We start from the raw sequence: 55,764 nt of genomic DNA, 5'->3' as shown, positions 1-55,764 counted from the left end.
TTGTCCAGCTCGGCGTAGCTGAAGTGCTTCGGGGTGCAGTCGTCGTCCTGGAGGGCGTAGATCTTGGCGAACGTCTGCGGGCCGGCGACCCCGTCGGCGCGCAGCCCGTACGCGGCCTGGAAGCGCCGGACCGCGGCGGCCGTCTCCGGTCCGTACTCTCCGTCGACCCGTACGATGCCGCCGTATCCGGCCCAGCCGGCCACCCGGATCTGGAGTTGCCGGACGTCGGTGCCCGAGCTGCCGGTGGCGAGCGTCCGGGCCCAGGTGTAGCAGCCGTCGGCGTGGGCCGGTGGCGCGGCGACGGCGGTTGCCACGGAAGCCCCGGGCAGGGCCAGCGCGAACGCGACGGCCGCCCGCTTCAGGGTGTTGACGCGCACAGGAGTCCTCCCGATGAGAGAGCGGATCTGGGGCGGGACGGGTGGAAAGACCGGTACGTCCCGTCCTTCTCACCGTGACAGCCGGCCGGGGTCTTCGTGGTGATTAGCGGAAATTGTTCTCACATTCGGTCATGGTCGGAGGGGCGCGGTAACGTCTGCTCCGGACCCGGTCCGACGGGGAGGTGGGGCGTTGGCACGTGGCGGCGTGTTCTGCGTCGAGGGGCAGTGGCACCGCGACCTCAACGAGCGCGGCTCCGTCCTGCCCACGCTCGACCTGCTCGAACGACTGGGCCGGATCCGCTACATCCACAAGGACGCCGCCACCCGCGACGAGCTGTTCTACTTCCTCGACCGCTGGCTGCTCAAGCAGTACGCGGACCACCGGGTCGGCTTCTTCGCCATGCACGGCGAGCCGAGCCGGCTCTGCCTCACCGACTGGGACTCGGTCGAGCTGTCCGACGTGGCCGAGCGGATGGCCGGTCGCGGCGAGGGGCGTCGCCTCTACTTCGGCAGTTGCTCCGTGCTGCGCGCCTCCGACGCCACGCTCCGCGAGTTCCTCGACGTGACCGGCGCGGCGCTGATCTGCGGGTTCACCCGTGACGTCGACTGGGTCGAGTCGGCCGCGTTCGAGACCGTGCTGCTCGACGTGCTGGCCAACGGGCAGCGGCACAACGCGGCCGAGCTGCGGATGGGCTCGGCGCACTGGGCGCCGCTCGCCGCGTACCTCGGTTTCCGGGTGATCTACGCCAACGGCCGCGCCTGGCGGCCCACCGCGCGCCCCCGCGTGCCCGAGCAGGTCTCCCCGCGCCGGGCCGCCGCCCGCCCGCGCTGAGAACCGCCCCCGAGCCTGGTAGAACCGAGGGATGCCACGCAGCATCGCGCGCAACACCCGGGTCGACCGGGACGCCCTGACCGAGTTCCTCCGCCCCCGGCACCGCGTCGAGCTGATGACGACGCGTGCCGACGGCCGCCCACAGTCCTCCCCGGTCTCCTGCGGGGTCGACGCCGAGGGCCGGCTGGTCATCTCCACCTACCCGGAGCGGGCCAAGGTGACGAACATCCGCCGCGACCCCCGGGTCTCGGCGTGCGTGCTCTCCGACGACTGGAACGGGCCGTGGGTGCAGGTCGACGGCGTGGCCGAGGTGCTCGACCTGCCCGAGGCGCTGGAGCCGCTCGTCGACTACTTCCGCAGCATCTCCGGTGAGCACCCGGACTGGGACGAGTACCGGTCGGCGATGGTCGCGCAGGGCAAGTCGCTGATCCGGGTCACCGTCGAGTCGTGGGGACCGATCGCCACCGGCGGGTTCCCGGCCCGGCTCGCCGACTGATCAGTACGCGGCGGTGAACCGGGCGTTGCCGAACCTCGGGTTCTCGATCTCGTCGACGATCGCCACCGCCAGGTCCTCGTAGGTGAGCACCGACCGGCCCTGCGCGTCCGTCACCGGGTGGTCGGTGCCGGTGCGGTAGTGCCCGGTCCGCTCGCCGGGGTGGAACTCCAGCGGCGGTGGCGAGACGTACGTCCAGGTCACCCCGTCGGCCGAGGAGCGGTAGAACTCCAGGGCGGCGGCCTGCCCCTGCGCCGAGTCCCGGTATTCGGCCGGGAAGTCCGGCTCGTCCAGGAACCGGGTGCCGTTCGGGGTGAGCAGCGTCGACCCGCCGCCGACGTGGATCACCCGGGGCGGGTCGGGCAGCTCCCGGAGCGTGTCGACGATCGTCCGGGCGGCGTCGCGCCACAGGTCGCGCTCGCCACCGCCGATCGCCACCACCAGCACGTCCGCGTCCCCGGCCAGCTCGCGGACACTCCGCGCCGAGGTCGCGTCACCGGTCACCGTGCGTACGCCGGGCGGCAGTTAGCCGACCGCCTCCGGGCGGCGTACCGCCGCGGTGACCCGGTGCCCCCGCTCGACGGCCTCGGCGGCGATCCGGGAGCCGGCTGTCCCGCCGGCGCCGAACACGACGATGTCGCTCATGCCTCACAGGCTAGGCAGCGGGCCACCGGGCGGGTGCCGTTCCGCCGGAACCGGCCCCTCAGTCGACGAGCGCCGAGTAGACGAGCTGGCGCAACTGGCTGCGCAGCGGGTAGGTGCTCGACGGCATGAGCTGCGTGAACAGCAGCGCGGTGACCTCCTCCACCGGGTCCACCCAGAACGCGGTGCTGGCCATGCCGCCCCAGTAGAACTCGCCCACGCTGCTGGGCACCCGCGACGGCACCGGGTCCAGCACCACGGCGAAGCCCAGCCCGAAGCCGATCCCGTCGAGGACGGTCTCGCTGAACCCCTCCGGGGAGAACGAGGCGAGGTCCCGGCCGCCGGGCAGGTGGTTGCGGGTCATGAAGCGCAGCGTGCGCGGGCCGAGCAGGCGTACCCCGTCCAGCTCGCCGCCGCGCAGCAGGAACTGGGTGAAGCGGTGGTAGTCGGCGGCGGTGGAGACCAGCCCGCCGCCGCCGGAGTGCCAGCTCGGCTCCGCCAGCGCGGCCCGGCCGATCGAGTCGGCGCGGACCGCCTGGCCGGTCGCCGGGTGCGGGGCGTAGAGCGCGGCCAGCCGCTTGGCGTCGGTCGGGTCCGCCCACCAGCGGGTGTCGGTCATGCCCAGCGGACGCAGGATCCGCTCGGTGAAGAACGCGGCGAGCGACTGCCCGGAGATCACCTCGACCAGGCGGCCCAGCACGTCGGTGGAGACGCCGTAGTTCCAGCTCGTCCCGGGCTGGAACAGCAGCGGCAGTCGGGCCAGGCCGGCCGAGGCCGCGGCCAGGTCGGTGCCCGGCGGCACCCCCAGGTCGAAGCCGGCCGCCCGGTAGAGGCCGTCGACCACCGAGACCTGGGCGAAGCCGTACGTCAGGCCGGCGGTGTGGGTGAGCAGGTGCCAGACGCGGATCGGTTCGGTCGCCGGCACGGTGTACGGCTTGAGCACCGAGCCCCGGTCGTAGACCCGGACGTCGGCGAACTCCGGCAGCCAGCGGCTGACCGGGTCGGTCAGCTCGAACCGGCCCTCCTCCCACAGCATCATCGCGGCGACCGAGGTGATCGGCTTGGTCATCGAGTAGATGCGCCAGAGCGTGTCCGTCTCGACCGGCAGGCCGGCCTCCCGGTCGCGCTGCCCGTAGGTGGCGGAGTGGGCGATCTCGCCCCGGCGGGTGACGACCACCTGCCAGCCGGCGAGCCGGCCGTCGTCGACGTAACGGGCGAAGTGCTCGTCGATCCGCGCCAGTCGGGCGGGATCGAAGCCGAGGCGGCCGGGGTCGGTGCTCACTGCGACGCTCACCCCGGCGAACCTACCCGCCGGTACGGCGAGCCGGAAGTGTCCGCCGGCCACGTAGTCTCGGCGGCATGCCGGAGCCCGCCGAGGACGTCACCTACCGCGACCAGGACTGGTACGCCGAAGAGCTGGTCGACAGGCACTTCGTGCGCTGCGAGTTCTTCCAGGTCGACCTCACCGAGGCGGTCAGCCGGGGCGCGACCTTCACCGAGTGCGTCTTCGGCAACGTGGCGTTCAACGCCTCCCGGCACACCGACTCGGCGTTCACCCGCTGCACGTTCACCCGGTGCAACCTCTTCGAGGCCGAGTTCACCGGCTGCAAGCTGGTCGGCAGCAGCTTCGACCGGTGCGACCTGCGCCCGCTGCGGGTCGACGGCGGCGACTGGTCCTTCGTCGCCCTGTCCGGGGCCGACCTGCGCGGGGCGCGGATCACCGACGCCCGAATGCGCGAGGCCGACCTGACCGGGGTCGACCTGACCGGCGCGGTGCTCACCGGCGTCGACCTGTCCGGCGTCCAGTGGCGCGGCGCCAACCTGACCCGCGCCGACCTGCGCGGCAGCGACCTGTCCACGCTCGACCCGGCGGAGGTCGCACGGTCCGGCGCGCGGGTCGGCGTGGCGCAGGCCGTGACGCTGGCGCAGGCGCTCGGTTTCCAGGTCGGCTGACCCACCTCGCCCACCGGCTGGGCGTTCATCACACTCGGTGACGCCGCCGCGAAAGGAACGAATTTAGAGCGTTATATTTCTGAGTCATAATTATGACGCTCAGGTATAACGGTTTACATGCACCGTTTTTTCCGGCGCGACACGCCCGAACCGGCCGGGCGGAAAATTGGTGCGCTTCGACGGCTTCTCGATGATCGAAGCATGTGTCATCCTGCCCTGCGGCGAGCCGCGATGACGGCCGCCCGCGTCTGCGGCCGGGGGAGGGGCATTGGCTGAGGACGACATCACGCAGTCGGGGATCCGGGTCGGCGGCTGGCTGCCCGCCGTACCGGACCGGCCGGCCGCCGAGTCGCCGCCACCCGCCAGCCCGCGCCGCCTGCCCGGGGATGCGGATCCCGCCCCGGCCGGGCCCGGGTTCGAGCGGGTGCCGCTCGTCGGACCCGCTCCGACCGGGCTCGGAGCGGCCGTACCGGCGCCGGCGCGACCCGACCTGGACGGCTCCTGGCCCTCGGGTCGGATGCGGGCCTCGGACGTCCCGTCGCAGGGGAGCGGGGGAGCGACGCCCATCGCGCCCGGCCGCCATACCGCTGCGGAGAGCCTCGGCGCGCGGCTCGTCGCGCCGGCCACCGCGCTCGCGGCCCGGCTGCGCGCGGGGACGGCCGGGCTGCGCACGGCGTACATCCGGGTGGGCGGCGACGGCGGGGCGACGGCCGGGTCGGCCGCGGAGAGCCCGGCCACCCGGGTCGGCGTGGCCCGGGCCCGGCGGAGACGCCGGCGGGTGGTGCTGGCCGTCGCGGCGGTGACCGTGGCGGTGGCGGCGCTGGCATACTCCGCCCGGCCGCCGGCCGCACCCCAACGCCGGCCCGGCGTGCCGGCGGCCGCGCCCACGGATCCGACGCCGGCGCCGACCGCGGCGCCGCCCACGGTCGTGCCGGTCACCGGCGAGCCGGCGTTGCCCGGCGGTCCGCTGCTCGGGGTGGACCAGCAACAGGTGCCGGCGGCGGTGTCGCTCACCCTGCTCGGCACGCGGGACTGGCGGCACTGGGGCGGCACCGGCGCGGACAGCGTCCAGCGCAAGCAGAGCGGCACCGGGGAGATCCAGGACCCGGGCGGCGCGCGGCTGGAACACAACGCCGGGGTGTCCGGGCTGACCTGGACCGACGGCACCCCGACGGCCCGCGAGGCGGGCACCCGGGCGGGCGTCTTCCAGCGCGGCGCCGGGAAGTCCTTCCGGCTCGCCGTCGCCGGCAGCGGTGACCTGCGGACCGTCCGGTTGTTCGTCGGCGCGTTCTCGGCCGGGGCCCGGCTCGACGTCTCGCTCTCCGGCGGCGGCGACCCCGCCGTGCGGGAGGTGGCCCTCGCCCGTGGCGACCGCTTCTACCAGTACGTCATCCACTTCCGGACGCCGCGCGACCAGCGGCTGCTGATCAGTTGGCGGGCGCTGACGGTGACCGGCGGGCAGAACGACGGGGTGTCGCTGGAGGCGATCACGGTAAGCTGACCGACCGCGCGTGACTACCGCTTGGTAACGAACTGGAAACGCCCGTCGGCTCACATATGGCGCAAACGACCGGCCGGTGACACCGTGAAGCCCGTCGCGCTCCGGCCGCTCCCGGCGGCGCAGCGTGACACGAAGCGGAGGTGTGGTGGCCGAGGAGGACCGTTCGCGAACCGGCCCCGGCTCGCACCGGGAGGGCCGCCCGCACACCCGGTCCGGGCTGCGCCGGCTGCGTCGGCGGCGGCGGATGCTGCTGGAGGGCCTGGCCGCGTTCCTCTGCCTGGCGGCGGTGGTGGCCTACCTCGGCACCGAGCGGCACGACACGCCCCGCGAGGAGAGCGCGGTGCTGCCGGTGGCGCCGACCGGCCGGGTCGGGCTGCCGAGCGAGGGCGACGGCGCGGTCGCCACCCCCGGGCTGCGTCCCCGCCAGCGTCCCCCGTCGCCCAGTCCCTCGCCGTCCACGGTGGCGCCACCGACCGTGGCGGTCAGTCGCGCCGAGGTGCCCGCCACTGTCGACCTCACCGCCGTGGGCACCGTCGACTGGGTCCAGTGGGGCCTGCTCGGCGCCGACCACACCGTTCGCAAGCGCGGCGGCTCCGGCGAGATCCGGGACGAGGGCGGCCGGGGCGAGCGGGAGAGCTACAGCAACAACCCCGAGGAGTACGCCTGGCGTGACGGCGCCCCGGTGGCCTCGGCCAGTGGCACCATGTCCGGCGTCTACACCTGCGACCGCGGCAACGGTTTCCGCCTGACGGTGGCCGGCAACGGCCAGCCGCGCACGGTGCACCTCTACGCCGGGCTCTGGATGGCCCGCGGCCGGCTCGACGTGCGGGTGGCCGACGGCCCGGCCAGCACGATCCGGATGGAGGACCCGCACACCGCGTTGACCGCCGACTTCACCGTGCGGTTCCGGGCGCCACGCGGCGTGAAGCTGTTGCTGAGCTGGACCGTCGAGGAGTCCCTCGGGCAGTGCGGCAACGTCAGCCTCCAGGCCGTCGCGCTGCGCTGACGCCGTTACCTCCCGGGTAATCGACCCGGTGCGGCCCGCCCGCGCAGAATCGGTGGCACCTGCCGCGCCGGCCCACCGGCGCCGCCCACCGGGGAGGACACCATGCCCGCTTTCGCGCTCGCCAGCCTGCGTCCCACGGGGCTCAACGAGGAGATCCTGGAGTACATCGAGAAGGTCCAGTCGACGTTCGCGCCGTTCGGCGGGCGGTTCCGGGTGCACGGGGCCGAGCCCGAGGTCCTGGAGGGACAGTGGCCGGGCACCGTGGTCATCGTCGAGTTCCCGGACGTCGAGCGGGCCCGCGCCTGGTACGCGTCCCCGGCCTACCAGGAGATCCTGCCGTTGCGGACGCGCAACATCGAGGGCGACACGATCATCCTGGACGGGGTCGGCCCGGACTACGACGCCACGCGTACCGCCGCCCGGATGCGGGCGTCGCTCGACTGAGTCGCCGGGACAGTTTGTCCGTCGCGGGCCGGGGCGGGCGTCGTACGTTTCCGATGTCCCGCCCGACCATCCCCTGTGGAGGTTCGACCCGATGAACCACCCCGCATCCGTGACCCTCGCCCGTCAGCCCGCCGACGGCGGTGTGCTGCGGGACATCCCGCTGCCGCCGTACGTGACGGTCGAGGACGTCCAGTTCGCGGTGCGGGCGGTGGTGGTGCACGCGCCACGGACCTGGTCGGGCGGGACCATCTGCCGCAACGACGCCAGCCCGCACCCGTGCCGGCTGCACCGCTGGGGGCGGCGGGTGCTCACCCTGCGCGGGCTGCCACCGGCCGAGATCGACGCGCTGGTCGAGCGGGGCGACCCGACCGCCGCCCCGCGCCCGTACCGGCCCGGCGCCTGAACGCCGGGCCGGCACGGACCTTCTCAGCAGCGGACCGGCTTGACCCAGGAGCACTCCCGACCCTCCGGCACGCGCGGCGAGTCCGGCGCCGCCGGCACCGTCCGCCGGGCCGTCGCGGTCTCCTTCTCGGAGTACGACGCCAGCGCGATCGCGATCTGGTCCTCCAGCCCCTTGACCGACGAGGTCAGGTAGTTGTTGAGGACGATCGAGAAGGCCAGCAGCCGACCGTCGGCGTCGGTGACGTAGCCGGAGAGGCCGGAGACCCCGGTCAGGCTGCCGGTCTTGGCGTGCACGTTGTTCGCGGCGGCGGTGCCGGCCATCCGGCTGCGCAGCGTCCCGCCGACGAAGCGGTCGGCGTTGCCGGCCGCCGGCAGGGCCGCGTACCAGCTGTCGAACCAGGGTTCGGCGCGGACCGCCGAGAGCAGCGTGACGAACTGGGCGGGCGGGATCAGGTTGCGGCGGGACAGGCCGGAGCCGTCGCGCTGGCGCAGCGTGCCGGTGTCCATCCCGGCGTCGCCGACGTACTCGCCGATCGCGGTCAGGCCGGCGGACCAGGTGCCGGAGCCGGAGAGCACCCGACCCAGCTCCTTGGTGAGCACCTCGGCGTGCCCGTTGTTGGAGAGCTTGAGGAACGGCACCATCAGGTCGGCGAGCGGCATCGAGTCGTGCCGGGCCAGCGGGCGGGCGCTGTCCGGGGTGGCGGTGCCGAGCACGGTCCGGCCCAGGACGCGTACGCCGTGCCGGCGCAGGGCGGACCGGAAGACGTCGGCGGCGTACCCGGTCGGTTCCCAGACCGTCACCCAGTCGCTCTCGGCGCCCTGACCGGCGGCGATCTGGCCGGTCACCACGACGGTGTTGCCGCCGTGCTCCCGCTCGATCGAGATGCTCGTCTCACCGCCGGCGACCGTCTCGGCCCGGTTGTCGATGCGCAGCCAGCCGTTGTCGGGCGTCATCGAGACCTTCGGCCGGGTGCCGGCCCGTGCGCCCGGCGCCACGTCGACGATCACGGTGCCGGCGTCGTAGTCGGTGTCCGGCGCGACGGTCAGCGCGGACACCTGCGCCGCGTAGTAGTAGGGCTCGTCGTCCCAGGTCCAGTCCGGACCGAGCCGGCTGCGGTCGTAGCGGGTGTCGTCGGCGACCAGGTTGCCGGTCACCACCCGTACGCCGGCGTCGGCGACCTGCGCGGCGAGCCGGTCGTAGTCCGCCGCGAGCATCGTCGGGTCACCGCCGCCCCGCAGGTAGAGGTCGCCGGAGAGCAGCCCGGCGCGGCGCGGCCCGCCGGCGCTGACGTCGGTGGTGAAGCGGTGCCCCGGGCCGAGCAGTTCCATCGCCGCGGTCGAGGTGAGCAGTTTGGTGTTGGAGGCGGGGACGAGCCGCCGGTTGCCGTTGCGGTCGTAGAGCGTGCGGCCGGTGGCGGTGTCCACCACGACCACGCCCGCCTGCGCACCGTCGAGCCGGCTGTCGGCGAGTACCGCGTCGATTGTCGCGTGCAGCCGGGTCTGCGCCGGGGTGGGCGCTTCGGCCGTGGCGTTCGGGGCGCCGGCGGTGGCCGCGGTGGCGACCAGCACCAGCGCCGCGAGGGCCCGAGGAAAGAGACGACGATGCATGCGACGATGCTGCCATGGAGCTTTCCTGCGGGATAGATCCCGGAGCGAAAGTTTTCGTCAGGCTCAGGGCCGCGGGGTGGCCACCCGTTCCGCAGGTCCCCGCCCGCCCGCGCCGGGCCGCAGGATCAGCGGCGCGACGAGCGCGGCGAGCGCGCCGCCCAGCAGCGGGAAGACGATGAACACCCAGAGCTGGCGCAGCGCGGAGCCGCCCTCGAACAGGGCCGGGCCGAACGACCGCGCCGGGTTCACCGAGGTCCCGTCCAGGGTCAGGCCGACCAGGTGCGCCCCGGCCAGGGCCAGGCCGATCGGCACCCCGGCGAACGCGGCGTGCTCGCCGCGGCCGGTCACCACCAGCACCACCAGGACGAAGAGGAACGTCAGCACCGTCTCCAGCACGGCCGCACCGCCCAGGTTGATGTGCGCGCCGTAACCGTTGGTGCCCAGCGCCCCGGTCTGGTCGACCACGTCACCCCAGCGGGTGAGCGCCCAGATCACGAATGCGGCGACGGTGGCGCCGGCGAACTGCGCGATCCAGTACGCCACCGCGCCCAGCGGGGAGATCTTCCCGGAGAGCAGCACGCCCAACGTCACCGCCGGGTTGATGTGGCTGCCGGAGAGCGGCCCCATCGTGTAGACCAGGGCCAGCATGGTGAACCCGAAGGCCAGGGCGACCACCACCACACCACCCTGGACACGGGCGAAGACGGCGCTGCCCACGCCGAAGAAGATCAGCAGCAGCGAGCCGAGGAACTCGGCGACGTACCTGCGCCTGTCGTCCATACCCCGAGACTAGAGAGCCGGCGGGCGTGCCGGAGGGGAAAACGCCTGTTCAACCCGGTGGTAGCCGATCACCCGGCTCTATTTGACGGATTCACCGGCAGCGGGCACGGTGGGTGGGGAGGGGCCGTCCGACCGCCCCGCTCCCGCGCGGCGAACACTGTTTCGTCCGCTTCCGCCGGTCGTGAGCCGACCGCGCGGGCCGAGGCGCCCGCGACCTTCCGCACCCCAGCCATGAGGAGTTCCGCCATGCTGACCATGACCGACAACGCCGTGCTGGTGATCCGTGACCTTGCCGCCCAGGAGGACCTCGCCGAGGCCGGCGGGCTGCGGATCGCCGCCGACACCGAGGCCGGTTCGCTCTCCATCGAACTGGTGCCCGAGCCCGTGCAGGGTGACCAGGTGGTGGACACCGAGGGGGCGCGGATCTTCCTGGACTCCGACGCCGCCGAACTGCTCACCGACACCTCGGTCGACGCGGTCGTCGACGACGAGGGCGTGGTCCAGTTCGGCTTCACCGAGAAGGAGTGACTCAGCCGGCGCGGCGGGACTCCCCGCCGCGCTGCGGCCGGCCGGCGCGCCCCCACTCCGGGGCGTCCTGGTCGGCCCGCCAGGAGCCGCCGCGCTGCTCGCGGTCCGGCCGGGTCAGCGTGGCCAGCACCTCCGCCAGGTGGTGCGAGGTGCTCCAGGCCATCCACAGTGACTCCGAGCCGGCGCCCGCGCCCCGCCGTGCCCGACGTAGCACCTCGTGGTCGCCCCACGAGAAGCCCGCCCCGGCCGCCGGCCAGTGCGGCGCGGACACCAGCGTGCGGCACAGGTCGGCGAAACGATCGTCGCCCCGTCCGCCCCGCCGGGCCCAGCGGTAGACCCACCACGCCCCGCCCGCCGCCCAGCGCAGCGTCGGCAGCCGGTCGCCCGGCGCGTCCGCGTCACGCACCGCGCAACCCACCCCGTAGTCCCCGTAGCCCAGCCGCAGATCGGCCAGGCGCTGCCAGAGCAGCCAGTCGAAGCGATCCAGACGGACCGGCTCGTCGGTGGGCAGCCGGGACAGCGCGGGCGGCATCCCGCCCGCCGCCACGGTCACCGACCGCCAGGCGTGCCGCCGCGCCCACTGGGCCGCGCGCCGCACCCGTGGCTCGACCAGTCGGACGTCCGCCGGGCAGCACACGTCCCCCGCGTCCAGCAGCAGGTCACACTGCTCCGGCAGCAATCCGGTCGACCGCCACACCCGCTCCACCGCGGCGGTGGCGTCCGGCCCGGCGCGGTCCGGGCCGGTCCGCAGCCGGACCACCGCCCGGCCCGCCCAGGCCCGCGCCGCCGCGCCGTGCGCCGCCAGCCGCCTGTCACTCTCCGAGAGCCCGATCACCGGCACCAGCGGTACGCCCCAGCGGACCGGATCGTGGTCCGGCTCGTCCGGCAGCGCGGACGCGTCGACGGCGGGCAGGATGCCGGCGGGGAGCCGCCCGAGCGCCTCCGGCGTGCCCGGATCGTCCGAGGTGACGTCGAGGATCGGCGCGAGCAGACCGGCGGCCGTGTCGTCGAGGTGGGTCAGGGCGTCCAGCTCGCCCCGGCGCGCGGCCAGCACGGGACGGTAGACCGGTTCCGGCGGCCGGCCGCCGGGTGCGGGCACCATACTTCAATGTAGCGACTCGATTGCTCTGCGTCACCATCGCGTCGGCCCGATCGGCCGGAGACGCGATTGACAGGCGCGCGCCGCGGTGGTGGCATGGTCTCCGCGGGCACCGCCGGGCATGGACGGGCAACCATGACCACCCCCCTGAGCCGACCCGTGCCCCGGGCCGGCCCGCCCGGAAGGCCGAACCATGACCCCGCACCCCCGCCTCCAGCTCGTCGCCGCCCTGGTCGCCGGCGCGGCCGCGCTGCTCGTCGCCGGTCAACTCCCCGCGCTCGCGGTCGACGACCCACCCGCGCCGGTGACCGGCAACGCCACCCACTTCGACGGCCTCGGCTCCCCGTACGGGGGCTGCGGACTGCCCCAGTCCGAACTGGACGCGCCGGACTTCGTCGCGCTGAACGTCTACGACCTCCCCGGCGACTACACGTCCTATCCGGTCCGCCCGTTGCCGCCGGCCGAGGCGAACAAGGTCGGCCTCTGGAACAACGGCCTCAACTGCGGCCGGTTCGTCCGGGTGACCATCGGCGACAGGTGCACCGGCACCAACGACGGCGCGCCGGGGCAACCCTTCTGCCGCAACGGGTCCTGGGTCGCCGACGGCTACAACGGCGCTACGCTGACCATGGTGGTCGCCGACTCCTGCGGCGACGGCAACGCCTGGTGCCGGGACGACCGCAACCACCTGGACCTGTCCACCGCGTCGTTGAACCGGTTCGCGCGCGGCGGCGTCGGGGTCGGTGACCTCTATCCGAACCACTGGAACAACCGGCAGGTCTCCTGGTCGTTCGTGCCCGCGCCGAACTACTCCGGGGACATCCGGATCGCGTTCCTGCGGGGCGCGCAACGCTACTGGCCGGCCATCGCGGTCTCCCACCTGGCCAACGGCATCCACGGCGTGGAGTACCTGGCCGACGGGGTGTGGCGGGCCGCCACCATGAACAGCGACATGGGCCAGTCGTACATCCTGGGCGCCACCACCGCGGGCGGCACCGACTTCTCGATCCGGGTGCGGGACGTGACCGGCGCGCTCGTCAACGGCGGCCGGGTGTACCGGTTCGCGCTGCCCGCCTCGTGCGGCGGCACCTGCTCTGCCGCGTACACACCGGTCACCTACACCACGTCGGACGGCCCGACCGGCTCGCCCAGCCCGACGGTCTCGCCCAGCCCTACTGTCTCGCCCAGCCCCACCGTCTCGCCGACCCCCACCGGCACCCCGCCGTCCGGCGCGGGCTGCGCGGCGACCTGGACGGTCACCGGCGCGTGGGCGGGCGGCTTCCAGGCCGAGGTGACGGTCCGCAACACCGGTACGTCCGCCGCCACCGGCTGGAGCAGCCAGGTCGGCTTCGCCGGCGGGCAGCGGCTGGTGAACGCCTGGAACGCCACCGCCGCCCAGTCCGGCACGCGGGTGACGGCCACGAACGCGGCCTGGAACGGCGCGCTGGCGGCCGGCGGCGTCACCAGTTGGGGTCTGGTCGTCTCCGGCGACAACCAGCCACCCGCGGAGGTGCGCTGCACCCTGCGGTGAACCGGGGGCCGGGTGCGGATACGTCCCGCACCCGGCCCCCGGCCTGGTCCTCCCGAGCGTGGCGTCTCTCGGCTCCCGCTCGGTCCTGGCGGCGCTGGTGGGCTCGCGCTCGGTCCTCCCGGCACCGGTCGTCGCGGTGCCGGTGGGCTTCCGCTCGGTCCTCGCGTCGCGGTGCCGGTGGGCTTCCGCTCGGTCCTCGCGGCACCGGTCGTCGCGGCGTCCGTGGTCGACCGAGTCGCCCGGGCGCTTGCGGTCAGTCGTCGTCGCCGTGCCGGCCGCCGCCGTGGTCGTCGCCACGGTCGTGCGTGCCGTGGTCGTCGTCCCGGCCGTGGTCGTCCCCGCCCCGGTCGTCGCTCCCCGCGCGGTCGTCCCGGCCGCTGTCGTCGCGCCCGCCACGGTCGTCCGTGCCGGCGCGCTGCCGCTCGACCTCCAGCACCGCGCCGGTGCCCCGGTCGACCTTGACCTCGTGCCGCCAGCCGTCGCGGACCACCTTGACGCTCCACGCCGGACGGCCGTGCTCGGTCTCCGCCTCGATCTCGCTGACCCGGCCGCCTCCGATCCGCGCCAGCGCCACCTCGGCGGCCCGCTGCCGGCTCACCGCCCGGTCCGCCGCCGGGGCGGCTACGGTGTCGTCGTCGCGCCCCTGTCGACCCGGGCTGTCCTCGCCGCCAATGGTCGCCGGAGCCGTGGCGTCGTCGGCCGTCGCGTGCCGGGCGGGGGTGTCCTCGCGCCCGTTCGCCGATCGGGCCGGGTTGTCGTCGCCCCTGTTCGCCGACCGGGCCGGGTTGTCCTCGCCGGACGTCGTGCCGGCCGGGTCGTCGCCACCGGCCCGGGCCGGGTGGTCCTCCACGGTCACGGCGGCCGGGGCGGAACGCCCGCTCGACCGGTCCGCCGCGGCCACACCGAGCGCCGCGCCGGTCACCGCCAACACGGCCACGCCACCGGCCGCCGCCAGCATCAGGGAAGTACGTCGCATCATCGTCACCTCTCCTCGGTTCCTGTCCACGACGATGCGCGCCGGACGGCCAACGCCGCGCTAGCCGAGGGACAACGCCGGGTTAAGGCGGCCCGAGCCACCCCTCCCCATGGGTGGAACGCTGTGGGTGTGTCGGGGCGCCGTTGACACCCATGGCGTTCCAGTCGGGTGCCGGCGGGCTGGTGGGTGGAACGCTGTGGGTGTCAGGGGCAGTGGACACGGTCGCGCGCGCCGGGCCCCGGTCTGGCCGCGATGAGGTGGGTCAGGCGGTCGCGGGCGGCGCGACGGCGAGCCGGAGCACCACCCGGGCCCCGCCGCTCGCCCCGGTCGACAACTCCAGGCGGCCACCGCCCGCGCCGGCGGCCCGCTCGGCGATGTCCAGGCCCAGCCCGGTCGACCCGGCCCGGCTGACGCCCCGCCGTGGCGGCCTGGGTGGCAGCCCCGGACCCTCGTCGGCCACGGTCAGCGCCACCTCACCCGGCTCCGCCGCCAACCGCACGGTGAACGGGGTGCCGTCCGGCGTGTGGGCGAAGACGTTGCCCAGCAAGGCGTCCACGGCGGCGGCCAGCTCGTCGCCGCCGAGCCGGACCGGGAGCGGGCCGGGTGCGAGGTCGAGGGTCACGGTCCGGCCGGTGTCCTCCGCGAGCACCGACCAGAACGTCACCCGCTCGCCGACCACCTCGGCGGCGTCGCAGTGCCCCCCGGCGGCCGTACTGCGCCACCGGGCCTGCCGGATCACGCCGGTGACCGCCCGCTCCAGGCCGTCCACGGCGGCGGTCAGGCGGGCGGCGTCGTCCGGGTCGCGCAGCGACTCGGCCTCCAGCCGGAGCACGGTCAGCGGGGTACGCAGCCGGTGCGACAGGTCGGCCACCTGCTCGCGTTCCTCACGCAACAGGACCTGGATCCGCGCGGCGAGGTGGTTCAACGCGCCCGCCACCTCCCGCAGCTCGGCCGGGCCGGCCGGCTCGACGCGGGCGTCCAACTCGGCGTTGGCCAGCCGGTGGGAGACGGCCGACAGGGCCGAGATCGGCCGCACCAGCGTGCCGGCCAGCCGGTCGGCGACCACGAGGCCCACCACCACGAGGAGCGCGCCGAGCAGCGCCAGCACCAGCCAGGCGCGGGTCACGCCGGCGCTCAACTCGGCCGGCGGGACCACGGTACGGATCACGCCGATGCCCTCCGGCCGCCCCTGCACCGCGACCACCACCTCCCGGCCGGCGGCGGACTCGACGGTCAGGCTCTGCCCCCGGGCGGCCAGGGTGACCGCCGGGGTACGCGGGGCCGGCGCGCCGAGCACCGTCCCGTCGGCCAGGAAGACGCTCACCTCGCGGCCGGTGTCGGTGGCGAACTGGTCCACGGTCAGCCGGACGGTCTCCGAACCGGCCGTGCCGACCACCGCCACCAGGCGCTGCACGTCGGCGGTGGCCCGGGCGGTCGCGCGGTCGGCGGCCACGGTACGCACCAGCCCGGCCAGCGGCACCAGGAACGCGACCATGACCAGGACGCCGACGGCCGCGACGAGGAGGGTCAGTCGCCCCCTCACCGCTGGGGCCCCGGGGCGTCCAGCCGCACCCCGACCCCGCGCACGGTGTGCAGGTAGCGCGGCGCCTGGGCGTTCTCGCCGAGCTTGCGGCGCAGCCAGGACAGGTGCACGTCGACCGTCTTGTCGGCCCCGCCGTACGGGATCCGCCACACCTCGGTCAGCAGCTCCCGCTTGGTGACCACCTGCCCGGGACGGCCGGCGAGGTGGTGCAGCAGGTCGAACTCGCGCGGGGTCAGCTCCACCGGCACCCCGTCCAGGGTGACCTGACGCGCCCGCGGGTCGATCCGCAGGCCGCCGACCACGAGCGCCGTCTCCGTCGCGCCGCCGGTGGCCGAGCGGCGCAGCACGGCGCGGACCCGCGCGTCCAGTTGCGCGGCGGTGAACGGCTTCACCAGGTAGTCGTCGGCGCCCGCGTCGAGCAGTCGGACGATCTCGACCTCGTCGTCGCGGGCGGTCGCCACCACGACCGGCACCGTGCTGACCGCGCGCAGCATCCGCAGCAGCTCACCGCCGTCCAGATCGGGCAGTCCGAGGTCGAGGACGACCAGGTCGGGTCGGTCGTCCAGCGCGTCGCGCAGCCCGTCCAGGGCGGTGGACGCGGCCGCGACGGCGTGCCCGTACTCCCGGAGGGCCCGCAGCAGCGGGGTGCGGATGGCCAGGTCGTCCTCGATGAGCAGCAGGCGCGCCACGCAAGGCACGATAGCCCCTGCCCGGGCGGTCGGCCGGGCCCCTTAACCGGACCTTAGCGGCGCCCTACGCCCCGCCCAACCCGGTCGCGGGGCAGACTCGGTGCCATGGACCGCCGTACCCTCCTCGCCGTCAGCGGTTGGCTGGCCACGACCGCCGCCGCGACGCTCGTCGGGCTGGCCGCCGTCGACCTGGTCGGCGCGGACATCGCCGGCACGGCCGGCGGGGTGCGCACCGAGCAGGACGTGGCCCGGGCGCTCGCCGTACCCGAGGCGGGGCCGAGCGGCGCGGCGGCGAGCGCCACCGCGACGCCGGCCGGCACGGGGTCGGCGACACCGACCGGCGCCCGGCGTGGCTTCACGACGCCCGGCGGCAGCGTGATCGCGGAGTGCGGTCCCGGCGGCGTCCGCGTGGTGACGTCGTCGCCCACGCCCGGATATCGGACCAAGCACGCGGACCTGGGGCCCGACGACCACGTCGAGGTGCGGTTCGTCGGCGACGACCAGGAGTACGAGCTTCGGCTGCGCTGCCGCGACGCGGTGCCGGTCAAGGACGTCAAGGACTGACGTTTTCCCAGCTCAGAGACGTCTACTGTCCTTGATCGGACAGTGCTGGCGCTGGTTGGCGGGCGGCGGGGCGTCATAACGTCGAAGCAGCAGAGTGATCGCCGCTGATCGCCGGGACGCACCACGAACGCCTCCTGCCGGCGTACCGGTGGGAGAGAGGATCACCATGCCCAGTCCCAGGCCGAGGAGGGGAACGACCGGCCAGCCCGCCCCGAGCGCGCACGAGGCGGCGCGCGTCGACACCGAGATCAACTCGTACTCGCCGGCCGGACTGCCGACGACCGCCCGCGTGCTGTTCGCCGTGGTCGCCGCGAACGGCACCCTGGTCCGTGGCCTCGGCGCCACCTCGTCCACCCGGCTCGCCGCCGGGATGTACCAGGTCGCCTTCGACCAGGACGTGGCCCGCGCCGCGTACGTCGGGACGGTGGGCCCGGCCGGCGGCGGTGGGCTCGCGCAGCAGGGTGTCGTCACGGTGGCGCCCCGCGCCGGGATCGCCAACGCCGTCTTCGTCGAGACGCACGCCGCCAGCGGGCACGTCGACCGCCCGTTCCACCTGGCCGTGCTCGCCTGACCGACAAACGAGCGCACGGCGCCGCACGACCCGGAGGTCGTCACGTCGCCGCGCTCTGGCCGTCTCCCACCGGCGCAGCCGTACGGCGGTACGTCAGCGGGGACCTGGCTCGACCGGCCAGTCCCGCACCGGTCTTGTCGGCTGCAGATGCCCCTTCTCGGCGCGGTCAAACCCGGTGGCGGTGGGGAATTCCACCATCTGCCACTCCCGGCGTGGCGGGCGGGCCGACGGGGTATGAGCGGGCCATGGAGCATTTCACGATCGCGACCGTCGCCGAGAAGAGTCCCGACTTCCGCCGCGTGCTCTGGACCGGGGAGCACACCCAGCTGGTCATCATGACCATCCCGCCGGGCGGCGAGATCGGCGAGGAGGTGCACGAGGGCATCGACCAGATCCTCACGTTCGTCAGCGGCACCGGCGAGGCGCGGGTGGCGGGCGACAAGAAGGAGGTCGTCGCCGGCGACCTGGTGGTCGTGCCGTCCGGCACGAAGCACAACTTCGTCAACACCGGGCCGAACCCGCTGGTGCTCTACACCGTCTACGGCCCGCCGGAGCACGCCGACGGCGCGGTGCACAAGACGAAGGAGGAGGCGGACGCCGCCGAGGAGGCCGGCGAGGACGAGCCGCCCACGTCCTGAGCGCGAGTGTTAGAAGGGGGCCCCTCCTCTACCGGAGACGTTAAGAAGGGGCCCCTCCTTACACCAGGCCGGGGTACTTGATGCCGGCGCCGGTGTTGAGCACGACGACCCGCTCGCCGGGCCGGATCCAGCCACCGGCGCGCAGGTGCCGGGCCGCGGTCAGGCAGGCCGCGCCCTCCGGGCAGAGCAGCAGCCCCTCCCGGGCGGCGAAGTCGCGCAGGTCGGCGACGATCTCCGCGTCGTCCACCGCGATCGCGGTGCCGGAACTCTCCCGCAGCGCGGTCAGGATCAGCTCGTCGCCGAGCGGCGCGGGCACGGTGATGCCGAACGCGACAGTGTGCGCGTCCGCCCACGGGGTGGCCCGCGCCTCGCCGGCGGCGAACGCGCGCACGATCGGCGCGCAGCCGGTCGACTGCACCGCCACCAGCCGGGGCAGCCGGTCCTCCACCCAGCCCAGCTCGCGCAGCTCGTGCAGTGCCTTGTGGATGCCGATCAACCCGACACCGCCGCCGGTCGGATAGATGATCACGTCGGGCACCTGCCAGCCGAGCTGCTCGACGATCTCGTAGCCCATCGTCTTCTTGCCCTCCAGCCGGTAGGGCTCGCGCAGCGTGCCGGCGTCGAAGACCTGCCCGTCCGAGGCGGCGACAAGCGCGGCGATCTCCCGGCCGGCGTCGCCGATCAGGCCGTCGATCAGCCGCAGGTCCGCCCCGGCGGCGAGGCACTCCTGCCGGCAGATGGTCGGCGCGGCCAGCGGCATGGCGATCGTCGCGCCCATCCGGGCGCGAGCCGCGTAGGTGGCCCAGGCCGCGCCGGCGTTGCCGTTGGTGGGCATGGCGATCCGCTCGACGCCCAGCTCCCGGGCCCGGCTCACGCCGACCGTCGCGCCCCGCGCCTTGAACGACCCGGTAGGCGTCAGCCCCTCGTCCTTGACGATCAGCTCGTCCACCCCGATCTCGTGGCCGTACGCCCGGGCGTGCCACAGCGGCGTCCAGCCCTCGCCCAGCGTGGTCACGAACCGGGGATCGGCCACCGGCAGCAGCTCCCGGTAGCGCCACAGGTCGGCCGGGCGCAGCCCGAACTGCTCCGGGGTGACCGTGGCGGCCACCATGGCCAGGTCGTAGCGGGCCAGCAGCGGGGAACCGCACCCGCACAGGTTCTGCGGCTTGTCGGCCGGGTGGTCCAGGCCGCAGCGCGGGCACTCCAGGTGCGTCAGGTGCACGGTGTGGTCCTCAGCTCGCGTCGATGCTCAGCCAGTGCCGGCTGCGCCGGCCCGGTTCGTATTCCGAGTCGAGGCGCTTCGCCACCACTCCCGGGAGCCCCTGCTCACGGGCGGCCCGCAGGGCGTCCGCGCCGACTCCCGGGAACCAGGGCGGAGTCTGCCAGTGCGGACCGGCCAGCGCCAGACCGTCGAGCAGGTCGCGGCGTTGCGCGTACGGCACGTCGAGGCTGGACACGCCCTCCAGCCAGAGCAGGTCGACGGCGAGGAACTGGCCGTCGCGCCGGGTCGGCGGGTGCAGCCGTCCGGCCGGGTCGATCCGCACCAGCACGCCGTCCAGCACCGCCTCGGTGGGGGCCAGCGCCTCGGCCATCGCCCGCGACCAGGGGTACGCGCCGGTGACGTCCGCGTCGTCGCCGTCGAGCAGCCGCAGCCGGCCGCCGGAGACGTACGCCATCGCCCGCACACCCGCCCAGCGCGGCTCGTACCCCCAGGCGTCGGCGTCGCGCGGCAGCCGGCGTCCCTCGGTGGCGCGCATCGGGCGGACCAGCTCGGGCATCGCTGTCCAGCCGGGCGGCGCCGGGTCGGTGCGGCGGACCATCCAGTCCCGGCCCTGGCCGCCGGTGGCGAACAGGACGTACCGGCCCTTCGTGCGCTCGCCGTCCAGCACCACGATCACCTCGTCGTCGCGCCACTTCTCCGCGCGGTAGGTGCCGCTGTCGTGGACGGTCATCCGCCCGCCGCCGTACTCCCCGGCCGGGATCTCACCGGCGAACGTCAGGTATTCCATCGGGTGGTCCTCGGTGTGCACGGCGAGGTGGTTGCGGCCCGGGTCGCGGGGCAGGCCGCGCGGCACCGCCCACGAGGCCAGCACGCCGTCGTGCTCCAGCCGCAGGTCCCAGTGCAGGCTCCGGGCGTGGTGCTGCTGGATGACGAAGCGGGGCGCGCGCCCCGTCGGGCGCCCGCGGCGCGGCGACCGGTCGGGCACCGGTTCCGGGGTACGCGCCGCGTCCCGCTTGCGCCGGTAGTCCTCCAGCCGGTCCGCCACAGCCGTATTCTCCGCCACGCCCGGCCCGCGCGCCGGCATGGCGGCGGCGATCAGGGGTAGAACCGTCGGCATGGACCTCGACCAGCCCACCCTGCCGCTCACCGGCGACGTCCGGATCCCGCTGCTCGGCTTCGGCACGTGGCAGGCCACCGGTGAGGACGGCTACCAGGCCGTGCTCGCCGCGCTGGACGCCGGCTACCGCCACCTGGACACCGCCACGATGTACGGCAACGAGAAGGAGGTCGGGCGGGCGGTCGCCGAGAGCGGGCTGCGCCGGGAGGACATCTTCCTCACCACGAAGCTTCCGGCGGACCGGGTGGGCCGGGAGCGGGAGACCATCGAGGCCAGCCTGGAGGCGCTGGGCACCGACCACGTCGACCTCTGGCTGGTGCACTGGCCGCCGTCCGCGCCCGGGGACAGCATCCCGGTGTGGCGGGAGATGCTCGCCGCCCGGGACGAGAACCTGGCCCGCGCGGTGGGCGTGAGCAACTACTCGATCGCCCAACTCGACGAGCTGATCCAGGCCACCGAGGAGACGCCCGCGGTCAACCAGATCCGGTGGAGCCCGTCGCTGTACGACAGGCAGACGCACGTCGCGCACCGGGACCGGGGGGTGGCGCTGGAGGGCTACAGCCCGTTCAAGACCAGCGACCTGTCCGACCCGGTGCTGGTCCGCATCGCCCAGGCGCACGACGTCTCGCCCGCGCAGGTGGTGCTGCGCTGGCACATCGACCACGAGATCGTGGTCATCCCGAAGTCGGTCACGCCGGAGCGGATCCGGGCCAACGCCGACGTGTTCGGGTTCTCGCTGACCGCCGAGGAGATGCGCGACATCGACGCGCTCGGCGGCTGACCCCGCGTACCACGGCAGGGGGCGCGGTCCGGTGCGGACCGCGCCCCCTCGTGTCGTGGTGTCAGCCTCGGGTGCAGGTGGCGCCGTTGAGGGTGAAGCTGCTCGGCGCGGAGAAGCTGCCGTTCAGCGTGGCCTGGTAGCCGAAGTTGGTCGAGGCGCCCGGGGACAGGGTGCCGTTGTAGTCGACGTTGCGGGCGGTCACCGCCGAGCCGCTCTGCGACACGGTGGCGTTCCACGCGCTCGTCACGTTCTGCCCGGAGGGCAGGTTGTAGTTGAGCGTCCAGCCGTTGATCGTGCTGGAGCCGGTGTTCTTGATCGTCACCTCGGCGGTGAAGCCGTTGTTCCACACGTTCGTCGACCGGTAGGTCACGGTGCAGGCGGTGCTGCCCGAGGGCGGCGGCGTGGTGGTCGGCGGCGTGCTGGTGGGCGGCGGGTTGCTACCGGTGTTGACGCTCTGCGAGAACGAGTTCACCGCCAGCCCGACACCGCCCTGCCACGGCTCGAAACCGGCCTGGATGCTGGTCAGGTACCAGTCGTTGGTGATCGCGCCCCGGTTGCGGGTGTCGTTGATGAACGCCATCGCGTCGAAGCTGAAGCTGGGGATCGCGGACGGCGCCACGTAGGAGATGACGTTGTTGGAGCCGTTGCTGCCCCGCCAGACCTCCCAGGTCCGGCCGGCGATGCTGGCGTTGCCGACCGGGGAGCCGATGGGCTGGATCGAACCCTGCCGGTTGAGCCAGATCATGATCTCCATCTGGTTCACGCCGTCCTTCTTGGGCGACGGGTCGAGCCAGATGTCGTACGCGGCGTCGTAGATCGCGCCGCCGACGTAGTTGTAGCTGATGCTGGCCGGCGCGCTGCTGATGTTCTTCACCTGCACCGGCAGGTTGGTGCCGGGGGAGCAGTTGGTGTAGTGGCAGCCCACGAAGATGGACGGGTAGGAGACCGGCGCCCCGTTGGTCGGCGCGGAGCCGTCCGCCCGGGTGATGGAGAAGCCGGTCGAGGTGACGTTGATGCACTGCTGGGCGCTGGTGCCCCAGCGGTTGTTCTGCACCACGTACTTGCCGCCGATGGTGGTGGAGCCGTACTGGTCGCAGATCTGGGTGTCGGCCGAAGCGGTGCCGCCGAGCGCGACGGCGACGATGCTGCCGGCGGCCAGCAGGCCGGCCGCGGCGATGGCTCTGAGTGAACGCTTCATGATGCTCCTTGGTTCGACGCGGGGGCGCCGGATCTGACGGGGGATACGTGCGGGAGCGCTCCCAAGCTCACCCAACACATTTACATGTTTGAAACCGATGCGCAACTGAACCGGTTAAGAACCTTCCGTGGGGGCGGATCGGCACTTCCGCCGGTTGGTTGCGGCGAGTAGTGTCTTGCCTCCAACGCGTTCCGACCCCCCTCCGGAGGCGTACCCCACGATGGGTGGTTCTCCCCTGCGCATCCTCGTCGTCGGCGCGGGCATCGCCGGCCTGGCCGTGGCCCGGGCGCTGCGGCTGGCGGGATTCCGGCCCGACGTCACCGACCGGCTGCCACCCGGCGAACGCACCGACACCGGTCTCTACCTCCCCGGCAACGCGGCCCGCGCGATGCGCCGGCTCGACCTCGACGGACCGCTGCGACCGCTCGGCGAGGTGATCCACAGGCAACGCTTCCTGGACGCCGCCGGGGCCCCGCTGTGCGAGGTGGACCTCGACGCGCTCTGGGCCGGGGTGGGGGAGTGCCGGGCCCTGCCCCGCGCCGAACTGCACCGGGTGCTGCTCACCGGCGCCGGCGGCGCGGTCCGGCACGGCGCCGAGGTGAGTACCGTCGAACCGCTGCCCGGCGGCGTCGCGGTCGGCTTCACCGACGGCACCGGCGGCGAGTACGACCTGGTCGTCGGTGCCGACGGCCCCCGCTCCGCGGTACGCGCCCTGGCCGCGCTCGGCGGGCCGCCCCGCCCGGCCGGGCAGGTCGTCTACCGCGCCGTGGTGCGCGGCGGCCCCCGGGTCGCCGACTGGACCGCCCTGCTCGGCCAGCGGGCCGGCTTCCTGGTCGTGCCGCTGGGCGCCGGCCGGCTCTACTGCTATGCCGACGAGGCCGGGAGCGTCCTGCCGGCCGACCCGCTCGCCCGGCTCCGCGAGCTGTTCGGCGACTACGGCGGGCCGGTGCCCGAGGTGCTCGCCGCGCTGGAGACGGTGCACGTGGAACGCACCGAGGAGGTCGAGCTGGGACGCTGGTCCCACGGCCGGGTGCTGCTCGTCGGTGACGCCGCTCACGCCGTCGCGCCGACCCTCTCCCAGGGCGCCGCCATGGCGCTGGAGGACGCCGTGGTGCTCGCCGAGTCGCTGCACGACGCCGGCAGCGTCGACGCCGCGCTGATCGCGTACGAGAGTCGCCGCCGGCCGCGTACCCGCTGGGTGCGGGACCGGACCCGGGACCGCAACCGCACCCGCGACGTGCCGCCGGCGCTGCGCGACCCGGTGCTGCGCGGGCGTGGCGGGCGGATCTTCGGGGAGCACTACCGGCTCCTCACCGGACCGCCGTAGCGGGCCGAAGATCGTAGCCGCCCACCCCACGCGGCGGGGCCACCTACCGGGGACTATCCTCCTTGCGGATGACGGCTGCGCCGATGACCAGCGCGCCGAGCGGGACAACCCAGAACCGGAGGCCACTCGTGACCACCGTCGCACCCAAGCCGGTCGTGACCCGGCCCTGGCCGGTCCGCGAGCCGGTCAAGGGGTCGGCCATCGCGCGGCTGCTGCGCACCACGGACGCGAAGCAGATCGGGATCATGTACATGGTCACCGCGTTCGCGTTCTTCATGATCGGTGGCCTGATGGCCCTGATCATGCGCGCCGAGCTGGCGCGACCGGGGCTGCAGTTCCTGTCGCCCGAGCAGTACAACCAGCTCTTCACCATGCACGGCACGATCATGCTGCTGTTCTTCGCGACGCCTATCGTGTTCGCCTTCGCGAACTACGTGGTGCCGCTGCAGATCGGCGCGCCGGACGTGTCGTTCCCCCGGCTCAACGCGTTCGCGTACTGGCTCTACCTCTTCGGCGGCACGCTCGCCGTCGCCGGCTTCATCACCCCCGGCGGCGCGGCCGACTTCGGCTGGACGGCCTACACGCCGCTGAGCACCGTCGAGCACTCGCCGGGCGTCGGCGCCAACATGTGGGTGGTCGGCCTGGCCATCTCCGGTCTGGGCACCATCCTCGGCGCGGTCAACCTGATCACCACGATCCTGACCCTGCGCGCCCCCGGCATGACCATGTTCCGGATGCCGATCTTCACCTGGAACATGCTGGTCACCAGCCTGCTGGCGATCCTGGTCTTCCCGCTGCTGGCCGCCGCGCTGTTCGCGCTCGCCGCGGACCGCATCATCGGCGCCCACGTGTACGACCCGGCCACCGGCGGCCCGATGCTGTGGCAGCACCTGTTCTGGTTCTTCGGGCACCCCGAGGTCTATATCGTGGCGCTGCCGTTCTTCGGCATCATCACCGAGATCATCCCGGTCTTCTCCCGCAAGCCGATCTTCGGCTACAAGGGCCTGGTCGCCGCCACCGTCGCCATCGCCGCGCTGTCGATGAGCGTCTGGGCGCACCACATGTTCGCCACCGGCCAGGTGCTGCTGCCGTTCTTCAGCTTCCTGAGCTACCTGATCGCCGTGCCCACCGGTATGAAGTTCTTCAACTGGATCGGCACCATGTGGCGGGGGCAGGTCACCTTCGAGACGCCGATGCTCTGGGCGATCGGCTTCCTGGTGACGTTCCTCTTCGGTGGCCTGACCGGTGTGCTGCTCGCCAGCCCGCCGCTCGACTTTCACCTGCACGACTCGTACTTCGTGGTGGCGCACTTCCACTACGTGCTCTTCGGCACCATCGTGTTCGCCGTCTTCGCCGGCATCTACTTCTGGTTCCCGAAGATGACCGGCCGGATGCTCGACGAGCGGCTCGGCAAGGTCCACTTCTGGCTGACCATGATCGGCTTCCACACCACGTTCCTGGTGCAGCACTGGCTCGGCGCCGAGGGCATGCCCCGGCGGTACGCCGACTACCAGGCCGACGACGGCTTCACCGGCCTGAACATGTTCTCCACCATCGGCGCGTTCATCACCGGCATCTCGACCCTGCCGTTCATCTGGAACTGCTGGAAGTCGTACAAGACCGGTCCGGTGGTCGAGGTCGACGACCCGTGGGGTCACGGCAACTCGCTGGAGTGGGCCACCTCCTGCCCGCCGCCGCTGCGCAACTTCGACCGGATGCCGCGGATCCGCTCCGAGCGGCCCGCGTTCGACGCGAAGTTCCCCGAGCTGGCCGCCGGGCAGAGCGTGGCCGGTCCGCCCGAGGGCGGCGCCAAGCCGCTGACCAGCGAGGTCAACGGTGGCGCCAGCTACCAGGAGGACACCGCCGGCAACCTCGACCAGCGCTGACCCACTCCGCGCCGATCCACGGAACGGGCGCCGCACCCCCCCCGGGGGCGGCGCCCGTTCCGTGCCGCCGGCCTTGTTCCGGCCGACGGGTCCACCCGTTGAGGGCGGAGCACGGCGTGGTGCCGCAGTCCCCGGATCAGCTCGCGGCGTTCGGCGATCGCCCGCGCCGCGCCCGCGCCGCGCCCGCGCCGCGCCCGCGCCGCGCCCGCGCCGCGCCCGCGCCGCGCCCGCGCCGCGCCCGCGCCGCGCCCGCGCACGGAGCGTGACGTGACCGAAGAAGACATCACTTTTTCGCGGTATACCTCTCAGGCATAAATATGCCTGAGAGGTATACCGCTGAAGAGCTGACACTTCTCCAGCGCCGTCCCGTGCACGCCGGTCCGAGCCCGCCGGTCCGCGCACGCCGTCCCGTGCACGCCGGTCCGAGCCCGCCGGTCCGCGCACGCCGTCCCGTGCACGCCGGTCCGCGCACGCCGTCCCGTGCACGCAGGTCCGCGCACGCCCGTCCGCGCACACCGGCTCGCGCCAGCCGGACCGCGCACATCGGCTCGCGCACATCGGCTCGCGCACGACGCCGTGCACGCCGGTCTGCGCACGGCGGGCCCGCGCACGCCGGTCCGCGCGCGGCGGGCGGGCTCGGCGGGCACTCGGCCCCGCGCTCGCGCGATGCCGTCCCCCCTGGCGCAGGAGGAGGGCGGGGGAGGTGTCAGGGGGCGACGGGGGCCAGGTCCTGGTCGGGGACGGCGGGGACGGCGGGCGGTGGGGTGCGGCGGTGACGCAGTTCGACCGGGAGCACGGCCAGCGCCACCAGGAAGCCGATCGCGCCGGTGACCGCGAACCCCCAGGCCGGCGCGGACGCGTCGATCACCGCGCCGGCGAGCGGCGCGCCCAGGGCGATGCCGACGGTGACGGCGGAGCCGTGCAGGCCCATCGCCATGCCGCGTACCCCGGGCGGGGCGAGCCGGCTGACCGCGTCGGAGGTGGCCGCGATGGTGGGCGCGCAGAGCGCGCCGGCGGGGATCAGGGCGAGGCAGAGCAGCCACCAGTGCGCGCCGCCCAGCCCGACCGGGATGGTGGTGAGGCTGAGCGCCGCCACCAGGGCCAGCGGCGGGAGCGAGCGGCGTACCGCCCCGTAGGCGAAGCCGCCCACCAGCGAGGCGACCGCCCAGGCGGCCAGCACCGCGCCGGTCCAGCCGACCTCGCCGCCGGCCCGCAGCACCGCCACCACCGCCACGTCGGTGCCGCCCAGCACCAGCGTGGCGGCCAGGCTGACCGCCAGCACGGCGAGCAGGCGGGGGGTGAGCCACTCCCGGCGCGGCACCGGGCGCTGCGGCCCGGCCGGCTCGTCGGCGGCCCGGGTGGGCGGGTTCAGCAGCCAGAAGCAGATGCCGGAGGCGACGATGCCGGCGCCGACCGTCCAGAGCGTCAGCCGCGGCGTGACGGCGGTGGCCAGCGCCACCGCGAGGGCGGGGCCGACCATGAACGACAACTCCACCGACATCGAGTCCAGCGCGTACGCCGGGCGGCGCCGCTCGGCCGGCACCAGCGCGGCGATCGACTGGCGGACCACCGAGAAGACCGGCAGCGCGAGCAGTCCGGCCAGGAACGCGGTGGGCAGCAGCACCGGGTACGGCAGGGTCGGCGCGGCGGCCCAGAACAGCCCCTCGGCGACGGTGCAGAGCAGCAGCACCGGCCGCAGCCCCCGGCGGTCGACAAGCCGGCCGAGCAGCGGCGCGCCGAGCGCGGCCCCGATGGTGGACGCGGCGCCGACCAGGCCCGCGGCGCCGTAGCCGCGCCCGAGGTCGAGCACCACGTAGAAGGTGAGCGTCACCCCGGTCGCGGTCAGCGGCACGCGGGCCAGCACCGACACCAGCAGCAACGACCGCAGGCCGGGCAGGGCTAGCGCCTCCCGGTAGGGCTTCAGGTTCACGACGGTCGTACCTCCCGCGCCATCCTGGGCGCCGGGTATGACAACGGCAAGCGATTACCTGGTCAAGCGGTCCTGATCACAGGTTCGCCGACCATCGCCACGCCGGCGCCGTCCAGCGCCCGCAGCGCCACGTCGAGCGTCTCCGGCGCGACGGCGGCGGTCAGCTCCAGCAACACCGTGGTCCGGAACCCCTCCCGCGCGGCGTCCAGCGCGGTGGCGCGTACGCAGTGGTCGGTGGCGATGCCGACCACGTCGACCCGGTCGACGTCGTGGCGGCGCAGCCAGTCGGCCAGGCACTCGCCGTCGGGCGCGTGGCCCTCGAAACCGGAGTACGCGGCCGCGTGCTCGCCCTTGTGGAAGATCGCCTCGACCCGGCCGGTCGCCAGCTCGGGGTGGAACTCGGAGCCGGACGTGCCGACCACGCAGTGCCGGGGCCAGGAGTCGACGTAGTCCGGCGGGTCGCCGAAGTGCGCGCCCGGGTCGACGTGGTAGTCCTTGGTCGCGACCACGTGGTCCCAGCGGTCCGGCTCGGCGGCGAGCAGCCGGGAGATGCCGCCGGCCACCCCCGCCCCGCCGCCGACCGCGAGGGAGCCGCCCTCGCAGAAGTCGTTCTGCACGTCCACGATGATCAAGGCGTTCGCCATCTGGTCGGTCCCTCCTCAGGTCGCGGGTACGACGGTCACCGGCACGGCGGGGTCGCCGCCGGAGAGCTTGAGCCCCTCCCACGGGATGGAGATCAGGCACTGGCGCAGGTGCTCCCGCGACTCGTCCAGGGTGGGCAGCGTCACCGGCTCGCCGGACACCACGTACGAGTGCTGGAGCAGCCGGTCGTTGGGCTGCCGGTCCGGCACGCCCTGCGGCACGATGACCTCCTCGGTGGCGGTGCCGGTGGGCTTGTGCCGCCGGACGGCCACCTTCCGGCCGCCGATGGTGGCCTTGTGCTCGGAGCGCTTGACCACCGGCCGCCCCTCGACCTCGACCAGTTTGTAGACCAGGCCGGCGGTGGGCGCGCCGGAGCCGGTGACCACGGCGGTGCCGGCGCCGTACATGTCGACGGGTTCGGCGGCGAGCGAGGCGATCGCGTACTCGTCGAGGTCACCGGAGACGATGATCTTCGTCTCGGTGGCGCCGAGCGAGTCGAGCAGCTCGCGCGACTGCTGGGCGATCACCGCGAGGTCGCCGGAGTCGATCCGGACGGCCCGAAGCTCCGGCCCGGCCACCGCGATGGCGTTGCGGATGCCCTGCGCGATGTCGTACGTGTCGACCAGCAGCGTGGTGTCCTTGCCCAGCGTGGCGACCTGGGACGCGAACGCCGCGCGCTCGTCGTCGTGCAGCAGGGTGAACGCGTGCGCGGCGGTGCCCGCGGTCGGGATGCCGTAGCGCTGCCCGGCGGCCAGGTTGGAGGTGAACCGGAACCCGGCCAGGTAGGCGGACCGGGCGGCGGCCACCGCGGCCTCCTCGTGCGCCCGGCGGGAGCCCATCTCGATCAGCGCCCGGCCCCGGGCGGCGGTGACCATCCGGGCGGCGGCAGCGGCAACCGCGCAGTCGTGGTTGAGCACCGACAGCACGAGCGTCTCCAGCACCACGCACTCGGCGAACGTGCCCGAGACGGTGAGGATCGGTGAGCCGGGGAAGAACAGCTCCCCCTCGGCGTAGCCATCGACGTCGCCGGTGAAGCGGTAGTCGGCGAGCCACTGGGCGGCCTGGTCGTCGGCCACGCCGGTGCGGCGGAGGAAGTCGATCTCGGCCGGGTCGAACCGGAAGTCCCGGATCATCTCGATCAGCCGTCCGGTGCCGGCGACCACCCCGTAGCGGCGGCCGGCCGGCAGCCGCCGGCTGAACACCTCGAAGACGCAGCGTCGGTCCGCGGTGCCGTCCCGCAGCGCGGCGCTGACCATGGTCAGCTCGTATTGGTCGGTCAGCAGCGCGGGGCGAAGGGTGCTCACCACCCCAGCCTAGAGTTCAGTCCGGATCCGTGCCGTTGTGCCCCGGCATCGACCGCAGCGCGGCCGGCAACTCGCTACGCCGGGTGACGCCCAGCTTGCTGTAGACCCGCTGCAGGTGGTTCTCCACGGTGCGGGTGGACAGGTAGAGCCGTTCGGCGATGGCCCGGCTGGTCAGCCCGTCGGCGGCCAGCCGGGCGATCTCCCACTCGCGCTCGCTGAGCGCCGGGCGGAGCAGTCGCAGCGCGGGGGTGGAGATGTCGTCGCAGCGGCGCAGCAGGTCGGCGAGGCGTTCCCGGGCCGGCCCGGACGCGCCGGCCCGCGCGTCGCGCATCCGGCACAGCGCCATCGCGGTCGCCTCGGCGGCGTAGACGACCAACTCCCGGTCGGCGAAGCCGTCGGCCACCGCGAGCAGGTCGTCCGGTGAGTCGTCCAGCGCGGCCCGGCCGTAGCGGGCGAGCAGAGGCGGCAGCACGCCGTCGACCTGCTCGGAGAGTTCGGCCAGGCGTTGCGCCACGTTGCGCCGGCCTCCGTCGGTGCAGGTCGGCCCGACCGGCGCGGCGGCCTGGTCGAGCCGGACCAGGTCGAGCAGGACGAGCAGTTCGTGACCCGCGAGCCCGTCCTCGCGCAGCCGGTCGGCGAGCGCGCAGAGATGCTTCGTGGCGCCCGGCAGGTCGCCGGCCGCCGCCTGCGCCGCGCCCCGGGCCTGCTCCAGCCACGGGTAGAGCACGGCCATCCCGGGCGCGTGCGTGCGGTCCGCCTCGGCCATCGCCTCGGCGGCGTGGACCGCGTCCCCGCGCAGCGCGGCGGCCTGGGCGCGCTCGGCGTGGGCCAGGCCGGCGTAGACCCGGCTGGTGGCGAGCACCGCGCAGGCGCCCAGGCTGGTCTTGAGCGCGTCGTCGCCGCGCCCGCGCAGCCGCGCCGTGTACGCCTGGAGGATGGCCAGGTAGCCGGTGCCGAGCCGGAAGTCGCCGGCGCCGGCCAGGTCGGCGAACTCGTCGGCGACGATCTCGTCGATGCCGGTGAGGTCGCCGGAGAGCGCCAGCCGGGTGCCCCGGGCCAGTTCCATGGCGAGCTGGAGGTAGGGCATGTCGGCGCGCCAGCAGGCCGCCTCGGCCTGCACCCGGGCGATCGCGGTGGCGCTGCGCCGGTATTGCCCCTGGGCGGCCTGCAGGTGGGCCAGGGTGCACCGGGCCAGTTCCCGGGCGGCCATCGGCGCGGCCGGGCGGTCCAGCACCTCCTGGGCCAGCCGCACCGCGACGTCGACGTCGAGCCGGTGCAGCCGCATGATGGCCTCGAAGGCGCGTACCCGGGCCCGGTCGGCGGGGTCGGTCAGCTCGGCGCCGCGGGCGGCGATCTCCTCCACCGTGGACTCCCGGTTGAGCCCCCAGTAGCTGACCATGCCCCGGACGGTCAGCCAGCGGCTGCGTCGCCGGTCGTCGCGGATCTCCTCGGCGACCTGGTCCAGCACCCGGATCGCCTCCTCCGGCCGGTCGCCGAACATGAGGATGGTGGCGAGCAGCTCCGCGGCGTCCGTGCCACCGCCGGCCTCCAGCGCGGCCCGGGCCAGCCGGGTGGCCAACGGCACGTCGTACCGGCCGAACGCCTGCACGGCGGCGTCGAGCAGCAGCGCGACGTTCTGCGCCGTACCCGAGTCGAGCCGCCACACCGCGACCCGCAGCAGGTCGTCCCGGCGCCGCTTGCCGACCTGCTCCAGCAGCTCGGCGAGGGTGGCCTGGAGCCGCCGGGTGCGGCTGACCGGGCACTGCCGGCGCATCACCTCGCCGTAGAGCGGGTGGGCCAGGCGAACGTTGAGTCGCCGGTCGTCGCGGACCATGGCGATCAGCCCGCGTTCCTCGGCCACCTCGACGTCGGTCCGCTCGACCGCCTGCTCCAGCAGGTGCAGGCCCAGCGGCTCGCCGAAGGCGACCAGCTCCACCACCGCCCGGACCCCGGGGGTGAGCTGCCCGATCCGGGTGTCGATCAGGTCGGTCAGGGTGGGGGCCAGCTCCAGCCGGCCGGTCCACTTCCAGATCCCGTACGTGCGCCGCAGCTCGCCGTCGGCGGCCAGCACCAGCTCGCGCAGCAGCAGCGGGTTGCCGGCGGAGAGCCGGAACAGCCGCTCGGACGAGCCGGCGTCGACCGGGCCGCCGAGGATCGCGGCGAGCAGCCCGGTGGTCTCGTTGCGGCCGAGCGGCCCCAGCTCGACCAGGTCGACCAGGTCGTCGGTCCAGAGGGCGCGGATCGGCAGCGGGATCTGCTCGCCGTTGCGCAGCGTCCCGATCACGGTGGCGTTCTCCGAGCGGGCGATCAGGTGCACCAGCGCGGCCGACGGCGGGTCGAGCAGGTGTGCGTCGTCGACCGCGAGCACGATGGGCCGGCCGGCGGCCTGCTCCTGGAGGAGGTCGACCGCCCAGCGCAGGATCCCGGCGGGGGAGAGTCCCTGCGGCTGGGTGGCGGGGAGCACCTGGACCAGCCCGCCGAACGGCAGGGCGGCGGTGGTGGCGCTGGCCGCGACCGACCAGATCGCGTGTCGTTCCGGGGAGAGCGAGGCCACCCCCTCGCGCAGCAGTCGGCTCTTGCCGACGCCCGCGTCGCCGCTGAAGAACAGTCCGCGCCCGTCCGGGTCGCCGATCGCCGACAACAGACGGTTGAGTTCATCCGTTCGGCCGACGAACTCCCACCTGGTCATCGGTGCAGCATATCGATGGGATGCCGTCCGCGTGCGAGTCGTCACGCAGTGAAGTTGAGTAATCTGTCCATTACTCGTGAGTACCGGATGTGTTCGATGTCGGATGCCCGACAGCCGTAGGCTTCCGACATCCCCTTGACCAGGGGAGACAGCCGCGATCGGGCAGTTGTGCCGGTCGCCTGACCGGGAGGCCGCCTGATGAAGCCAGGTCCACTCCCCTCGGTCGACGTGCCTGATTCGGCCGGGCGCGCCGAGCCGCCGCGCTGCGCCCCGCTGCCGACCCGCCTCGGCCTGACCGAACCCGGTCCGGGCGAGCCGCTCGCCGTCGTGGTGGCCGGTCCGGCGGGCGCGAGCCGGCGTGAGCTGATCGCCGGCCTGATCGGGGCGGACCCCGGCACACTCGTCGTGCCCGCCGGCAGCTACCTGCTGGTCAACCACGCCAAGGTCGCCACCCGCGCCGCTTACGTCCCGGGCTACCGCCAGCCGCACTCCTACGGCGCGGACCCGCTGGCCGCCGGCCCCGCGCTGGCCCGCCCGCCGCGCCGGGTCGAGCTGAGCCTGCCCGACCCGCTGCTGCGGCACTTCGCGGTGCTCGACACGCCGGACACCGCCACCCTCGGCGTGGCCGGCGGGCTGGCGCTGCGCGACGCCGTGGGCCGGGCCGGCGCGCTGCTCTTCGTGATCTCCGCCGACCAGGCGTTCAGCGCGGCCGAGCTGCACCTGCTGGCCGAGGTGTCCCGGGCCCGGGTCACCGTCTTCTTCGCCGTCACCCCCGGCGTGACCGGCTGGGCGGCGCCGGCGGACGGCGCGACGGCGGAGGGCACGGGGGCGTCCGTGCCGTCGCCCGCCCGATCCGGCCCGCCCGGCCCCGCCGGCCGGCTCGACCCGGTGGCGGTCTCCATCGCGGCCCACCGCGCGGCACTGCTGGCCGCGGTGCCCGGGCTCGCCCCGGCCCGGTGGTTACCGGCCCGGCGGTCCGAGCTGCCCGACCTGCGCCGCGCGCTGGTCGGGTGGGCCGCCGACGAGGGGCTGGTCCGGGCCAGCGCCCGGCCGCCCGAGCCGCCCGGCGCGCACGGTCGGGTGCCGGTGCTGTCCGGGGTCGACCCGACCGACCTGGCCGACCGGATGGACCGCCAGGCCCGCTCCTGCGCCCAGCGGATCCGCCAGCACCTCGCGCTGGAGTTGGCCAACATCCACCTGCGGGTGGTGCAGGAGATCGTCTTCGGGGTCGGCTGCGCCGGCCTGCCGCAGTTGCTCGACCGCGAGCTGGAGGCGTTGTCGTTGCTCGCCACCGCGCAGTGCGACGAGGCGGTCCGCGGCATCGTCGACGACGCCGCCGCCCGGGTCTTCGGCGCGCCGCTCGCCGAGGGCGTGCGCCGGCGGATCACCCACGCCGTGCGCTGGGGCCTCGCCGACCACCCGGACGGGCGGGAGCTGGACCGGGTGCTCCTGGTCACCAGCACGGCCGGGGTCGCCGGGCTGACCGGCGCCGGCGCCCTGGACGCGCTCGCCGGGCTGCCCGGCGCGGAGCGGGACGAGGTGCTCCCGCCGGTCGGCGTGGCGCTCAACGGCGGGTGCTGGCAGCACTGGCGGGCGCCCGGCAACAACGATCCGAACGTGGCCCGGTCCTGGGCCCAGCGCGCGCTGCGCGAGGTCGAACTCGAACTGTCCCGCGAGGTGTCCCGCCGCTTCGAGGTGATCCGTCTCTCGCTGGGCGTGGTGCTCGCCGATGCTGTCGACCACGGCATCCTGCTGGCCTGAGACCGGGGCCGCCGCGCGGGGTCCAGGGCCCGCGTACGCGGCCCGGGCGGGCGAACCCGACCGGCACGCCGTTCCGGTTCATCGGTTCGGCGGATCCGGTGGCACGATGGGGGGCATGGCGGCTCCACAGGTTGCGCCGGTCGAGACGCCGGACACTGAAGAGGTGCCGGTCTCCGACCGGCCGTGGGTGACCATCGTCTGGGACGATCCGGTCAACCTGATGACGTACGTGACCTGGGTTTTCCAGAAGCTGTTCGGATACAGCCGGGAGAAGGCGGAGCGGCTCATGCTGGACGTGCACCACAAGGGCAAGGCGGTGGTCTCCAGCGGCGCCCGGGAGCGGATGGAGCACGACGCGGCGCAGTTGCACGCGTACGGGCTGTGGGCGACCGTGGAACGCTCATGAGCATGTTCCGTCGCCGCGGCGACCGCTACGTGGCCAGTTTCGCCGTCGACGAGGTGCGGGTGCTGCGCAAGGTCGCCTCCGAGGTGGTCGGCCTGCTGACCGACGGCTTCGACCACGGCGACCCGGTGGTCGGCCGGCTCTTCCCGGAGGTCTACCCGGACGACGACGCCGGCACCGCCGAGTTCCGGCGCTACACCGAGGGCGACCTGAAGACCGCCAAGATCGACCAGGCCGGGGCGATCCTCGCCGCGCTGCCCGACGGCGACGCCGGCGGCGAGGTGCGGCTGGACGCGGAGGCGGCCGAGGCGTGGCTCCGGGCGCTCAACGACGCCCGGCTGGCGATGGGCGTCCGGCTGGAGATCAAGGACGGCACCGACCTGGGCGAGGAGTTGGACGACGCGGTGGCCGCCGACCCGGCGTCGTCGCGGGTGTTCCAACTGTCGGTCTACGCCTATCTCGGTTATCTGCAGGAGTCCCTGCTCAACGCGTTGATCGACTGAGTGGTGACGGTCGCCACCTCGCCGCCCGCCGACGCCAGGCGCTAGGCTGGTCGGCGTGCTGAGCATCGACCGGTCGATCGTCGACGCGATCGTCGCCCACGCGCGTCGGGACCACCCCGACGAGGCGTGCGGCGTGGTCGCGGGTCCCGCCGGCAGCGACACCCCGACCCGGCACATCCCGATGGACAACGCCGCCCGCTCGATGACGTTCTACGAGTTCGACTCGATGGAGCAGTTGCGGGTGTGGCGTGAGATGGACGACCGCGACGAGGAACCGGTCGTCATCTACCACTCGCACACCGCGACGGAGGCCTACCCGTCCCGCACGGACGTCTCCTTCGCCGGCGAGCCGGGCGCGCACTACCTGCTCGTCTCGACCCGCGAGCCCGACACCGAGGAGATCCGGTCCTTCCGGATCGTCGACGGCGTGGTGGCCGAGGAGCCGGTCGAGATCGTGGACGCCGCCGTGGACCCGAACGCCGTCCAGTCCTACATGTTCGGGCAGAGCCCGGCGACGGTCGACTACGAGTGTTCCGACCGCTGACCCCCAGCGCACCGGCACACCTTCTCCTTCCCGTCACCCGGCACGACCCTGAACGAGGAGCACGAGACACCATGGCCATCGAGGTTCGCATCCCCACCATCCTGCGCAGCTACACCGGCGGCGCGAAGGTCGTCGAGGGCAGCGGCGACACGCTCGCCGACCTGCTCACCGACCTGGACTCCCGGCACGCCGGGCTGCGCGGCCGGCTGGTCACCGAGGCCGGCGCGCTGCACCGGTTCGTCAATGTCTACGTCAACGACGAGGACGTCCGCTTCCTGGGCGCGCTCGACGCGAAGCTCAACGACGGCGACAGCGTGACGATCCTGCCGGCGGTGGCCGGCGGCGCGTTCGGCTTCGCCGCCGCCGCGGCGATCGCCTCGCACGCCGTCTCCGCACGCACCGCCGCCGTCCGCTAGGGGGCCGGCATGGCGCGGTACGACAGCCTGCTCGACGCCAGCGGCGGCACGCCGCTGGTCGGCCTGCCCCGGCTCTCCCCGACGGTGCCCGAGGGCGCGCCGCCGGTTCGGCTCTGGGCGAAGCTGGAGGACCGGAACCCGACCGGCAGCATCAAGGACCGCGCGGCGCTGTTCATGGTGCGGGCGGCCGAGGAGGCCGGCCGGCTGCGCCCGGGCGACACCATCCTGGAGCCGACCAGCGGAAACACCGGCATCTCGCTGGCCATGGTGGCGAAGCTGCGGGGCTACCGGCTGGTCTGCGTGATGCCGGAGAACGTCTCCACCGAGCGGGTGCAACTGCTCCGGATGTACGGCGCGGAGATCATCTTCTCGCCGGCCGCCGGCGGCTCGAACCAGGCCGTGGCCACCGCGAAGCAGATCGCCGCCGAGCACCCGGACTGGGTGATGCTCTACCAGTACGGCAACGAGGCGAACGCCCGGGCGCACTACGAGACGACAGGTCCGGAGCTGCTGCACGACCTGCCGAGCGTCACGCACTTCGTGGCCGGGCTGGGCACCACCGGCACGCTGATGGGCACCGGGCGTTACCTGCGCGAGAAGGTCGACGGCATCCAGATCGTGGCGGCCGAGCCGAGGTACGGCGAGCTGGTCTACGGCCTGCGCAACATCGACGAGGGCTACGTGCCCGAGTTGTACGACGCCGGGGTGCTGTCCCGGCGGTTCTCGGTGGGCACCCGCGACGCGGTGCTGCGTACCCGGCAGCTCGTCGAGGTGGAGGGGATCTTCGCCGGGTTCTCCACCGGCGCGATCCTGCACGCCGCGTTGGCCGTGGCGCACGAGGCGGTCCGTGCCGGCCGTCGTGCCGACGTGGCGTTCGTGGTCTGCGACGGCGGCTGGAAATACCTGTCCACCGGCGCGTACGGCGGCACGCTCGCGGACGCCGAGGACGCGCTCGACGGTCAACTCTGGGCCTGACGCCCGACGGGGGTGGTCCGGCCGGCGGCTCCCGCCGGGCGGACCACCCCCATTCCGCGCATCCGGACGTGTATGGGTGTCACGTTGATGACAACTTCCGGTAGATGATTCTTGCCCGACCGGGCTGCCGCGTAGGCTGCGCAGCGTGGCGAGCGCGTCGGTGAAGATCAACGGCGGGGCGGCTGCCGACGCGCCGACTACCCAGTGTGAGATCGAGGCAACCGGATGCGACTGACCGTCCTCGGCTGCGCGGGCAGCTTCCCGGGTCCTGAGTCCCCCTGCTCCGCCTACCTGCTCGAGGCGGACGGCTTCCGCCTTCTGATCGACTTCGGTCCGGGGTCGCTGTCCACGCTCCAGCGCTACGTCGGGCTGCACTCGCCGGACGCCGTGCTCCTCACCCACCTGCACTGCGACCACATGCTCGACGCGGTCTCCTACGTCGTGGTGCGCCGGTACGCCCCGGACGGCCCTTACCCGCCGCTGCCGATGTACGCGCCCTCCGGCGCGCCGGACCGGCTGGCCGCCGCGTACGGGCAGGAGGACAGCACGGTCGAGGACGTCTACCAGTTCTACGGCCTGCAGCCGGGCACGTTCCCGATCGGCCCGTTCACCGCGACTGTCGACCGGATGAACCACCCGATCGAGACGTACGGGGTGCGGCTGGAGCACGGTGGCCGGGTGTTCTGCTACTCGTCCGACACCGCGCCCTGCGAGGCGTTGCTGCGCCTGGCCCAGGGCGCCGACGCGTTCCTCTGCGAGGCCAGCTACCTGGACGGCGTGGACAACCCACCCGACCTGCATCTGACCGGTCGGGAGGCGGGCGAGGCGGCCACCAAGGCGGGCGTGGGCCGGCTGCTCCTCACCCACCTCGTCGCGGCCTGGGGCAGCGAGTCGCACACCGTGGAGTCGGCCGCCGGGGCGTACGCCGGGCCTATCGAGGTGGTCCGCGCGGGCGCCGGCTACGACGTCTGACCTCGACCGGCGGCGCGCGTTGCCGCAGAGTTCGCCGGCCGGTCAGCGCGCGGTCGCCTGCCGCATCCGTGCGGCCCGCACCCTCGGGCCATGCGGATCGCCATCGTCACCGAGTCCTTCCCGCCGGACGTCAACGGCGTGGCGAACTCCGTCGTCCGAGCCGCCGAGCATCTGGTCGCCCGGGGACACGAGCCGCTGGTCGTCGCGCCGGCCCCGGCCGGCCGGCGGCGCGACCACGCCGACCGCCACCCCTATCCGGTGGTACGCGTGCCCAGCCTGCCGTTGCCCCGCTACCAGGGTTTCCGGCTGGGGGTGCCGAGCGCCGGGCTCACCACGGCGGTGCTCGGGCACCGGCCGGACGTGGTGCACCTGGCCAGCCCGTTCGTGCTGGGCGCGGCGGGAGCGGCGGTGGCCGCCCGCCACGGCCTGCCCGCCGTCGCGGTCTACCAGACGGACGTGGCCGCGTACGCGCGGGCGTACCGGGTGGGGTGGGGGGAGGCCGCCGCGTGGCGCCGGCTCCGCGAGATCCACAACTCGGCTCAGCGCACCCTCGCGCCGTCCACCCGGGCCGCCGCGGACCTGATCGCGCACGGCGTGCACCGCATCTGGCTGTGGCGGCGCGGCGTGGACGCCGTCCGTTTCCACCCGGACCGTCGGGACGACGCGCTCCGTGCGCGCCTCGCGCCGCACGGCGAGCTGCTGGTCGGCTACGTCGGGCGGCTGGCCCCGGAGAAGCGGGTGGAGCTGCTGGCCGCGACCGCGGCGTTGCCCGGCGTACGGGTGGTGGTGGCCGGTGACGGTCCGGCCCGCCGGCAACTCGAACGGGCCCTGCCGGCGGTGCGGTTCCTCGGCGTGCGGCACGGCGACGACCTCGCCGCGCTCTACGCCAGCCTCGACGTGTTCGTCCACACCGGACCGCTCGAGACGTTCGGGCAGACGCTTCAGGAGGCCGCGGCGAGTGGCGTGCCGGTGGTGGCGCCGGCCAGTGGCGGCCCGCTGGATCTGGTCGACCCCGGGGTGACCGGGCTGCTGGTGCCACCGGGGGACGGGACGGCGCTGGCCGCCGCCGTGGCCGAGCTGGCCGCCGACGGGTCGCGGCGGGCCCGGTACGGCCTGGCCGCCCGTGCGGCGGTGGCGCGGCGGAGCTGGGACGCGGTCGGCGACGAGCTGGTCGGGCACTACCGGGCGGTGCGGTCCGGCAGCCCGGCCGCCGGCCGGCTCGCCTCGGCGTGAGCGCGCCCGGCGCCCGGCCGGTACGCATCGTCCGGCTGGCCAACTTCGTGACCGGGCGGTCCGGCGGGCTGCGGACCGCGCTGCGCCAGTTGGGCGCCGGCTACCGGGCCGCCGGCCACGAACCGGTGCTGGTGATCCCCGGCGACCGTCGGCGGGACGTCGACCGCCCGTGGGGGCGGGAGATCACCCTGCCCGGCCCGGAACTGCCCGGCACCGGCGGCTACCGGGTGCTCGCCGACCGCCGGCCGGTGGCCCGCCTCCTGGCCGAGCTGGCGCCGGACCGGCTCGAGGTCTCCGACCGGAGCACGCTGCGCTGGACCGGCCGCTGGGCGCAGGAGCAAGGGGTGCGCTCGGTGATGGTCTCGCACGAGAGCCTGACCGGCCTGCTCGGGCAGTGGGGTATGCCGGCCGGGCTGGCCCGCCGGTCCGCCGACCGGCTCAACCGGGAGTCGGCGCGCCGGCACGACCGGATCGTCTGCACCACCCGGTGGGCGGCCGAGGAGTTCGGCCGGTTGGCCGGGCCGCCGGTGGAGCTGGTGCCGCTCGGCGTCGACCTGGCGACGTTCCACCCCGGCCGGGCCGATCCGGCGCTCCGCGAGCGCTACGTCGACCACACCGAGGTGCTGCTGGTGCACTGCGCCCGCCTGTCCGTGGAAAAGCGCCCCGAGCTGGCGGTGGCGGCGCTGGCCCGGCTGCGTCGTGCCGGCGTACCGGCGGTCCTGGTGCTGGTCGGCGACGGGCCGTTGCGGCCGGCGCTGGCCCGGCGGGCGGCGGGCCTGCCGGTGCACTTCACCGGTTTCCTGCCGGACCGGGTGGCGTTGGCCGCGCTGCTCGCCACCGCGGACGTGGTGCTGGCGCCCGGGCCGGTGGAAACCTTCGGCCTGGCCGGGCTGGAGGCGCTCGCCTGCGGCACCCCTGTGGTGGCGAACGCGTCGAGCGCGCTGCCGGAGGTGATCGGGGCGGGCGGCCTGGCCGCCTACGGCACCGCGGCGTCGTTCGCGGACGCGGTCCGCCGGTTGCTGGAGCGGCCAGAGCCGGATCGCCGGGCGGCGGCCCGGGCCCGCGCCGAGGAGTTCGGCTGGCCCGCCGCGGTCGCCGGCTTCCTGCGCGCCCACGGCGTCGACCCCGGGCCGGTGCCGCCGGCCCGCTGAGCTGCCGGCACCCCCGGCGCGCCGGCCGGCCGGCACCGGCAGGCGAGGTGATCGACGCACCGCATAGGGTGCAGGCATGGCACGACCTGACGGGCGGCGGCCCGACCAACTCCGACCGGTGACCCTGACCCGGGGCTGGAGCACCCATCCGGAGGGTTCGGTGCTCGTCGAGTTCGGCGCGACCCGGGTGCTCTGCACGGCGAGCGTCACCGAGGGGGTGCCCCGCTGGCGCAAGGGCTCCGGGCTGGGCTGGGTGACCGCGGAGTACGCGATGCTGCCCCGGGCCACCAACACCCGCTCCGACCGGGAGAGCGTCCGGGGGAAGATCGGCGGCCGGACGCACGAGATCTCCCGGCTGATCGGCCGCAGCCTGCGCGCCTGCGTCGACCTGAAGGCGCTCGGCGAGAACTCGGTCGTGCTCGACTGCGACGTGCTCCAGGCCGACGGCGGCACCCGCACGGCGGCGATCACCGGCGCGTACGTCGCCCTCTACGACGCGGTCACCTGGCTGGCCGAGCGCAAGTCGCTCACCGGCAAGGTGGAGAAGGTGATGCACCGGTCGGTCGCCGCGGTCAGCGTCGGCGTGATCGGCGGGGAGCCGATGCTCGACCTCTGCTACGCCGAGGACGTGACCGCCGAGGTGGACATGAACGTGGTCTGCACCGGCACCGGCGACTTCGTCGAGGTGCAGGGCACGGGTGAGGCGGGCGTCTTCGCCCGCGACCAGCTCGACGCGCTGCTCGACCTGGGCGTGGCGGGCTGCCTGGAACTGGCCGACGCGCAGCGGAAGGCGCTGAACCTGTGACCGACAACAAGGTGCTCCTGGCCACCCGCAACCGCAAGAAGCTCGTGGAGTTGCAGCGGATCCTGGACGGCGCGCTCGGCGCCCACCGGATCGCCCTGCTCGGCCTGGACGACGTCGAGGAATATCCGGAGCTTCCGGAGACCGGCCTGACGTTCGGCGAGAACGCGTTGATCAAGGCGCGGGAGGGCTGCCGGCGCACCGGCCTGCCGACCATCGCCGACGACTCCGGCATCGCGGTGGACGCGCTCAACGGCATGCCCGGCGTGTTCAGCGCCCGCTGGTCCGGCCGGCACGGCGACGACCGGGCCAACCTCCAGCTCCTGCTGGACCAGGTGGGCGACGTGCCGGACGAGCACCGCGGCGCGGCGTTCGTCTGCACGGTGGCGCTGGTGCTGCCCGGCGGCAAGGAGCACCTGGTCGACGGCCGGCAGTCCGGCCGCCTGCTGCGCGCGCCGCGCGGCGAGGGCGGCTTCGGCTACGACCCGATCTTCCTGGGCGACGGGCAGGAGCGGACCAACGCCGAGCTGACGCCCGACGAGAAGGACGCGGTCAGCCACCGCGGCAAGGCGTTGCGGGAGCTGGCCAAGCTGGTCGCCAAGGTGCTCCCGCCCGCCGCCTGAGATCAGCCCAGCGGGCCGATCTTCCGCTCGACGGCGGCCCGCAGCTCGGGGCCGCCAACGACGGCGCGCGCCGCGTCCATCAGCGGGGCGAGGAACACGTCCGGCCCCGGCTCGCCGATCGTCGGGCCGAGCGCGTCGAGTGCCGCCCGGCCCGCCGGGGACGGCTCCAGCGGCGCGCGGAGCTGAAGTCCGCGTACGGCGGCCAGCAGTTCCACCGCGAGCAGGCTGGTCAGGTTGTCCAGCACGGTGCGCAGCTTCTTGGTGGCCGCCCAGCCCATCGAGACGTGGTCCTCCTGCATGCCGCTGGTGGGCAGCGAGTCGACCGAGGCGGGCGCGGCCAGCCGGCGGTTCTCCGCGACGATGCCGGCGGCGGTGTACTGGGCGATCATCAGCCCGGAGTTGACGCCGGCGTCGGGGGAGAGGAAGGCCGGCAGGTCCCGGTTGCGGGTGACGTCGAGCAGCCGGTCCACCCGGCGTTCCGCGATCGCGCCCACCTCGGACGCGGCGATGGCCAGGTAGTCGGCGGCGAAGCCGAGCGGCGCGCCGTGGAAGTTGCCCGTCGACTCGACCCGGCCGTCCGGCAGCACCACCGGATTGTCCACCACGGACAGCAGTTCCCGGCCGGCCACCACCTCGACGAAGTCGAGCGTGTCCCGGGCCGCGCCGGCCACCTGCGGCGCGCAGCGCATCGAGTACGCGTCCTGCACGGCGTGCGCCAGGTCGTCGCGGTGCGAGTCCATCACGGCCGAGCCCTGGAGCAGCCGGTGGATGTTCGCGGCCGAGGTGGCCTGCCCGGGGTGCGGGCGGATGGCGTGCAGTTCGGGCAGGAACGGCCGCTCCGAGCCGAGCATCGCCTCGATGGCCAGCGCGGCGGTCACGTCGGCCATGGCGAACAGGTGCCGGGCGTCGGCCACCGCGAGCAGCAGCATGCCGAGCATGCCGTCGGTGCCGTTGATCAGCGCCAGCCCTTCCTTGGCGGCCAGCTCGACCGGGCTGAGCCCGACCCGGCGCAGCGCGTCGGCGGCGGGGATCCGGTCGCCGGCCGGGCCGAGCACCCAGCCCTCGCCGAGCAGCACCAGCGCGCAGTGCGCCAGCGGCGCCAGGTCGCCGGACGCGCCGAGTGAGCCGTGTTCCGGCACCCAGGGGGTGATCTCGTGGTTGAGCAGGTCGACGAGCGCCTCGGCGACCAGCGGGCGGACGCCGGAGCGGCCGAGCGCGAGCGAGCGCACCCGCAGCAGCATCATGGCGCGTACCACCTCGCGGGGCATCGGGGCGCCCACCCCGGCCGCGTGCGAGCGGATCAGCGCGTGCTGCAACTCGGCCCGGCGCTCCGGGGCGACGAACGTGTTGGCGAGCGCCCCGAAGCCGGTGGAGACGCCGTAGACCGGGCGGCCGGCGGCCTCGATGCCGTCCACGATGGACCGGCTGGTCGCCATCGCCTCGGTGGCGGCCGGGTCGAGCACGACCTTGGCGGTGCCGCGGGCGACCGCGAGCACGTCGGCGGGGGTGACCCCGGTGGACAGGATGGTGACGGTGGTCATCGCGGCACTCCGTTGTGCAGAACCTGGCGGATCAGCGGGACACCCGGCCGGTAGGCCAGGTGCAGGTGGGTCGGCGCGTCGAGGACGACCAGGTCGGCCCGGGACCCGGGGGTCAGCCGGCCGACGTCGGCGCGGCGCAGCGCCGCCGCCCCACCGGCGGTCGCGGCCCACACCGCCTCCGCCGGGGTCATCCGCATCTCGCGTACGGCGAGCGCGACGCAGAACGGCATCGACGTGGTGTACGACGAGCCGGGGTTGCAGTCGGTGGCCAGCGCCACGGTGACGCCCGCGTCGAGCAGCCGGCGGGCGTCCGGGTAGGGCGACCGGGTGGAGAACTCGGCCCCGGGCAGCAGCGTGGCCACGGTCTCCGAGCCGGCGAGCGCGTCCACGTCGGCGTCGGACAGGTGGGTGCAGTGGTCGACGCTTGCCGCGCCGAGTTCCACCGCAAGCCGGACGCCCGGCCCGGGGCCGAGCTGGTTGGCGTGCAGCCGCACGCCCAGCCCGACCGCCTGCCCGCAGGCGAGGATGGCCCGCGCGTGGTCCACGTCGAACGCGCCGCGTTCGCAGAACACGTCGATCCAGCGGGCGTAGGGCGCGGCGGCGGCCAGCATCGGGCCGCAGACCAGGCCCACGTAGTCGTCCGGGCGGTCGGCGTACTCGGCGGGGACCACGTGCGCGCCGAGGAACGTGGTGTCCTCGGTGAACTCGGCGGCGATCCGCAGCGAGCGGGCCTCGTCGGCGACGGTGAGGCCGTACCCGCTCTTGATCTCGACGGTGGTGGTGCCCTGCCGCAGCATCTCCGCGCGCAGCCGGCCCACGGTGGCGCGCAGCTCGTCGTCGGAGGCGGCGCGGGTGGCGCCCACCGTGGTGCGGATGCCGCCGCCGGTGTAGGGCTCGCCGGCCATCCGGGCGGCGAACTCGGCGGCCCGGTCGCCGGCGAAGACCAGGTGGGCGTGGCTGTCCACGAAGCCGGGCAGCACCGCCGCGCCGCCGACGTCGATCCGCCGGTCGGCGGCCGGCGCGTAGCGGGCCGGCCCCACCCAGGCCACCTGCCCGTCCTCGACCAGCACGGCGGCGTCGCGTCGCAGGCCCAGCGGGTCGCCGCCCCGGCCGTCGTTGGTGACCAGCTCACCGATGTTGTCGACGAGCAGGCTGCCGATCACGAGGTGACCGCCGCGATCGAGTCCCGCAACTCCGTCGGGACGTCCACCGTGAGGTGCCGACCGTCGGCCACCACGGTCCGGCCGTCCACCACCACCCGCGTCACGTCGGCGGCGGTGGCCGCGAAGAACGCGCCGACCGGTGGGACACCCGCGGTGCGGGCGCTGTCCAGTCGTACCGTCACCAGGTCGGCCCGCTCGCCGACGGCGAGCCGGCCGGCGTCGCCCCAGCCCAGCGCGGCGTGCCCGGTGACTGTCGCGGCGGCGAACAGCTCGGCGGCGTCGAAGTGCCCCCGCCTGCGGGTCCGCAGCCGCTCGTCCAGCTCCACCGCGCGGGCCTCCTCGAACAGGTCCACCACCGCGTGGCTGTCGCTGCCCAGGCTGAGCGGGCTGCCCGCCTCGGCGAGCCGCCGGGCCGGGCCGATCCCGTCGGCCAGGTCCCGTTCCGTGGTGGGGCAGAGGCAGACGCCGGTACGGCTGTCGCCGAGCAGCGCCACGTCGGCGGCGGTCGGGTGGGTGGCGTGCACGGCTGTGGTGTGCCGGCCGAGCACGCCGTGGTCGGCCAGCAGCCGGGTCGGGGTGCGGCCGTGCACGGCCCGGCAGGCGTCGTTCTCGGCCGGCTGCTCGGAGACGTGCACGTGCAGCGGCAGCCCGTTCCGGTCGGCCCAGCCGGCCACGGTGGCGAGCTGCCCGGCCGGCACCGCGCGCACCGAGTGGATCGCCGCGCCGAGCCGCACGTGCGGGTCGGCCGGGCGGAACGCGTCCACCCGCTGCGCCCAGCGCAGCGCGTCGCCGTCGCCGAAGCGGCGCTGCGGGCCGGTCAGCTCCGCGCCGTCGACGCCTGCGGTCAGGTAGGCGGCGTCCAGCAGGGTGAGCCGGATCCCGGCGTGCGCGGCGGCCTCCACCAGCGCGGCGGACATCACGTTCGGGTCGTCGTAGCCGGTGCCGCCGGGACCGTGGTGCAGGTAGTGGAACTCGCCCACGACGGTGATCCCGGCGAGCGCCATCTCCGCGTACGCGGCGCGGGCGAGCGCCAGGTAGGAGTCGGGGTCGAGGCGGGCGGCCACCGCGTACATCGGGTCCCGCCAGGACCAGAAGTCACCCCGCCCGGCGTGGGTGCGCCCGCGCAGTGCCCGGTGGAACGCGTGCGAATGGGCGTTGGCCAGGCCGGGCAGCGTCAGGCCGGGCAGCCGGACGGCGTCCACTGTCACCCCGGCGGCCGGCGGACCGCCGCCGGTCAGCGGCGTGACCGCGGTGAACCGCCCATCCGTCGCCTCGATCAGCACGTCCGGGGTCGGTTCGGCGTGCTCGGGCAGCCAGGCGTACTCGGCCAGCCAGCGGGTCACCTGCATGCCAGTTCCTCCAGCACCCGGGCCAGGGCGGTCACCCCGGCCGCGCAGTCGGCGTCGGTGGCGGACTCGGCAGGCGAGTGCGACACCCCGGTCGGGTTGCGCACGAACAGCATCGCGGTGGGCAGGTGCGCGGCCAGCACCCCGGCGTCGTGCCCGGCGCCGGTCGGCAGCACCGGCGCGTCGAGCAGCGCGGCCAGCCGTTCGGCCAGCCCGCCGTCGAACGCGACGAGCGGCGTCGCGGACTCCTGCGTGCAGGTCAGCCCGGTGCCGTCGCGGCCGGCGCGGTCGGTGGCCTTGGCGCGTACCGCCTCGACCAGGCCGTGCAGCGTGTCCGCCTCGGCCGCCCGCGCGTCCAGCCAGCCGGTGACCCGGGACGGGATCGCGTTCGTGGCGTTCGGCTCGACCGACACCCGGCCCACCGTGGCGTGCGCGTCGCGCAGCCGGGCCTCCTTGTTCGCCGCGAGCACGGTGAACGCGTAGGTGAGCATCGGGTCGCGCCGGTCGGCCATCCGTGTCGTACCGGCGTGGTTGCCCTCGCCGGTGAAGTCGAACCGCCACCGGCCGTGCGGCCAGATGGCGGACGCCACCGCGACCGGCGCGTCGCCGTCGGCGAGCACCCGCCCCTGCTCGACGTGCAGCTCCACGAAGGCCGCGAAGCGGCCGAGCAGCGTCGGGTCGGCGCCCGCCGGCCGCCCGCCGAGCGCCTCGGCGAAGGTCGTCCCGGCCTGGTCGCGCAGCCCGGCCGCGCGGTCGACGTCGATCTCGCCGGTGAGCAGCCGCGACCCCAGGCAGGGTACGCCGAACCGCGCGCCCTCCTCCTCGACGAACGCGGCCACCACCACCGGCCGGGCCGGGGTGACGCCGGTGGCCCGTAGCTCGTCCACGGCGAGCAACGCGCTGACGATGCCGAGCGGCCCGTCGTAGGCGCCGCCGTGCGGCACGGAGTCGAAGTGGCTGCCGGTGAGCACCGCCTCGCCGGCCGCCGGGTCGCCCCACCAGGCGAACAGGTTGCCGTTGCCGTCCTCGGACACGGGCATGCCGCGGGCGTCGGCCTGGCCGCGGAACCACTCCCGCAGCCGCAGCTCGGGCTCGGTCAGCGCGTACCGGAGGTAGCCGCCGCTGCCGGCGTCCCGCCCGACGTCGGCGATCTCCGCCCACAGCTCCCGGAACCGGTTAGGAAGGGGCCCTTCCTCTACCGAATGCGTTAACAAGGGGCCCCTCCTTACTCTGCCATCGGGACGCGGACGCCGGTGCGCTCCGCGACCTCGCGGGCGTCGTCGTAGCCGGCGTCGACGTGCCGGATCACGCCCATCGCCGGGTCGTTGGTGAGCACCCGCTCGATCTTCTGCCCGGCGAGCGCGGTGCCGTCGGCGACGCAGACCTGGCCGGCGTGGATGGACCGGCCGATGCCGACCCCACCGCCGTGGTGGATGGACACCCAGGACGCGCCGCTGGCGGTGTTGACGAGCGCGTTGAGCAGCGGCCAGTCGGCGATCGCGTCGGAGCCGTCGGCCATCGCCTCGGTCTCCCGGTAGGGGCTGGCCACGCTGCCGCAGTCCAGGTGGTCGCGGCCGATCACCACCGGCGCGCTCAGCTCGCCGGATGCCACCATCTCGTTGAACCGGACGCCCGCCCGGTCGCGCTCGCCGTAGCCGAGCCAGCAGATCCGCGCCGGCAGGCCCTGGAACGCGACCCGCTCGCCGGCCATCCGGATCCACCGGGCCAGCGACTCGTTCTCCGGGAACAGGTCGAGGATCGCCCGGTCGGTGGCGGCGATGTCCTTCGGGTCGCCGGAGAGCGCCGCCCACCGGAACGGGCCCCTGCCCTCGCAGAACAGCGGCCGGATGTACGCCGGCACGAAGCCGGGGAAGTCGAACGCCCGCTCGTACCCGCCGAGCTTCGCCTCGCCCCGGATCGAGTTGCCGTAGTCGAAGACCTCCGCGCCCGCGTCGAGGAAGCCGACCATCGCCTCGACGTGCTTCGCCATCGACGCCCGCGCCCGGTCGGTGAACTCGGCCGGCTTGGCCGCCGCGTAGTCCCGGGCGTCGGCCGGCTCCACCCCCTCGGGCAGGTAGGACAGCGGGTCGTGCGCGCTCGTCTGGTCGGTCACGACGTCGATCTCGACGCCGCGCGCCAGCAGCTCGGGGAAGACGGTGGCGGCGTTGCCGACCACGCCGACACTGAGCGCCCGGCGGTCCCGCTTCGCGGCCAGCGCCCGCTCGATCGCGTCGTCCAGCGAGTCGGCGATCTCGTCCAGGTAGCGGTCGTGCGCCCGCCGCTCCAGCCGGGCCCGGTCCACGTCCACGATCAGGCAGGCGCCGCCGTTCATGGTGACCGCCAGCGGCTGCGCCCCGCCCATCCCGCCGCAGCCGGCGGTGAGGGTGAGGGTCCCGGCCAGCGTGCCGCCGAACCGCTTCTCGGCCACCGCCGCGAACGTCTCGTAGGTGCCCTGGAGGATGCCCTGGGTGCCGATGTAGATCCAGGAGCCGGCGGTCATCTGCCCGTACATGGTCAGGCCCAGCGACTCCAGCCGGCGGAACTCCGGCCAGGTGGCCCAGTCGCCGACCAGGTTGGAGTTGGCCAGCAGCACCCGGGGCGCCCACTCGTGGGTGCGCATCACGCCGACCGGCCGGCCGGACTGCACCAGCATGGTCTCGTCGTCGCGCAGCTCGGTGAGCGTGCGCACCAGCGCGTGGTAGGACGGCCAGTCCCGGGCCGCCCTCCCGGTGCCGCCGTACACCACCAGGTCCTCGGGACGCTCGGCCACCTCCGGGTCGAGATTGTTCATCAGCATCCGCAGCGCGGCCTCCTGCGGCCACCCCTTCGCGGTGCGTACGGTGCCGCGGGCGGCGCGGACGGGCTGGTGCATCTCGTACTCCTCTCAGCCGAGGAACAACTGGCGGCGGGCGGCGGACGACTCGAACGCCTCGAGCCGGGTCTGGGTCTCGGCCGGGGCGGCGTCGCAGATCGCCTGCAGCACCACCATGGCCAGCGTCATCGGTGCGGTGTGCAGGTCGAAGACCAGGTCGGTGCCGACGGCGGCGGGGAGCACCACCTCGGCGTGCTCGGTGGCCGGGCTCACCGGCGAGTCGGTGATCGCCACGACGGTCAGCCCGGCGTCGCGGGCCTCGCGCAGCGCGTCGAGCGTCTCGCGCGGGTAGCGCGGCAGCACGAACGCGAGCAGCGCGGTGGCGCCGGCCGCGACCGACTGGTCGAGGCGGTCGGCGAGCATGCTGCCGCCGTGGTCGAGGACGCGCACGTCGGGGTGCACCTTCGCGGCGAAGTACGCGAAGTAGGCGGCCAGCGGCGCCGCGGCGCGCAACCCGAGCACCGGCAGTGGGCGGGTGGCGGCGAGCAGCCGGCCGACAGCGGCGATCCGGTCGGCGTCGGCGAGCTGCCCGGCGAGCCGGTCCAGGTTGTCCATCTCGGTGCGCACGGCCCGTTGCAGCGCGTTCCCGGTCGGTTCGGTGGCCGGGGCGGTGGTGAGTTCCCGCAGCCGGCGGCGCAGCGCCGGGTAGCCGTCGTGCCCGAGCGCCATGGCGAAGCGGGTCACCGACGGCTGGCTCACGCCGGCCAGCTCGGCCACCTCGGCGGCGGACAGATAGGCGACCGCGCCGCTGTGCCGGACCAGGCAGTGCGCGATCCGGCGTTGGGTGGGGGTGAGCCGGACGCCGTGCAGCAGGTCGAGCAGGCGATCGGCGCCGGCCGCGCTGCCTTCATTCATGGCGAAACTCTATGCATAGAAAATTTCATCGCGCAAGCGCTCTGTACTATCCGCACGGCGGGTGAGCAGAGGAGTGGGACGATGCAACCGGTTGGTCCGTACAGGTTCACCGAGGTGATCGGCGTCTGCCAGGTGGGCAAGGTGTGGTGGGCCATCGACGGGCAGGACCGGTTGGTCACGGTGGCCGTGCTGGCGGGCGCCGCGGCGGCCGACCCACCGTGGCGGGAGGCCTTCGCCAACGCCGCCAACGCGATGGCGCTGACCCCGGGCGGCCAGCGCTACGTCAACGCCGACCTCGCCGCCGCGACACCGTGGGCCGCCTACCCCGCCGAGGAGGGGATGGGCGGCCAGCGCCTGTTCCAGAACCTCGGCATGGACCTGCACCCCGCCGAGGCGGAGGCGGACATCCTGATCCCCGAGGCCGGCCCGGTCGCCGACCTGCCCGAGTCGGTCTCGGCGATGCCGGTCTCCGGCACCACCCCGACCTCCGGCGCGCCCCTGCCGTGGGCGATGCACGCCCCGGTCGGGCCGCAGCCGGTCTCCGCGCCGCCGCAGCCGGTCTCGCCCGCGCCGGAGCAGACGTCGGGGGTGCCGCACCAGGTGTCGTCCCCGCCGGTGAGCGCGCCCCCGGTCGACCCGTTCAGCGCGCCGCAGCGCCGCATCGCGCCCTCCGAGCCGCGCCCGCGCCGCGGCGGCCCGCTCCGGGCGATGGTGGCGCTGGCCGTGGTGCTCCTCGTCGCCGCCGGCGGCGTGGTCGCCCTCGCCGGCAGCGCCGACACCGACCCGCCGCCGCCCCCGTACACACTTGAGGAACGGGCCACCGCCATCGCCTCGCCCGCCGTCGTCTACGTGGAGGTGGTGTTCACCGGCTACCTGCGCGACAAGGTGACCAAGGCGCCGCTGCGGGCCGGGCCGATCACCTTCAACCGCCGGTGCAGCGGCTTCGTGGTCAGCTCCGCCGGCCACGTGCTGACCAACAACCTCTGCGTCCGGCCGGCCGCCGACACCGCCCGGCAGAACGCCCTCTACGCGCTGGGCCAGACGCTCATCGCGGAGAAGAAGCTCGAACCCGGCAAGCTCGACGCGTACGTGGCGACGAACCTGCGCACGACGGTGCTCACCGGCGTCGACTCCCAGCCGGAGCCGCAGGTCCGGCTCTTCGGGCAGCTCAACGTCAGCCGCGGCGGCCGCACCGAGGCCCCGGCGATCCCCGGCGAGATCGTCAGGACGTGGGACGCCGCCGCCGGCAACGTCGCGCTGGTCAAGCTCGCCGACGAACACCTGCCCGTCGCGGAGCTGAACACCACGGCCGAGATCCAGCCGGGTGCGTCGCTGCTGTCGATCGGCTACGCCACGAGCGAGAAGGACCCCCGCACCGCCACCTACACCGTCGCCGCCAAGCAGGTGACCGTGACCGCCTGGGGCAGCCAGGGACCGGTGTCGGTGTTCCGGGTCGGCGACGACGTCGGCAGCCACTCCCGGGGCGGGCCGGTTGTCGACACGAGCGGCCGGGTCGTCGGCATGCTCGACAACGACGAGTCGTCGGCCACCAAGGCGAACCGGGTGGTCGTGCCGGTGACCACGCTCGGCGCCCTGCTCGCCGAGGCCGGCGTCACCCCCGGGCTGGGCCCCGTCGACAAGCGCTACCGCAGCGGGCTGGACGCCTACTTCGCCGGCCAGTACCCGGCCGCGATCAAGCAGTTGGGCGCCACGGTGACCGACTCGCCCACCAACCACGTGGCCGAGACCTACCGCGGCAACGCCGGCGACCGGCAGGCCATCGCGGACCGCGCGCAGACGTTCCCGAACTGGGCCGTGTTCGTGCTCGTCGGGCTCGGCGTGGCGCTGCTGGTGACGCTCGTCGCCCTGGCGGTGGCGGCCCGCTCCCGCGCCCGGGGCTGAGCCCGGCCTCAGCCGTCGGCGCGCAGGAGCGACAGCGGCTTCGGCAGGTAGCCGCCCAGGTAACGGGACGGCTCGGCGTGCAGCACGGTCGCCAGCAGCGCGCCGAAGACGTCGCGGAAGTCCGTGGTCGCCTTGAGATCGCCGGCGTCGAGGTCGGTCAGGCTCGGCTGCTCGCCGTGGAACCCGCCCGCGACCCGGGGACCCAGCACGAACACCGGACCGGCCGTGCCGTGGTCGGTGCCGTCGGACGCGTTGGCCCGGACCCGGCGGCCGAACTCGCTGTAGACGACAACCGTCACCCGCCGGCCGGCGGCCGTGCGGCCCAGCCGGTCGACGAACGACGACAACGCCTCGTCGAGCCGGCCGAGCAGCGCCTCCTGCCCGACCCGCTCCTGGGCGTGGGTGTCGAACCCGCCCAGGCTCACCGAGAAGACCCGGGTGGGCACCCCCGCCTCCACGCACCGGGCCACCAGCGCGAGCTGCGCGGCCAGCGAGACCGCGCCGCCGGTCGCGGTGGCGACCGGACGGTCGGCCGGGTCCGTGGTCGCCTCACGGTGGTCCGCCTGCCGGACCAGCGAGTCCACGTCCAGCAGATCCCGGTACGCCTGCGCGGCACGCACCTGCAACTCGGACTCGCCGTCCTGCACCTCGCCCAACGCGGCCACCATGCCGGTGTCGACGCCGGGCGGCAACCGCAGGCCACCGATGGCCACGCAGGCGCCGGAGCGCCGCTCGCCGACCAGCAGCGGCGGCAGCACCGGCTCGAAGCTCACAGCCGCTTCGGCCGAAGCGCCGGTGCCGTCCAGCCAGCGGCCCACCCAACCGGTCGCGACCGGCTGCGCGGGCGACGCGGTCTGCCAGATGTCCATCGACCGGAAGTGGCTGCGGTCCGGCCGGGGATAGCCGACGCCCAGCACGATGCCCACCTGCTCGCGGTCCCAGAGGCGCTTCAGTCCGGTGAGGACCGGGTTGAGACCGAGCGCGTCGTCCAGCCTCAGCACCCGCTCCGGTTCGTACGCCAGCTCCGGCCGGGCCGAGTGGTACGCCGCGTCCGCGTACGGCACGACGGTGTTGAGCCCGTCGTTGCCGCCGTAGAGGGTGACCACCACCAGGCGGCCGGTGCGGTCGTCCGGTGCGGACCCCCGCTCCCGCGCGGTGGACAGGAGTTCGGCCAGCCCGATCCCGCCCGCCGCGACCGCGGCGGCCCCGCCGGCCGCGGTGGAGGCGAGCAGGAACCTGCGCCGGGTCAGGGGATCCATCTCAGTTCACCAGGTATTCCGGGCTCACCAGGCCGAGAGTGAGGAGCTGGCGGGGGCTGCCGGCCCGCTTCAGGGCCAGGTAGGTGCGATTGGTCCAGGTGTCCACGGCGAGCACCTCGGCCAGCCGCTCCGGGTTCATGCGGTCCACGTCGTCGCCGCGCTCGGCGTACGCGAGCCCGGCGAGCAGGTCGGCCAGGCCCAGCCGGATCTGTGCCGCCGCCGAGCTGAGCCAGGCCGTGCCGGCCGGCCAGCCGCCCACGCTCTGCGGCGCGAACGGCACCTGCCCGAGCCCGCCCAGGCCGGTGGTGAGCTGGTGCAGCGTCTCCCCGGAGAGCCGCGCCGGCCGCAGGCCGAGCTGTCGCAGCGCGCCGACCAGCCACTCGACAGGCTGTTTCACCAGCCGGTGCCGGCCCGAGCGGAACTCGTCGTCGGAGAGCAGGGCCCGCAGCATCCGGGCGCCCACCGGGAAGGCGGCCACCATCCGCTGCTCGGTCGACCGGGCGAGCGGCTCGGTCGACGAGCCGTAGCGGAACCACAGCCGGGCGGCGATGAACCGGGCGCACGCCGGCCGGTTGACCAGATGCCCGACCAGGGTGAAGGCGTCGAAGGCGGCGGTGGCGCCGAGGATCGTCTTGGGCCGGGCGTCGTGGTCCTCCGGGAAGAAGATCGCCGTGGCCGGTACGCCGAGGTCGGTCCGCCAGCCGGTCAGCGCCCGCCCCGCCTCCTTGACGTCGCGCTCGGTGTAGTTGCCGATGCCCAGCAGGAAGAGTTCCATCAGCTCGCGCGCCAGGTTCTCGTTCGGCGCGTCCTTGGTGTTGAGCTGCCCGTCCAGCCAGTAGACGAGCGCCGGATCGCAGACGAGGGCACGGGCCATCGCCCGGACGTCCGGCGCGACGCGCATCTTCTGGTGCTGCGCCAGCATGAACTGCGGGCTGCCCACCTTGCGGATCGAGGTGGCCCAGTGCCCGTGCCAGAAGAACAACAGCTTCTCGGTGGCCTGGTGGTCGGCGACGGTGAGCCGGTCGAGCCACCACCTGATGATGGTGTCGGTGTGGTGCCGGCGGGTCGCCTCGGCGGCGGCGCGCTGCTCGACTGTCGGGTCGGGCAGGTCGTCGAACGGGTCCCGGCCGAGGTCCGGGACCGGCGCGGCGGCGGCGCCCCGGTCCGGCCCCACCGGCGAGGTCAACCGTGCGACGGTGGCCGCGTATCCGGCCCGCCGGGCCGCCGCCACTTCGGACGCCGTCGGGCCGAAGGTCGCCCGCCGCAACAGCATCGCGACGTCATCCCTCATTCGGACCAGCCTAGGTGGCGGCCGGCGGCGGCGGGAACCCGTTGCCGGCTACCCGGACCGGCCCACCGTGACCAGGCCGAGCAGGCGCGCCGGCACCTGCCGCAGCACCCGCGCCGCGGTCGCCAGCGAGTCCGCGTCCGTCGACCCGGGGACGGCGGCGACCACCGTGGCGTCGGTGGCCTCGACCAGGCGCAGCGTGTCCGCGTCCGACAGCAGCGGCGGGCCCACGACGACCACCAGGGTCCGGTCGCGGCGCAGCTCCGCGACCAGGTCGGCGAGCCGGTCCGGCGGGATCGGCCCGGACCCGCCCGGCCCGGCGGGAAGGACGTGCAGCGGCAGGTCCGGCGTCCACCGCACCGGCGCGTCACGCGCCGGGGACCCACCGTCGAGGACCGTCGTCACGCCGGTGTCGTTGCCGATGCCGAACAGCTCGTGCGCCGACGGGCGGCCGGGGTCGGCGTCGACGACCACCACCGGGTCGCCGGCCTGGGCGAACGCGACCGCCAGGTAGGCCGCGGCGACCGTCGCCCCGACGCCGGCCGTGGGCTCGACCACGGCGATCGCGGTAAGCGGTCCACCGGCCGCCTGGAGCCGGACGTCCGTCCGCACCCGCCGCAGCTCGTCCGCCCGCTCGGCCACCCGGTCGGGGGTGAGCGGGGTGGGGCCCACCGGCCCGGCGTCGGCCAGCAGGACGAGGTCCGCCACCTCGGCGGCGTGCCGGGGGTCCCGGACGGCCGGGTCGCGCGCGTACCGCCCGAGCGCGGTCACCGCCGCCACCACCAGCCCACCCACCAGGCCCAGGCCGACGTCGGTGAGCGGCCGGGGGGAGTCCGGCGACTCGGGGGCCACCGCCGGGCGGACGACGGTGACCTTGACCGGCGACCTGTCGACGCCGGCCGGCCGTTCGATCCGCGCGATGTACGCCGGGATCTCCTCGGCGACGGCGTTCGCGACGTCCCGGGCCCGCTCCGGGTCGACGTCGTCGACCTCGACGGTCAGCACGGCGGTGCTGGCCCGGCTGGTCACGCTGACCCGCGACAACAGCTCCTCCGGCGAGTCGGACAGGCCGAGTCGCGCGGTCACCGCCGCGGCCACCTCGGTGCTGTCGGCCACCTCGGTGTACGACCGGACCCGCTGCAGGATGTAGTTCCCGCCCACGTCGAGCCGCCCGACGTCGTTTGTCGGGAAGTTCGGCGAGCACAGCAGCCGCGCCTGGGCCCGGTAGACCGGGGTCTGCGACGCGGCGGCCAGCCCGCCGCCGACGCCGCCGAGCAGCACCAGGACCAGCACCGTCCACCGGTACCGGCGTACCGCCCGCGCCACCTGCGCCGGGGTCAGCTCGGTCCACCGGCGGGCGACGAGCCGGGACCGGTCGACGGCCGGTACGCCGCCGGCGGCGCGCGCCGCCGAGCCCGGCGAGCCGGCGACCGGCCGGGATGCACCGATGAGCCTCACGTGTGGTCCTTCCCTGCTGCGGCGGGCGACCCGGCGCCCACCCCGGCCGGCGGGGCCGGGGGGCGGTCCGCGTCGACGCCCTGGTCGACGACGGCCAGGCCGGCGGCCAGGATCAACACGGCCGCGGCACACGGCCACAGATAGAAGTCGAAGAAGAAGATCTGCGCCGTCATCCCCACCACGAGCAGCCGGGCGGCCAGCGACCGGGCCCGCACGACGAGCGCCACCAGCAGGGCGACGAACGGCAGCAGCGTCAGCAGCCCCAGGTCGTACCAGAGGGTGAGGAAGCTGTTGTCGAACGTCTGCGCCAGGTGGTCACCGATGCCCACCTGCTGGAAGAAGCGGACGTGCGCCTCCGGCCCGAGCCCGAACAGCAGCCGGTCGACGCCGTCGGTGAGCGCGTCCCACGCCACCTCGTACCGGC

52 protein-coding genes and 1 pseudogene (2 of these 53 cut by a window edge) are annotated in these 55,764 nt (G+C 74.5%); 27 read left to right on the top strand and 26 right to left on the bottom strand.

The features are described from left to right. Positions 1-377, bottom strand: partial view of a D-Ala-D-Ala carboxypeptidase family metallohydrolase gene (locus tag ACIA5A_RS14990; protein WP_396761513.1) — the 5' end (the start) only. Its footprint begins 400 nt before the window's first position; the window shows 377 of its 777 coding nt (coding positions 1-377); the start codon lies at positions 375-377; its stop codon lies off the left edge, out of view. A gap of 190 nt (positions 378-567) precedes the next feature. Between ACIA5A_RS14990 and ACIA5A_RS14985 the strand changes: the two genes are divergently transcribed. Together ACIA5A_RS14985 and ACIA5A_RS14980 are read left to right on the top strand one after the other, a co-directional pair. After that, positions 568-1,209, top strand: a complete 642-nt coding sequence (locus ACIA5A_RS14985) for a DUF6642 family protein (RefSeq protein ID WP_278107467.1) — start codon at positions 568-570, stop codon at positions 1,207-1,209. Between the two features lie 31 nt (positions 1,210-1,240). Then, positions 1,241-1,705, top strand: a complete 465-nt coding sequence (locus ACIA5A_RS14980; RefSeq protein WP_396761510.1) for a PPOX class F420-dependent oxidoreductase — start codon at positions 1,241-1,243, stop codon at positions 1,703-1,705. Here ACIA5A_RS14980 and ACIA5A_RS14975 read toward each other — a convergent pair. Both ACIA5A_RS14975 and ACIA5A_RS14970 read right to left on the bottom strand, forming a co-directional pair. Continuing rightward, positions 1,706-2,347, bottom strand: a pseudogene (locus ACIA5A_RS14975) (NAD(P)-dependent oxidoreductase). It abuts the gene before it with no gap. Between the two features lie 58 nt (positions 2,348-2,405). Continuing rightward, positions 2,406-3,638 carry a serine hydrolase domain-containing protein gene (locus ACIA5A_RS14970; RefSeq protein WP_396761508.1) on the bottom strand — a complete coding sequence of 411 codons (1,233 nt, stop codon included), beginning with the start codon at positions 3,636-3,638 and terminating at the stop codon, positions 2,406-2,408. A 65-nt stretch (positions 3,639-3,703) separates the two neighbouring features. Between ACIA5A_RS14970 and ACIA5A_RS14965 the strand changes: the two genes are divergently transcribed. The 5 genes from ACIA5A_RS14965 to ACIA5A_RS14945 all read left to right on the top strand — a co-directional run bounded on the left by ACIA5A_RS14965 (position 3,704) and on the right by ACIA5A_RS14945 (position 7,651). Then, positions 3,704-4,297, top strand: a complete 594-nt coding sequence (locus tag ACIA5A_RS14965; RefSeq protein WP_396761505.1) for a pentapeptide repeat-containing protein — start codon at positions 3,704-3,706, stop codon at positions 4,295-4,297. A 268-nt stretch (positions 4,298-4,565) separates the two neighbouring features. Next, complete coding sequence (locus ACIA5A_RS14960) at positions 4,566-5,798, top strand: hypothetical protein (protein WP_396761502.1); 1,233 nt, start codon at positions 4,566-4,568, stop codon at positions 5,796-5,798. Positions 5,799-5,943: 145 nt separating this feature from the next. Next, positions 5,944-6,804 (top strand): hypothetical protein, encoded by an 861-nt coding sequence (locus tag ACIA5A_RS14955; RefSeq protein WP_396761499.1) that lies wholly within the window; start codon positions 5,944-5,946, stop codon positions 6,802-6,804. A gap of 102 nt (positions 6,805-6,906) precedes the next feature. Further along, complete coding sequence (locus ACIA5A_RS14950) at positions 6,907-7,248, top strand: DUF1330 domain-containing protein (RefSeq protein WP_396761497.1); 342 nt, start codon at positions 6,907-6,909, stop codon at positions 7,246-7,248. 91 nt (positions 7,249-7,339) lie between these two features. Then, positions 7,340-7,651 carry a hypothetical protein gene (locus ACIA5A_RS14945; protein WP_396761494.1) on the top strand — a complete coding sequence of 104 codons (312 nt, stop codon included), beginning with the start codon at positions 7,340-7,342 and terminating at the stop codon, positions 7,649-7,651. A 23-nt stretch (positions 7,652-7,674) separates the two neighbouring features. Here the strand turns inward: ACIA5A_RS14945 and dacB are convergent, their stop codons facing one another. Together dacB and ACIA5A_RS14935 are read right to left on the bottom strand one after the other, a co-directional pair. Next, positions 7,675-9,258, bottom strand: a complete 1,584-nt coding sequence (dacB, locus tag ACIA5A_RS14940; RefSeq protein ID WP_396761491.1) for a D-alanyl-D-alanine carboxypeptidase/D-alanyl-D-alanine-endopeptidase — start codon at positions 9,256-9,258, stop codon at positions 7,675-7,677. Between the two features lie 63 nt (positions 9,259-9,321). After that, positions 9,322-10,038, bottom strand: coding sequence for an MIP/aquaporin family protein (locus tag ACIA5A_RS14935; RefSeq protein WP_396761489.1), 717 nt, complete (start codon positions 10,036-10,038; stop codon positions 9,322-9,324). A 246-nt stretch (positions 10,039-10,284) separates the two neighbouring features. On the opposite strand from ACIA5A_RS14935, the gene ACIA5A_RS14930 reads away from it, so the two are divergent. Then, positions 10,285-10,566: an iron-sulfur cluster biosynthesis family protein gene (locus ACIA5A_RS14930; protein WP_396761486.1), complete on the top strand. Its 282-nt coding sequence runs from the start codon at positions 10,285-10,287 to the stop codon at positions 10,564-10,566. Between the two features lies 1 nt (position 10,567). Here ACIA5A_RS14930 and ACIA5A_RS14925 read toward each other — a convergent pair whose 3' ends face one another. Then, positions 10,568-11,668, bottom strand: a complete 1,101-nt coding sequence (locus tag ACIA5A_RS14925) for a hypothetical protein (RefSeq protein WP_396761483.1) — start codon at positions 11,666-11,668, stop codon at positions 10,568-10,570. Between the two features lie 190 nt (positions 11,669-11,858). Between ACIA5A_RS14925 and ACIA5A_RS14920 the strand changes: the two genes are divergently transcribed. After that, the gene (locus ACIA5A_RS14920) at positions 11,859-13,196 is read left to right on the top strand and encodes a cellulose binding domain-containing protein (RefSeq protein WP_396761480.1); all 1,338 of its coding nucleotides are present in this window, start codon (positions 11,859-11,861) and stop codon (positions 13,194-13,196) included. Positions 13,197-13,449: 253 nt separating this feature from the next. On the opposite strand, the gene ACIA5A_RS14915 is transcribed toward ACIA5A_RS14920, so the two are convergent. The 3 genes from ACIA5A_RS14915 to ACIA5A_RS14905 all read right to left on the bottom strand — a co-directional run bounded on the left by ACIA5A_RS14915 (position 13,450) and on the right by ACIA5A_RS14905 (position 16,404). Beyond that, positions 13,450-14,172: a PepSY domain-containing protein gene (locus ACIA5A_RS14915; RefSeq protein ID WP_396761477.1), complete on the bottom strand. Its 723-nt coding sequence runs from the start codon at positions 14,170-14,172 to the stop codon at positions 13,450-13,452. Positions 14,173-14,434: 262 nt separating this feature from the next. Beyond that, the gene (locus tag ACIA5A_RS14910; protein WP_396761474.1) at positions 14,435-15,715 is read right to left on the bottom strand and encodes an ATP-binding protein; all 1,281 of its coding nucleotides are present in this window, start codon (positions 15,713-15,715) and stop codon (positions 14,435-14,437) included. Continuing rightward, entirely contained in the window at positions 15,712-16,404 is a 693-nt protein-coding gene (locus ACIA5A_RS14905) for a response regulator transcription factor (protein WP_396761471.1), read from the bottom strand. The genes ACIA5A_RS14910 and ACIA5A_RS14905 overlap by 4 nt, the downstream gene beginning before the upstream one ends. 105 nt (positions 16,405-16,509) lie before the next feature. On the opposite strand from ACIA5A_RS14905, the gene ACIA5A_RS14900 reads away from it, so the two are divergent. The 3 genes from ACIA5A_RS14900 (at position 16,510) to ACIA5A_RS14890 (ending at position 18,177) form a co-directional block, all read left to right on the top strand. After that, positions 16,510-16,968: a septum formation initiator gene (locus ACIA5A_RS14900; RefSeq protein WP_396761469.1), complete on the top strand. Its 459-nt coding sequence runs from the start codon at positions 16,510-16,512 to the stop codon at positions 16,966-16,968. 166 nt (positions 16,969-17,134) lie between these two features. Then, positions 17,135-17,539, top strand: coding sequence for a hypothetical protein (locus ACIA5A_RS14895; protein ID WP_396761466.1), 405 nt, complete (start codon positions 17,135-17,137; stop codon positions 17,537-17,539). A 245-nt stretch (positions 17,540-17,784) separates the two neighbouring features. Beyond that, positions 17,785-18,177, top strand: a complete 393-nt coding sequence (locus ACIA5A_RS14890; protein ID WP_396761463.1) for a cupin domain-containing protein — start codon at positions 17,785-17,787, stop codon at positions 18,175-18,177. 58 nt (positions 18,178-18,235) lie between these two features. On the opposite strand, the gene ACIA5A_RS14885 is transcribed toward ACIA5A_RS14890, so the two are convergent. Both ACIA5A_RS14885 and ACIA5A_RS14880 read right to left on the bottom strand, forming a co-directional pair. Next, a complete protein-coding gene (locus tag ACIA5A_RS14885) occupies positions 18,236-19,399 on the bottom strand; it encodes a threonine synthase (RefSeq protein WP_396761459.1) in 1,164 nt (387 codons plus the stop codon). A gap of 10 nt (positions 19,400-19,409) precedes the next feature. Beyond that, positions 19,410-20,444, bottom strand: coding sequence for a DNA polymerase ligase N-terminal domain-containing protein (locus ACIA5A_RS14880; protein WP_396761457.1), 1,035 nt, complete (start codon positions 20,442-20,444; stop codon positions 19,410-19,412). 70 nt (positions 20,445-20,514) lie between these two features. On the opposite strand from ACIA5A_RS14880, the gene ACIA5A_RS14875 reads away from it, so the two are divergent. Beyond that, positions 20,515-21,297, top strand: coding sequence for an aldo/keto reductase (locus tag ACIA5A_RS14875; protein ID WP_396761454.1), 783 nt, complete (start codon positions 20,515-20,517; stop codon positions 21,295-21,297). 61 nt (positions 21,298-21,358) lie between these two features. Here ACIA5A_RS14875 and ACIA5A_RS14870 read toward each other — a convergent pair whose 3' ends face one another. Next, a complete protein-coding gene (locus ACIA5A_RS14870; RefSeq protein ID WP_396761451.1) occupies positions 21,359-22,495 on the bottom strand; it encodes a cellulose binding domain-containing protein in 1,137 nt (378 codons plus the stop codon). A gap of 220 nt (positions 22,496-22,715) precedes the next feature. On the opposite strand from ACIA5A_RS14870, the gene ACIA5A_RS14865 reads away from it, so the two are divergent. Beyond that, complete coding sequence (locus ACIA5A_RS14865; RefSeq protein ID WP_396761448.1) at positions 22,716-23,822, top strand: FAD-dependent monooxygenase; 1,107 nt, start codon at positions 22,716-22,718, stop codon at positions 23,820-23,822. Between the two features lie 128 nt (positions 23,823-23,950). Then, positions 23,951-25,708 (top strand): cytochrome c oxidase subunit I, encoded by a 1,758-nt coding sequence (ctaD, locus tag ACIA5A_RS14860; RefSeq protein ID WP_396761446.1) that lies wholly within the window; start codon positions 23,951-23,953, stop codon positions 25,706-25,708. Between the two features lie 706 nt (positions 25,709-26,414). Here ctaD and ACIA5A_RS14855 read toward each other — a convergent pair. The 4 genes from ACIA5A_RS14855 to ACIA5A_RS14840 form a co-directional block, all read right to left on the bottom strand. Then, positions 26,415-27,638, bottom strand: coding sequence for an MFS transporter (locus ACIA5A_RS14855; protein WP_396761443.1), 1,224 nt, complete (start codon positions 27,636-27,638; stop codon positions 26,415-26,417). 62 nt (positions 27,639-27,700) lie between these two features. Continuing rightward, a complete protein-coding gene (locus tag ACIA5A_RS14850) occupies positions 27,701-28,282 on the bottom strand; it encodes an isochorismatase family protein (protein ID WP_396761441.1) in 582 nt (193 codons plus the stop codon). 15 nt (positions 28,283-28,297) lie between these two features. After that, positions 28,298-29,584 (bottom strand): nicotinate phosphoribosyltransferase, encoded by a 1,287-nt coding sequence (locus ACIA5A_RS14845; protein ID WP_396761439.1) that lies wholly within the window; start codon positions 29,582-29,584, stop codon positions 28,298-28,300. A 16-nt stretch (positions 29,585-29,600) separates the two neighbouring features. Continuing rightward, positions 29,601-32,273 (bottom strand): LuxR C-terminal-related transcriptional regulator, encoded by a 2,673-nt coding sequence (locus tag ACIA5A_RS14840; protein WP_396761436.1) that lies wholly within the window; start codon positions 32,271-32,273, stop codon positions 29,601-29,603. 228 nt (positions 32,274-32,501) lie between these two features. On the opposite strand from ACIA5A_RS14840, the gene ACIA5A_RS14835 reads away from it, so the two are divergent. From ACIA5A_RS14835 to rdgB, 11 genes are all read left to right on the top strand, one after another. Further along, a complete protein-coding gene (locus ACIA5A_RS14835) occupies positions 32,502-34,034 on the top strand; it encodes a hypothetical protein (RefSeq protein ID WP_396761433.1) in 1,533 nt (510 codons plus the stop codon). Positions 34,035-34,149: 115 nt separating this feature from the next. Further along, positions 34,150-34,440 carry an ATP-dependent Clp protease adapter ClpS gene (clpS, locus tag ACIA5A_RS14830; protein ID WP_181571954.1) on the top strand — a complete coding sequence of 97 codons (291 nt, stop codon included), beginning with the start codon at positions 34,150-34,152 and terminating at the stop codon, positions 34,438-34,440. Then, positions 34,437-34,940 carry a DUF2017 domain-containing protein gene (locus ACIA5A_RS14825; RefSeq protein ID WP_343443221.1) on the top strand — a complete coding sequence of 168 codons (504 nt, stop codon included), beginning with the start codon at positions 34,437-34,439 and terminating at the stop codon, positions 34,938-34,940. The genes clpS and ACIA5A_RS14825 overlap by 4 nt, the downstream gene beginning before the upstream one ends. Before the next feature lie 55 nt (positions 34,941-34,995). Then, complete coding sequence (locus ACIA5A_RS14820) at positions 34,996-35,484, top strand: Mov34/MPN/PAD-1 family protein (RefSeq protein ID WP_396761429.1); 489 nt, start codon at positions 34,996-34,998, stop codon at positions 35,482-35,484. Between the two features lie 71 nt (positions 35,485-35,555). Continuing rightward, entirely contained in the window at positions 35,556-35,900 is a 345-nt protein-coding gene (locus tag ACIA5A_RS14815) for a MoaD/ThiS family protein (RefSeq protein ID WP_396761426.1), read from the top strand. Positions 35,901-35,909: 9 nt separating this feature from the next. Then, a complete protein-coding gene (locus ACIA5A_RS14810) occupies positions 35,910-36,875 on the top strand; it encodes a PLP-dependent cysteine synthase family protein (RefSeq protein WP_396761423.1) in 966 nt (321 codons plus the stop codon). A 225-nt stretch (positions 36,876-37,100) separates the two neighbouring features. Continuing rightward, on the top strand, positions 37,101-37,847 hold the full coding sequence (locus tag ACIA5A_RS14805) for an MBL fold metallo-hydrolase (protein ID WP_181571959.1): 747 nt from the start codon (positions 37,101-37,103) through the stop codon (positions 37,845-37,847). Positions 37,848-37,937: 90 nt separating this feature from the next. Continuing rightward, on the top strand, positions 37,938-39,080 hold the full coding sequence (locus ACIA5A_RS14800) for a glycosyltransferase family 4 protein (RefSeq protein WP_396761420.1): 1,143 nt from the start codon (positions 37,938-37,940) through the stop codon (positions 39,078-39,080). Next, entirely contained in the window at positions 39,077-40,231 is a 1,155-nt protein-coding gene (locus ACIA5A_RS14795; protein ID WP_396761417.1) for a glycosyltransferase, read from the top strand. The genes ACIA5A_RS14800 and ACIA5A_RS14795 overlap by 4 nt, the downstream gene beginning before the upstream one ends. A gap of 76 nt (positions 40,232-40,307) precedes the next feature. Next, complete coding sequence (gene rph / locus ACIA5A_RS14790; protein ID WP_396761414.1) at positions 40,308-41,036, top strand: ribonuclease PH; 729 nt, start codon at positions 40,308-40,310, stop codon at positions 41,034-41,036. Further along, on the top strand, positions 41,033-41,656 hold the full coding sequence (rdgB, locus tag ACIA5A_RS14785; RefSeq protein ID WP_396761411.1) for an RdgB/HAM1 family non-canonical purine NTP pyrophosphatase: 624 nt from the start codon (positions 41,033-41,035) through the stop codon (positions 41,654-41,656). Before rph ends, rdgB begins: the two co-directional genes overlap by 4 nt. Positions 41,657-41,658: 2 nt before the next feature. Here the strand turns inward: rdgB and hutH are convergent, their stop codons facing one another. From hutH to ACIA5A_RS14755, 6 genes are read right to left on the bottom strand one after another with little or no spacing between them, the layout of a single operon-like run. Next, positions 41,659-43,197: a histidine ammonia-lyase gene (gene hutH, locus ACIA5A_RS14780; protein WP_396761407.1), complete on the bottom strand. Its 1,539-nt coding sequence runs from the start codon at positions 43,195-43,197 to the stop codon at positions 41,659-41,661. Next, on the bottom strand, positions 43,194-44,357 hold the full coding sequence (gene hutI, locus ACIA5A_RS14775) for an imidazolonepropionase (RefSeq protein ID WP_396761774.1): 1,164 nt from the start codon (positions 44,355-44,357) through the stop codon (positions 43,194-43,196). Before hutI ends, hutH begins: the two co-directional genes overlap by 4 nt. Then, the gene (locus tag ACIA5A_RS14770; protein ID WP_396761771.1) at positions 44,357-45,703 is read right to left on the bottom strand and encodes a formimidoylglutamate deiminase; all 1,347 of its coding nucleotides are present in this window, start codon (positions 45,701-45,703) and stop codon (positions 44,357-44,359) included. Before ACIA5A_RS14770 ends, hutI begins: the two co-directional genes overlap by 1 nt. Further along, positions 45,700-46,920 (bottom strand): allantoate amidohydrolase, encoded by a 1,221-nt coding sequence (locus ACIA5A_RS14765; protein ID WP_396761404.1) that lies wholly within the window; start codon positions 46,918-46,920, stop codon positions 45,700-45,702. The genes ACIA5A_RS14770 and ACIA5A_RS14765 overlap by 4 nt, the downstream gene beginning before the upstream one ends. 11 nt (positions 46,921-46,931) lie before the next feature. After that, positions 46,932-48,578 (bottom strand): urocanate hydratase, encoded by a 1,647-nt coding sequence (hutU, locus tag ACIA5A_RS14760; protein WP_396761401.1) that lies wholly within the window; start codon positions 48,576-48,578, stop codon positions 46,932-46,934. A 12-nt stretch (positions 48,579-48,590) separates the two neighbouring features. Beyond that, positions 48,591-49,433: a MurR/RpiR family transcriptional regulator gene (locus ACIA5A_RS14755; protein WP_396761398.1), complete on the bottom strand. Its 843-nt coding sequence runs from the start codon at positions 49,431-49,433 to the stop codon at positions 48,591-48,593. 81 nt (positions 49,434-49,514) lie between these two features. Here ACIA5A_RS14755 and ACIA5A_RS14750 point away from each other — a divergent pair, with 81 nt between their 5' ends. Continuing rightward, positions 49,515-51,335: a trypsin-like peptidase domain-containing protein gene (locus ACIA5A_RS14750; protein ID WP_396761395.1), complete on the top strand. Its 1,821-nt coding sequence runs from the start codon at positions 49,515-49,517 to the stop codon at positions 51,333-51,335. Between the two features lie 8 nt (positions 51,336-51,343). Here ACIA5A_RS14750 and ACIA5A_RS14745 read toward each other — a convergent pair whose 3' ends face one another. The 4 genes in view from ACIA5A_RS14745 to ACIA5A_RS14730 are tightly spaced (at most 48 nt apart) and all read right to left on the bottom strand, a layout consistent with a single transcriptional unit that may run on beyond the window. Next, positions 51,344-52,594, bottom strand: coding sequence for a DUF1501 domain-containing protein (locus tag ACIA5A_RS14745; RefSeq protein ID WP_396761392.1), 1,251 nt, complete (start codon positions 52,592-52,594; stop codon positions 51,344-51,346). A 1-nt stretch (position 52,595) separates the two neighbouring features. Further along, positions 52,596-53,885, bottom strand: a complete 1,290-nt coding sequence (locus tag ACIA5A_RS14740) for a DUF1800 family protein (RefSeq protein ID WP_396761389.1) — start codon at positions 53,883-53,885, stop codon at positions 52,596-52,598. 48 nt (positions 53,886-53,933) lie between these two features. Beyond that, a complete protein-coding gene (locus ACIA5A_RS14735; protein WP_396761386.1) occupies positions 53,934-55,340 on the bottom strand; it encodes a hypothetical protein in 1,407 nt (468 codons plus the stop codon). Beyond that, a protein-coding gene (locus ACIA5A_RS14730) for an O-antigen ligase family protein (protein WP_396761383.1) crosses the window boundary here: on the bottom strand, positions 55,337-55,764 show its 3' end. The gene runs 952 nt beyond the window's last position; only the last 428 of its 1,380 coding nucleotides appear in the window; its start codon lies off the right edge, out of view; it ends in the stop codon at positions 55,337-55,339. Before ACIA5A_RS14730 ends, ACIA5A_RS14735 begins: the two co-directional genes overlap by 4 nt.

This window comes from Micromonospora sp. NPDC051300 (assembly GCF_044455315.1).
GTDB lineage: Bacteria > Actinomycetota > Actinomycetes > Mycobacteriales > Micromonosporaceae > Micromonospora > Micromonospora robiginosa.
The sequence above is the reverse complement of the archived record's forward strand: the minus strand, read 5'-3'. Positions and strand labels throughout refer to the sequence as shown.

What these genes read in the sequence shown, in the direction of transcription:
- ACIA5A_RS14965 (WP_396761505.1), top strand. Translation starts at nt 3,704, where the DNA reads ATGCCGGAGCCCGCCGAGGACGTCACCTACCGCGACCAGGACTGGTAC.
- ACIA5A_RS14935 (WP_396761489.1), bottom strand. Translation starts at nt 10,038, where the DNA reads ATGGACGACAGGCGCAGGTACGTCGCCGAGTTCCTCGGCTCGCTGCTG.
- ACIA5A_RS14865 (WP_396761448.1), top strand. Translation starts at nt 22,716, where the DNA reads ATGGGTGGTTCTCCCCTGCGCATCCTCGTCGTCGGCGCGGGCATCGCC.
- ACIA5A_RS14895 (WP_396761466.1), top strand. Translation starts at nt 17,135, where the DNA reads ATGCCCAGTCCCAGGCCGAGGAGGGGAACGACCGGCCAGCCCGCCCCG.
- hutU (WP_396761401.1), bottom strand. Translation starts at nt 48,578, where the DNA reads ATGCACCAGCCCGTCCGCGCCGCCCGCGGCACCGTACGCACCGCGAAG.
- rph (WP_396761414.1), top strand. Translation starts at nt 40,308, where the DNA reads ATGGCACGACCTGACGGGCGGCGGCCCGACCAACTCCGACCGGTGACC.
- ACIA5A_RS14875 (WP_396761454.1), top strand. Translation starts at nt 20,515, where the DNA reads ATGGACCTCGACCAGCCCACCCTGCCGCTCACCGGCGACGTCCGGATC.
- ACIA5A_RS14755 (WP_396761398.1), bottom strand. Translation starts at nt 49,433, where the DNA reads ATGAATGAAGGCAGCGCGGCCGGCGCCGATCGCCTGCTCGACCTGCTG.
- ACIA5A_RS14810 (WP_396761423.1), top strand. Translation starts at nt 35,910, where the DNA reads ATGGCGCGGTACGACAGCCTGCTCGACGCCAGCGGCGGCACGCCGCTG.
- ACIA5A_RS14850 (WP_396761441.1), bottom strand. Translation starts at nt 28,282, where the DNA reads ATGGCGAACGCCTTGATCATCGTGGACGTGCAGAACGACTTCTGCGAG.
- ACIA5A_RS14805 (WP_181571959.1), top strand. Translation starts at nt 37,101, where the DNA reads ATGCGACTGACCGTCCTCGGCTGCGCGGGCAGCTTCCCGGGTCCTGAG.
- dacB (WP_396761491.1), bottom strand. Translation starts at nt 9,258, where the DNA reads ATGCATCGTCGTCTCTTTCCTCGGGCCCTCGCGGCGCTGGTGCTGGTC.
- ACIA5A_RS14920 (WP_396761480.1), top strand. Translation starts at nt 11,859, where the DNA reads ATGACCCCGCACCCCCGCCTCCAGCTCGTCGCCGCCCTGGTCGCCGGC.
- ACIA5A_RS14815 (WP_396761426.1), top strand. Translation starts at nt 35,556, where the DNA reads ATGGCCATCGAGGTTCGCATCCCCACCATCCTGCGCAGCTACACCGGC.
- ACIA5A_RS14890 (WP_396761463.1), top strand. Translation starts at nt 17,785, where the DNA reads ATGGAGCATTTCACGATCGCGACCGTCGCCGAGAAGAGTCCCGACTTC.
- ACIA5A_RS14925 (WP_396761483.1), bottom strand. Translation starts at nt 11,668, where the DNA reads ATGGTGCCCGCACCCGGCGGCCGGCCGCCGGAACCGGTCTACCGTCCC.
- hutH (WP_396761407.1), bottom strand. Translation starts at nt 43,197, where the DNA reads ATGACCACCGTCACCATCCTGTCCACCGGGGTCACCCCCGCCGACGTG.
- ACIA5A_RS14950 (WP_396761497.1), top strand. Translation starts at nt 6,907, where the DNA reads ATGCCCGCTTTCGCGCTCGCCAGCCTGCGTCCCACGGGGCTCAACGAG.
- ACIA5A_RS14930 (WP_396761486.1), top strand. Translation starts at nt 10,285, where the DNA reads ATGCTGACCATGACCGACAACGCCGTGCTGGTGATCCGTGACCTTGCC.
- ACIA5A_RS14915 (WP_396761477.1), bottom strand. Translation starts at nt 14,172, where the DNA reads ATGCGACGTACTTCCCTGATGCTGGCGGCGGCCGGTGGCGTGGCCGTG.
- ACIA5A_RS14740 (WP_396761389.1), bottom strand. Translation starts at nt 53,885, where the DNA reads ATGAGGGATGACGTCGCGATGCTGTTGCGGCGGGCGACCTTCGGCCCG.
- clpS (WP_181571954.1), top strand. Translation starts at nt 34,150, where the DNA reads ATGGCGGCTCCACAGGTTGCGCCGGTCGAGACGCCGGACACTGAAGAG.
- ACIA5A_RS14980 (WP_396761510.1), top strand. Translation starts at nt 1,241, where the DNA reads ATGCCACGCAGCATCGCGCGCAACACCCGGGTCGACCGGGACGCCCTG.
- ACIA5A_RS14745 (WP_396761392.1), bottom strand. Translation starts at nt 52,594, where the DNA reads ATGGATCCCCTGACCCGGCGCAGGTTCCTGCTCGCCTCCACCGCGGCC.
- ACIA5A_RS14825 (WP_343443221.1), top strand. Translation starts at nt 34,437, where the DNA reads ATGAGCATGTTCCGTCGCCGCGGCGACCGCTACGTGGCCAGTTTCGCC.
- ACIA5A_RS14945 (WP_396761494.1), top strand. Translation starts at nt 7,340, where the DNA reads ATGAACCACCCCGCATCCGTGACCCTCGCCCGTCAGCCCGCCGACGGC.
- ACIA5A_RS14870 (WP_396761451.1), bottom strand. Translation starts at nt 22,495, where the DNA reads ATGAAGCGTTCACTCAGAGCCATCGCCGCGGCCGGCCTGCTGGCCGCC.
- ACIA5A_RS14800 (WP_396761420.1), top strand. Translation starts at nt 37,938, where the DNA reads ATGCGGATCGCCATCGTCACCGAGTCCTTCCCGCCGGACGTCAACGGC.
- ACIA5A_RS14750 (WP_396761395.1), top strand. Translation starts at nt 49,515, where the DNA reads ATGCAACCGGTTGGTCCGTACAGGTTCACCGAGGTGATCGGCGTCTGC.
- ACIA5A_RS14840 (WP_396761436.1), bottom strand. Translation starts at nt 32,273, where the DNA reads ATGACCAGGTGGGAGTTCGTCGGCCGAACGGATGAACTCAACCGTCTG.
- ACIA5A_RS14900 (WP_396761469.1), top strand. Translation starts at nt 16,510, where the DNA reads ATGGACCGCCGTACCCTCCTCGCCGTCAGCGGTTGGCTGGCCACGACC.